The organism is Pseudomonas canadensis (assembly GCF_030980095.1).
GTDB classification, from domain to species: domain Bacteria; phylum Pseudomonadota; class Gammaproteobacteria; order Pseudomonadales; family Pseudomonadaceae; genus Aquipseudomonas; species Aquipseudomonas canadensis.
The window spans coordinates 851,669-909,339 of sequence record NZ_CP133298.1; the positions used below are offsets into that span (position 1 = coordinate 851,669).

The 57,671-nt window shown below is 60.6% G+C and carries 48 protein-coding genes and 5 tRNA genes (2 of these 53 running past the window's edge); 27 read left to right on the plus strand and 26 right to left on the minus strand.

All coding sequences use genetic code 11. The features are described from left to right. The 7 genes from rluD to RB216_RS03845 all read left to right on the plus strand — a co-directional run. Nucleotides 1-807, plus strand: partial view of a 23S rRNA pseudouridine(1911/1915/1917) synthase RluD gene (gene rluD / locus RB216_RS03815; protein ID WP_016976299.1) — the 3' portion only. Its footprint begins 156 nt before the window's first position; the window shows 807 of its 963 coding nt (coding positions 157-963); its start codon lies off the left edge, out of view; it ends in the stop codon at nucleotides 805-807. Then, entirely contained in the window at nucleotides 804-1,529 is a 726-nt protein-coding gene (gene pgeF / locus RB216_RS03820) for a peptidoglycan editing factor PgeF (protein ID WP_028618788.1), read from the plus strand. Before rluD ends, pgeF begins: the two co-directional genes overlap by 4 nt. A gap of 130 nt (nucleotides 1,530-1,659) precedes the next feature. Then, nucleotides 1,660-4,224, plus strand: coding sequence for an ATP-dependent chaperone ClpB (gene clpB / locus RB216_RS03825; protein WP_308908337.1), 2,565 nt, complete (start codon nucleotides 1,660-1,662; stop codon nucleotides 4,222-4,224). Nucleotides 4,225-4,525: 301 nt separating this feature from the next. Continuing rightward, a tRNA-Asn gene (locus RB216_RS03830) sits at nucleotides 4,526-4,601 on the plus strand. A gap of 10 nt (nucleotides 4,602-4,611) precedes the next feature. After that, a tRNA-Pro gene (locus RB216_RS03835) sits at nucleotides 4,612-4,688 on the plus strand. A 5-nt stretch (nucleotides 4,689-4,693) separates the two neighbouring features. Then, a tRNA-Lys gene (locus RB216_RS03840) sits at nucleotides 4,694-4,769 on the plus strand. 93 nt (nucleotides 4,770-4,862) lie between these two features. After that, nucleotides 4,863-4,939: transfer RNA gene (locus RB216_RS03845), tRNA-Pro, on the plus strand. A gap of 191 nt (nucleotides 4,940-5,130) precedes the next feature. Here the strand turns inward: RB216_RS03845 and RB216_RS03850 are convergent. The 3 genes from RB216_RS03850 to RB216_RS03860 are packed head-to-tail and all read right to left on the minus strand — an operon-like array spanning nucleotide 5,131 to nucleotide 7,347. Then, a complete protein-coding gene (locus RB216_RS03850) occupies nucleotides 5,131-6,429 on the minus strand; it encodes an NAD(P)/FAD-dependent oxidoreductase (protein ID WP_028618790.1) in 1,299 nt (432 codons plus the stop codon). Nucleotides 6,430-6,489: 60 nt separating this feature from the next. Further along, nucleotides 6,490-6,663, minus strand: a complete 174-nt coding sequence (locus RB216_RS03855) for a DUF3094 family protein (protein WP_016976295.1) — start codon at nucleotides 6,661-6,663, stop codon at nucleotides 6,490-6,492. Nucleotides 6,664-6,717: 54 nt separating this feature from the next. Continuing rightward, nucleotides 6,718-7,347 carry a DUF1780 domain-containing protein gene (locus RB216_RS03860; protein ID WP_010213242.1) on the minus strand — a complete coding sequence of 210 codons (630 nt, stop codon included), beginning with the start codon at nucleotides 7,345-7,347 and terminating at the stop codon, nucleotides 6,718-6,720. A gap of 103 nt (nucleotides 7,348-7,450) precedes the next feature. On the opposite strand from RB216_RS03860, the gene RB216_RS03865 reads away from it, so the two are divergent. Both RB216_RS03865 and RB216_RS03870 read left to right on the plus strand, forming a co-directional pair. After that, nucleotides 7,451-8,140 (plus strand): energy-coupling factor ABC transporter permease, encoded by a 690-nt coding sequence (locus RB216_RS03865; protein WP_028618791.1) that lies wholly within the window; start codon nucleotides 7,451-7,453, stop codon nucleotides 8,138-8,140. A gap of 65 nt (nucleotides 8,141-8,205) precedes the next feature. After that, nucleotides 8,206-8,421, plus strand: coding sequence for a hypothetical protein (locus RB216_RS03870; RefSeq protein ID WP_003171680.1), 216 nt, complete (start codon nucleotides 8,206-8,208; stop codon nucleotides 8,419-8,421). Here the strand turns inward: RB216_RS03870 and yacG are convergent. From yacG to RB216_RS03890, 4 genes are read right to left on the minus strand one after another with little or no spacing between them, the layout of a single operon-like run. Beyond that, on the minus strand, nucleotides 8,418-8,618 hold the full coding sequence (gene yacG, locus RB216_RS03875) for a DNA gyrase inhibitor YacG (protein WP_028618792.1): 201 nt from the start codon (nucleotides 8,616-8,618) through the stop codon (nucleotides 8,418-8,420). The genes RB216_RS03870 and yacG overlap by 4 nt on opposite strands. Then, nucleotides 8,615-9,238 (minus strand): dephospho-CoA kinase, encoded by a 624-nt coding sequence (coaE, locus tag RB216_RS03880; RefSeq protein WP_028618793.1) that lies wholly within the window; start codon nucleotides 9,236-9,238, stop codon nucleotides 8,615-8,617. Before coaE ends, yacG begins: the two co-directional genes overlap by 4 nt. Then, a complete protein-coding gene (locus RB216_RS03885) occupies nucleotides 9,235-10,101 on the minus strand; it encodes a prepilin peptidase (protein ID WP_308908338.1) in 867 nt (288 codons plus the stop codon). The genes coaE and RB216_RS03885 overlap by 4 nt, the downstream gene beginning before the upstream one ends. Then, entirely contained in the window at nucleotides 10,098-11,306 is a 1,209-nt protein-coding gene (locus tag RB216_RS03890; protein ID WP_308908339.1) for a type II secretion system F family protein, read from the minus strand. The genes RB216_RS03885 and RB216_RS03890 overlap by 4 nt, the downstream gene beginning before the upstream one ends. A gap of 202 nt (nucleotides 11,307-11,508) precedes the next feature. On the opposite strand from RB216_RS03890, the gene RB216_RS03895 reads away from it, so the two are divergent. The 4 genes from RB216_RS03895 (at nucleotide 11,509) to RB216_RS03910 (ending at nucleotide 13,930) form a co-directional block, all read left to right on the plus strand. Next, nucleotides 11,509-11,922, plus strand: a complete 414-nt coding sequence (locus tag RB216_RS03895; RefSeq protein ID WP_068936050.1) for a pilin — start codon at nucleotides 11,509-11,511, stop codon at nucleotides 11,920-11,922. Nucleotides 11,923-11,957: 35 nt separating this feature from the next. After that, nucleotides 11,958-13,358 (plus strand): O-antigen ligase family protein, encoded by a 1,401-nt coding sequence (locus RB216_RS03900; protein ID WP_308908340.1) that lies wholly within the window; start codon nucleotides 11,958-11,960, stop codon nucleotides 13,356-13,358. 48 nt (nucleotides 13,359-13,406) lie between these two features. Then, nucleotides 13,407-13,479: transfer RNA gene (locus RB216_RS03905), tRNA-Thr, on the plus strand. Nucleotides 13,480-13,624: 145 nt separating this feature from the next. Then, nucleotides 13,625-13,930: a DUF6388 family protein gene (locus tag RB216_RS03910; RefSeq protein ID WP_308908341.1), complete on the plus strand. Its 306-nt coding sequence runs from the start codon at nucleotides 13,625-13,627 to the stop codon at nucleotides 13,928-13,930. Between the two features lie 150 nt (nucleotides 13,931-14,080). On the opposite strand, the gene nadC is transcribed toward RB216_RS03910, so the two are convergent. Then, nucleotides 14,081-14,929 carry a carboxylating nicotinate-nucleotide diphosphorylase gene (gene nadC / locus RB216_RS03915; protein ID WP_028618799.1) on the minus strand — a complete coding sequence of 283 codons (849 nt, stop codon included), beginning with the start codon at nucleotides 14,927-14,929 and terminating at the stop codon, nucleotides 14,081-14,083. A gap of 191 nt (nucleotides 14,930-15,120) precedes the next feature. On the opposite strand from nadC, the gene RB216_RS03920 reads away from it, so the two are divergent. The 5 genes from RB216_RS03920 (at nucleotide 15,121) to RB216_RS03940 (ending at nucleotide 21,401) form a co-directional block, all read left to right on the plus strand. After that, entirely contained in the window at nucleotides 15,121-17,244 is a 2,124-nt protein-coding gene (locus RB216_RS03920) for a DUF1631 domain-containing protein (RefSeq protein ID WP_308908342.1), read from the plus strand. A 61-nt stretch (nucleotides 17,245-17,305) separates the two neighbouring features. Then, nucleotides 17,306-17,869, plus strand: a complete 564-nt coding sequence (ampD, locus tag RB216_RS03925; RefSeq protein WP_028618801.1) for a 1,6-anhydro-N-acetylmuramyl-L-alanine amidase AmpD — start codon at nucleotides 17,306-17,308, stop codon at nucleotides 17,867-17,869. Next, entirely contained in the window at nucleotides 17,866-18,702 is an 837-nt protein-coding gene (gene ampE / locus RB216_RS03930) for a regulatory signaling modulator protein AmpE (RefSeq protein ID WP_028618802.1), read from the plus strand. The genes ampD and ampE overlap by 4 nt, the downstream gene beginning before the upstream one ends. 1,439 nt (nucleotides 18,703-20,141) lie before the next feature. Then, on the plus strand, nucleotides 20,142-20,846 hold the full coding sequence (locus RB216_RS29775) for a methyl-accepting chemotaxis protein (protein WP_372514796.1): 705 nt from the start codon (nucleotides 20,142-20,144) through the stop codon (nucleotides 20,844-20,846). 126 nt (nucleotides 20,847-20,972) lie between these two features. Further along, a complete protein-coding gene (locus RB216_RS03940; protein ID WP_068936013.1) occupies nucleotides 20,973-21,401 on the plus strand; it encodes a hypothetical protein in 429 nt (142 codons plus the stop codon). On the opposite strand, the gene RB216_RS03945 is transcribed toward RB216_RS03940, so the two are convergent. Beyond that, a complete protein-coding gene (locus RB216_RS03945; RefSeq protein WP_028618805.1) occupies nucleotides 21,351-22,127 on the minus strand; it encodes a TatD family hydrolase in 777 nt (258 codons plus the stop codon). The genes RB216_RS03940 and RB216_RS03945 overlap by 51 nt on opposite strands. Nucleotides 22,128-22,129: 2 nt before the next feature. Next, nucleotides 22,130-23,125, minus strand: coding sequence for a catabolite repressor/activator (gene cra, locus RB216_RS03950; protein ID WP_068936017.1), 996 nt, complete (start codon nucleotides 23,123-23,125; stop codon nucleotides 22,130-22,132). 293 nt (nucleotides 23,126-23,418) lie between these two features. Between cra and ptsP the strand changes: the two genes are divergently transcribed. The 4 genes from ptsP to RB216_RS03970 all read left to right on the plus strand — a co-directional run bounded on the left by ptsP (nucleotide 23,419) and on the right by RB216_RS03970 (nucleotide 30,557). Beyond that, nucleotides 23,419-26,277 (plus strand): phosphoenolpyruvate--protein phosphotransferase, encoded by a 2,859-nt coding sequence (gene ptsP, locus RB216_RS03955; protein WP_068936019.1) that lies wholly within the window; start codon nucleotides 23,419-23,421, stop codon nucleotides 26,275-26,277. Then, entirely contained in the window at nucleotides 26,278-27,198 is a 921-nt protein-coding gene (gene pfkB / locus RB216_RS03960; protein WP_028618808.1) for a 1-phosphofructokinase, read from the plus strand. A gap of 11 nt (nucleotides 27,199-27,209) precedes the next feature. Then, nucleotides 27,210-28,916 carry a PTS fructose-like transporter subunit IIB gene (locus RB216_RS03965; RefSeq protein WP_308908344.1) on the plus strand — a complete coding sequence of 569 codons (1,707 nt, stop codon included), beginning with the start codon at nucleotides 27,210-27,212 and terminating at the stop codon, nucleotides 28,914-28,916. Nucleotides 28,917-29,015: 99 nt separating this feature from the next. Beyond that, nucleotides 29,016-30,557 carry an alkaline phosphatase D family protein gene (locus RB216_RS03970; RefSeq protein ID WP_308908345.1) on the plus strand — a complete coding sequence of 514 codons (1,542 nt, stop codon included), beginning with the start codon at nucleotides 29,016-29,018 and terminating at the stop codon, nucleotides 30,555-30,557. A gap of 53 nt (nucleotides 30,558-30,610) precedes the next feature. Here the strand turns inward: RB216_RS03970 and RB216_RS03975 are convergent, their stop codons facing one another. Then, a complete protein-coding gene (locus tag RB216_RS03975) occupies nucleotides 30,611-33,136 on the minus strand; it encodes a PepSY domain-containing protein (RefSeq protein WP_308908346.1) in 2,526 nt (841 codons plus the stop codon). 136 nt (nucleotides 33,137-33,272) lie between these two features. Continuing rightward, complete coding sequence (locus RB216_RS03980; protein ID WP_308908347.1) at nucleotides 33,273-35,558, minus strand: TonB-dependent receptor; 2,286 nt, start codon at nucleotides 35,556-35,558, stop codon at nucleotides 33,273-33,275. Nucleotides 35,559-35,763: 205 nt separating this feature from the next. Here RB216_RS03980 and RB216_RS03985 point away from each other — a divergent pair, with 205 nt between their 5' ends. Both RB216_RS03985 and RB216_RS03990 read left to right on the plus strand, forming a co-directional pair. Beyond that, nucleotides 35,764-36,444: a Fe2+-dependent dioxygenase gene (locus tag RB216_RS03985; RefSeq protein WP_308908348.1), complete on the plus strand. Its 681-nt coding sequence runs from the start codon at nucleotides 35,764-35,766 to the stop codon at nucleotides 36,442-36,444. Between the two features lies 1 nt (nucleotide 36,445). Continuing rightward, nucleotides 36,446-37,198 carry a tetratricopeptide repeat protein gene (locus RB216_RS03990; RefSeq protein WP_308908349.1) on the plus strand — a complete coding sequence of 251 codons (753 nt, stop codon included), beginning with the start codon at nucleotides 36,446-36,448 and terminating at the stop codon, nucleotides 37,196-37,198. An 88-nt stretch (nucleotides 37,199-37,286) separates the two neighbouring features. Here RB216_RS03990 and RB216_RS03995 read toward each other — a convergent pair whose 3' ends face one another. The 5 genes from RB216_RS03995 to RB216_RS04015 form a co-directional block, all read right to left on the minus strand. Continuing rightward, nucleotides 37,287-38,450 (minus strand): type III PLP-dependent enzyme, encoded by a 1,164-nt coding sequence (locus tag RB216_RS03995; RefSeq protein WP_010213203.1) that lies wholly within the window; start codon nucleotides 38,448-38,450, stop codon nucleotides 37,287-37,289. Nucleotides 38,451-38,862: 412 nt separating this feature from the next. Continuing rightward, nucleotides 38,863-40,020 (minus strand): osmoprotectant ABC transporter ATP-binding protein OsmV, encoded by a 1,158-nt coding sequence (locus tag RB216_RS04000; RefSeq protein ID WP_028618815.1) that lies wholly within the window; start codon nucleotides 40,018-40,020, stop codon nucleotides 38,863-38,865. Beyond that, the gene (locus RB216_RS04005; RefSeq protein ID WP_010213201.1) at nucleotides 40,017-40,670 is read right to left on the minus strand and encodes an ABC transporter permease; all 654 of its coding nucleotides are present in this window, start codon (nucleotides 40,668-40,670) and stop codon (nucleotides 40,017-40,019) included. The genes RB216_RS04000 and RB216_RS04005 overlap by 4 nt, the downstream gene beginning before the upstream one ends. Before the next feature lie 14 nt (nucleotides 40,671-40,684). Then, entirely contained in the window at nucleotides 40,685-41,578 is an 894-nt protein-coding gene (locus RB216_RS04010) for a glycine betaine ABC transporter substrate-binding protein (protein ID WP_308908350.1), read from the minus strand. Between the two features lie 20 nt (nucleotides 41,579-41,598). Further along, on the minus strand, nucleotides 41,599-42,315 hold the full coding sequence (locus tag RB216_RS04015; protein WP_028618817.1) for an ABC transporter permease: 717 nt from the start codon (nucleotides 42,313-42,315) through the stop codon (nucleotides 41,599-41,601). 331 nt (nucleotides 42,316-42,646) lie between these two features. On the opposite strand from RB216_RS04015, the gene RB216_RS04020 reads away from it, so the two are divergent. The 3 genes from RB216_RS04020 (at nucleotide 42,647) to RB216_RS04030 (ending at nucleotide 44,950) form a co-directional block, all read left to right on the plus strand. Beyond that, complete coding sequence (locus tag RB216_RS04020; RefSeq protein WP_010213196.1) at nucleotides 42,647-44,230, plus strand: peptide chain release factor 3; 1,584 nt, start codon at nucleotides 42,647-42,649, stop codon at nucleotides 44,228-44,230. A 123-nt stretch (nucleotides 44,231-44,353) separates the two neighbouring features. Continuing rightward, nucleotides 44,354-44,599, plus strand: coding sequence for a hypothetical protein (locus tag RB216_RS04025; protein WP_068936036.1), 246 nt, complete (start codon nucleotides 44,354-44,356; stop codon nucleotides 44,597-44,599). Between the two features lie 96 nt (nucleotides 44,600-44,695). Then, nucleotides 44,696-44,950: a hypothetical protein gene (locus tag RB216_RS04030; protein WP_028618819.1), complete on the plus strand. Its 255-nt coding sequence runs from the start codon at nucleotides 44,696-44,698 to the stop codon at nucleotides 44,948-44,950. Between the two features lie 66 nt (nucleotides 44,951-45,016). Here RB216_RS04030 and RB216_RS04035 read toward each other — a convergent pair whose 3' ends face one another. The 9 genes from RB216_RS04035 to RB216_RS04075 all read right to left on the minus strand — a co-directional run. Continuing rightward, nucleotides 45,017-47,275 (minus strand): TonB-dependent siderophore receptor, encoded by a 2,259-nt coding sequence (locus RB216_RS04035; RefSeq protein WP_305383532.1) that lies wholly within the window; start codon nucleotides 47,273-47,275, stop codon nucleotides 45,017-45,019. Nucleotides 47,276-47,633: 358 nt separating this feature from the next. Beyond that, nucleotides 47,634-48,605 carry a peptide ABC transporter ATP-binding protein gene (locus tag RB216_RS04040; protein WP_016976250.1) on the minus strand — a complete coding sequence of 324 codons (972 nt, stop codon included), beginning with the start codon at nucleotides 48,603-48,605 and terminating at the stop codon, nucleotides 47,634-47,636. Then, on the minus strand, nucleotides 48,605-49,573 hold the full coding sequence (locus tag RB216_RS04045) for an ABC transporter ATP-binding protein (RefSeq protein ID WP_028618822.1): 969 nt from the start codon (nucleotides 49,571-49,573) through the stop codon (nucleotides 48,605-48,607). Before RB216_RS04045 ends, RB216_RS04040 begins: the two co-directional genes overlap by 1 nt. 10 nt (nucleotides 49,574-49,583) lie before the next feature. Beyond that, nucleotides 49,584-50,495 (minus strand): ABC transporter permease subunit, encoded by a 912-nt coding sequence (locus tag RB216_RS04050; protein WP_003188486.1) that lies wholly within the window; start codon nucleotides 50,493-50,495, stop codon nucleotides 49,584-49,586. A gap of 10 nt (nucleotides 50,496-50,505) precedes the next feature. Continuing rightward, on the minus strand, nucleotides 50,506-51,516 hold the full coding sequence (locus RB216_RS04055; RefSeq protein ID WP_017739471.1) for an ABC transporter permease subunit: 1,011 nt from the start codon (nucleotides 51,514-51,516) through the stop codon (nucleotides 50,506-50,508). Between the two features lie 76 nt (nucleotides 51,517-51,592). Beyond that, the gene (locus RB216_RS04060; RefSeq protein WP_122686078.1) at nucleotides 51,593-53,191 is read right to left on the minus strand and encodes an ABC transporter substrate-binding protein; all 1,599 of its coding nucleotides are present in this window, start codon (nucleotides 53,189-53,191) and stop codon (nucleotides 51,593-51,595) included. 80 nt (nucleotides 53,192-53,271) lie between these two features. Further along, entirely contained in the window at nucleotides 53,272-54,666 is a 1,395-nt protein-coding gene (locus tag RB216_RS04065) for an OprD family outer membrane porin (RefSeq protein WP_122686080.1), read from the minus strand. Nucleotides 54,667-54,836: 170 nt separating this feature from the next. Beyond that, entirely contained in the window at nucleotides 54,837-56,441 is a 1,605-nt protein-coding gene (locus RB216_RS04070) for an ABC transporter substrate-binding protein (protein WP_122686082.1), read from the minus strand. 304 nt (nucleotides 56,442-56,745) lie between these two features. Next, nucleotides 56,746-57,671, minus strand: the 3' portion of a protein-coding gene (locus tag RB216_RS04075) for an ABC transporter substrate-binding protein (protein ID WP_122686084.1). It continues 703 nt past the right edge of the window; only the last 926 of its 1,629 coding nucleotides appear in the window; the start codon falls outside the window, past its right edge — the gene reads right to left on this strand; its stop codon occupies nucleotides 56,746-56,748.

Here is a 57,671-nt window from a genome sequence, read left to right on the forward strand (position 1 = left end):
CGCCCGCGAGACATAGTCCATGGCGGTGCGATTCTTGAGCTGACTGCCGAGCAGGAAGCCCAGGGAGAATGGGTCGCCCAGGACATCGAGCTGGATATCGTCTATGAAGACGACGACATCCTGGTCATCAACAAACCCGCAGGCCTGGTGGTTCACCCGGCGGCCGGGCACGCTGATGGCACCTTGCTCAATGCCCTGCTGCACCACGTGCCGGACATCATCAATGTCCCGCGCTGCGGCATCGTGCACCGTCTGGACAAGGACACCACCGGTTTGATGGTGGTGGCCAAGACCATTCAGGCGCAGACGCAGTTGGTCACACAATTGCAAAGCCGCAGCGTCAGCCGGATCTACGAGTGCATCGTGATCGGCGTGGTGGTAGCGGGTGGCAAGATCAACGCCCCAATCGGTCGCCACGGCCAGCAGCGCCAGCGTATGGCGGTGATGGAAGGCGGCAAGCAGGCCGTTAGCCACTATCGTGTGCTGGAGCGTTTCCGTTCCCACACTCACGTGCGGGTCAAGCTGGAAACCGGCCGTACCCACCAGATTCGCGTGCACATGGCGCACATCAACTTCCCGTTGGTCGGAGATCCGGCCTACGGCGGTCGCTTCCGTATTCCGCCTGCGGCCAGCCAGACCATGGTTGAATCGTTGAAAACCTTCCCGCGCCAGGCCTTGCACGCACGTTTCCTGGAGCTGGACCATCCGACGAGCGGTAAACGGATGAGCTGGGAATCGCCGCTGCCGGACGATCTGGTCTGGCTGCTGTCGCTGCTCAAGCAGGATCGCGAGGCGTTTATCGGATGAGTGACTGGCTGATTCCTGACTGGCCTGCGCCGGCTCAGGTGAAAGCCTGCGTCACCACCCGTGCGGGCGGCGTCAGCCTGACGCCGTTCGACAGCCTCAACCTGGGCGATCACGTCGAGGACAGCCTGGAGGCCGTCCTTGAGAATCGCCGTCGTCTTAGCGATGCCTTCAATATTCAGCCGGCTTGGCTGCGTCAGGTTCATGGTGTGACTGTGGTCGAAGCCGACCCAAATCGCACCGCCGAAGCGGATGGCAGTTGGACCAGCACCCCTGGCATTGCCTGCACCTCCATGACCGCCGATTGCCTGCCTGCGTTGTTCTGCAACCGCGCCGGCACCCATGTGGCGGCGGCCCATGCCGGTTGGCGTGGACTGGCGGCGGGCGTGCTGGAAGCTGCCTTTGAAAGCCTGGATACCGATCCGTGTGAAGTGCTGGTCTGGCTTGGCCCGGCGATTGGTCCGCAAGCCTTTGAAGTCGGCCCGGAAGTGCGTGAAGCCTTCATGCAGCAATTGCCGATCACCGCTGAAGCCTTCGTGCCCAGCCGTAATCCTGGCAAGTTCATGGCCGACATCTATAAGCTGGCCCGTTTGCGCCTGGCCGCACGTGGCGTCACTGCTGTTTATGGTGGGGGGTTCTGCACCGTGACCGACCCGCGCTTCTTTTCTTACCGCCGTAGCCCACGCACCGGTCGGTTTGCCTCCCTTATCTGGCTGGAACGCTAGACTCATCTGATCTGCGTCAACTGTCCGTAGCTTGAATCTCCCAGAATCCACCCCATCTATAAGGGTATCTGGCAGGTTTCTTCATTCAGGATGTTTTATAGCTCCGGCCTGCTCAAAAGGAAGGTGACTAATGCGTATAGATCGTTTAACCAGCAAATTGCAGTTGGCGTTATCTGATTCTCAATCCCTGGCGGTGGGCCTCGACCACCCAGCCATCGAGCCTGCACACTTGATGCAGGCGCTCCTGGAACAGCAAGGTGGTTCTATCAAGCCCTTGCTGATGCAGGTGGGCTTCGACGTCAACAGCCTGCGCAAGGAGTTGAGCAAGGAGCTCGACCAACTGCCGAAAATCCAAAACCCTACCGGCGACGTGAATATGTCCCAGGACTTGGCGCGCCTGCTTAACCAAGCGGACCGCTTGGCCCAGCAAAAGGGCGACCAGTTCATCTCCAGCGAACTGGTGCTGCTCGCTGCCATGGACGAAAACAGCAAGCTCGGCAAGTTGTTGCTGGGCCAGGGCGTGAGCAAGAAAGCCCTGGAAAACGCCATCAACAACCTGCGTGGCGGCGACGCGGTGAACGACCCCAACCATGAGGAGTCGCGCCAAGCCCTTGATAAATACACCGTCGACCTGACCAAGCGCGCTGAAGAAGGCAAGCTTGATCCGGTGATCGGCCGTGACGATGAAATCCGTCGCACCATCCAGGTCCTGCAACGTCGCACCAAGAACAACCCGGTGCTTATCGGTGAGCCTGGCGTGGGTAAAACCGCGATTGCCGAGGGCCTGGCCCAGCGCATCATCAATGGTGAAGTGCCGGACGGCCTCAAAGGCAAACGCCTGCTGTCCTTGGACATGGGGTCGCTGATTGCCGGCGCCAAGTTCCGTGGCGAGTTCGAAGAACGCCTGAAATCCCTGCTTAATGAACTGTCGAAGCAGGAAGGGCAGATCATTCTGTTTATAGACGAACTGCACACCATGGTCGGCGCCGGTAAAGGCGAAGGCTCCATGGATGCGGGCAACATGCTCAAGCCAGCCTTGGCGCGGGGCGAGTTGCATTGCGTCGGTGCCACGACGCTCAACGAATATCGCCAGTACATTGAAAAGGACGCGGCCCTTGAGCGTCGCTTCCAGAAAGTGCTGGTGGAAGAGCCGAGCGAAGAGGACACCATTGCGATCCTGCGTGGCCTGAAAGAGCGTTATGAGGTCCACCATAAGGTGGCGATCACTGACGGTGCGATCATTGCGGCGGCGAAATTGAGCCACCGCTATATCACTGATCGTCAGTTGCCTGACAAGGCCATCGACTTGATCGACGAAGCGGCCAGCCGCATCCGCATGGAGATCGACTCCAAGCCGGAAGTGCTCGACCGTCTGGATCGGCGCCTGATTCAACTGAAAGTTGAGTCCCAGGCCCTGAAGAAAGAAGAAGACGACGCGGCGAAAAAACGCCTGGAAAAACTCCAGGAAGAAATCGTCCGTCTGGAGCGCGAGTATTCGGACCTGGAAGAAATCTGGACCTCGGAAAAAGCCGAAGTGCAGGGCTCTGCGCAGATCCAGCAAAAGATCGAGCAGTCCCGCCAGGAGCTGGAAGCCGCGCGCCGTAAAGGCGACCTGAACCGCATGGCCGAGTTGCAGTACGGGGTGATCCCCGACCTGGAGCGCAGCCTGCAGATGGTCGACCAGCACGGCAAGTCTGAAAACCAGTTGCTGCGCAGCAAGGTGACCGAGGAAGAAATCGCCGAAGTCGTCTCGAAGTGGACCGGCATTCCGGTGTCGAAAATGCTCGAAGGCGAGCGCGACAAGCTGCTGAAGATGGAAAGCCTGTTGCACCAACGTGTGATTGGCCAGGAAGAGGCCGTGGTCGCGGTGTCCAACGCGGTACGGCGTTCGCGGGCCGGTTTGTCCGACCCGAACCGTCCGAGCGGCTCGTTCATGTTCCTCGGCCCGACCGGTGTGGGTAAGACCGAACTGTGCAAGGCCTTGGCCGAGTTCCTCTTTGATACCGAAGAGGCCATGGTGCGGATCGATATGTCCGAATTCATGGAGAAACACTCGGTGGCTCGCTTGATCGGTGCACCACCAGGCTATGTGGGCTACGAAGAGGGTGGTTACCTGACAGAAGCCGTGCGGCGCAAGCCTTACTCGGTGATCCTGCTGGATGAGGTCGAGAAGGCGCACCCGGATGTGTTCAACATCCTGCTGCAAGTGCTGGAAGATGGACGCCTGACGGACAGCCACGGGCGTACCGTGGACTTCCGCAACACGGTGATCGTGATGACCTCCAACCTGGGCTCGGCACAGATCCAGGAGTTGGTGGGTGATCGTGAAGGCCAGCGCGCTGCCGTGATGGATGCGCTGACCAGCCACTTCCGTCCGGAGTTCATCAACCGGGTCGACGAAGTGGTGATCTTCGAGCCTCTGGCACGGGATCAGATCGCCGGCATCACTGAGATCCAGTTGGGTCGCCTGCGTGGGCGCCTGGCAGAGCGCGAGCTGGACCTGGTGTTGAGCGGCGAGGCGTTAGACAAGCTGATCGCGGTTGGTTACGACCCGGTGTATGGCGCACGGCCTCTGAAACGTGCGATCCAGCGCTGGATCGAGAACCCGCTGGCCCAGCTGATCCTGTCCGGCAGCTTCATGCCGGGCACCAGCGTCGAGGCGACGGTGGAAAACGACGAAATTGTCTTCCACTGATCCCCGTCTGTTGGGTATTAAGAGAAGGCCCCGCATTGCGGGGCCTTTTTTTTTCGATAGGGCGTTGAACTGTAAGGCAAAGGCTTGTAAAGTGCGCCCCGCAGCAACGTCAGCCCACGGGTTTCTTCTCCCCAAGAAGAAATCAGAAACAAGCGCAAATCATTGTCTTAAAAGCAATTTAAAGGGTTGACAGGGGTTTTTAAGATTGTAGAATAGCGCGCCTCAGAGACATGAACGTAGCGATACGGACAAGTCGAAGAGAGGGTAGTAAGCAACAACGTAGTGCTTTGAAATATGTAGTTCCGTGATAGCTCAGTCGGTAGAGCAAATGACTGTTAATCATTGGGTCCCAGGTTCGAGTCCTGGTCACGGAGCCAATTTCAATATCGGGGTATAGCGCAGTCCGGTAGCGCGCCTGCTTTGGGAGCAGGATGTCGGGAGTTCGAATCCCCCTACCCCGACCATATTTGGGTCGTTAGCTCAGTTGGTAGAGCAGTTGGCTTTTAACCAATTGGTCGTAGGTTCGAATCCCACACGACCCACCATTTTTGAGACCAGTTAACGCTGGAATCGAATCTTAAGATCAGAGGCCAAAAGCGCTGATCGAAGAAGGCGACTGAAAGGTCGCCTTTTTTTACCGGGGTATAGCGCAGTCCGGTAGCGCGCCTGCTTTGGGAGCAGGATGTCAGGAGTTCGAATCCCCTTACCCCGACCATATTAAAAATCCCCGTATCGAAAGATACGGGGATTTTTTTTGTGCACGCAAATCTGACTCACCGCAAAACGAATGTGGGAGCGGGCTTGCTCGCGAAAGCGGTGGTTCAGTGCCAGATGTACTGACTGATACACCGCTTTCGCGAGCAAGCCCGCTCCCACATTGACCAAGTCCCCTCCGGGACCGTGTTGTTAGTGCAGTTTCAGGCGCGGCTCGGTTCCACGCCCAATCTTGCTCCCCAGCATCAACATCGCCGTGCGGAAGACCCCATACAGCGCCATCTGGTGCATGCGGTACAGCGAAACATAGAACATCCGCGCCAGCCAGCCTTCGAGCATCACACTGCCGGTGAGGTTGCCCATCAAGTTACCCACCGCCGAGAAGCGCGACAGCGAGATCAGCGAGCCATAGTCGGTGTACTTGTAGCTCGGCAGGTCCTTGCCCTCGATACGCAGCTTCAGCGACTTGGCCAGCAGCGATGCTTGCTGGTGAGCGGCCTGGGCCCGTGGCGGTACATTGCGGTCGGTGCCCGGTTGCGGGCAGGCGGCGCAGTCGCCAAAGGCGAAGATGTTTTCGTCGCGGGTGGTTTGCAGTGTCGGCAGTACTTGCAGTTGATTGATGCGGTTGGTTTCCAGGCCGTCGATGTCCTTGAGGAAACCAGGCGCGCGAATCCCCGCGGCCCAGACCTTGAGGCTGGCGGGAATCACCTGGCCACTGCTGGTGATTAGCGCATCGGCCGTCACTTCGCTGACCGCCGAATTGGTCAGCACGGTCACCCCAAGTTTCTCTAGGGTTTTATGCACAGGCCCGCCGATACGCTCCGGCAGGGCTGGCAGCACCCGTGGGCCGGCTTCGATCAGGGTGATGTGCATGTTTTCCGGCTTGATGCGATCCAGGCCGTAGGCGGCCAGCTCATGGGCGGCGTTGTGCAGTTCGGCGGCCAGCTCGACCCCGGTTGCCCCCGCGCCGACGATGGCGACGCTGATCTTTTCCACCACATCCGTCTGCCCGGCATGGGCGCGCAGGTAGTGGTTGAGCAGTTGCTGGTGGAAGCGCTCGGCCTGCTTGCGGGTGTCGAGGAACAGGCAGTGTTGCGCCGCGCCTTCGGTGCCGAAGTCATTGGTGGTGCTGCCAACAGCAATCACCAGGCTGTCGTAGCCCAGCACGCGCGCGGGCACCAGCTCACGACCTTCTTCGTCAAGGGTGGCGGCCAGCTGGATCTTCTTCTGTTCACGGTCGAGCCCGCTCATGCGCCCCAGTTGGAACTCGAAGTGGTTCCATTTGGCTTGGGCGACATAATTGAGTTCGTCTTCCGAAGAGTTCAGCGAACCGGCGGCCACTTCGTGCAGCAAGGGCTTCCAGATGTGGGTCAGGTTGGCGTCTACCAGCGTGATGCTGGCGGTGCCGCGCTTGCCCAGAGTCTTACCCAGGCGGGTAGCCAACTCCAGGCCGCCGGCGCCGCCGCCGACGATAATAATACGATGGGTCATGGGGATATCTCGCAAGGCTAAAAGAAATCGGAGCAGTTACCCCCGCGAGCGCCAGGCAGCTCATAGCGTCAGGTAACTCAAAAGTCGGCTCAGCAAGCCCAGGCCGATCACCACAACAAGCACCACACCCAGGAGCAGCCACGGCCGGAAAGGCTTGCGCTCGACTCGGTTTTGGGAGAGTTGCAGGTACTCTTCGACATGCTGTTGGTCATCGGGGTTCAGGCGGCTGGTCATAAAGGCCTCGTCAGGTAGACGTTGCAAAAGGGCGCCACGTTACAGTCCGGGGGATCAGAGGCTGATGCCCACATCGAACACTATGCTGCGGCCCAGGTTGTTGCGCAAGAAATCCGGTGCGTCGGGGTGAGCGAACAAAACCCGTGCAAAGGTCGGCCCCACCAGCGACAACGAGCGCCAGCCCTGGCGCAGGTATTCGGTCGGCGGCGGAAAATGACTGTTGAGGTCGAGTACTTCGCGCTTGAGGCTGGTGAAGGCGACGATATCCAGCTCCCCCAGGTCCATCCCGCGTTCTTTATAGTTATGCGCCTTCTTGCGCAGTGTAGGTGCCAGGCGCAATAAAAATTCGTGGGCCGGAATGCGCCGCGGCTTGGCTTCGCGCCGCACCAATTGGCTCAGGGAGAAGGCGCTGCGCCGACGCAGCAACTCGTCGCGCCATTCGTCGTTCAGGCGGCGGCCCTCATCCAGTACGAAAAACACCTCGAAGCTGGCATCGCGAAACAGTACGTCCGGCGGCTCTTGCCCGGCGGCATGAAACTCTTCGGCTCGGTAGGGCACGTTCAAGCCTTGCAGCAGGCGTTGGCAGACCCAACGCTCACGCTCCCATTTGCGGGCATTGGACAGGAACGCGTTGGCTTGTTCGGCTGCTACGGTGAGCAGGCGCAAGTAATCTGAGTCATCCATAGCTAGCAGCTTAGCGCTCAAATGATGACCGCAGGAAGTCCCGCTATAAAACGTCGGTGTAGACTGACAATCCGACTGATTTTCCAACATGGAGCGTGCTGCCGTGATCAGTGCCGCGATGCTGGCGCCGACAACCCTGGGCGTCGGCTGGCTGTTGTATGCCCCCGTTGTGCTATGGGCGGTCATACGGTCACCTTGGGTCGAATTGTTTGCCGACCGTCGACGCCAACATTTGCTGTTCGGCACCGTGTTCGCGTTGTTCATACTGTGGCTGGTGCGGCGGGATTTTGATACCGGCGTGTCCTACCACTTCATCGGCATGACCGCCGTGACCCTGCTGCTGGATTGGCCCCTCGCAATCGTCGGCGGCTTTGCCGCCCAGGTGGGCTTGATGGTGTTGGGTCGCCAGGACTTGGCCGCCCTTGGCATCAACGGCCTGTTGCTGATCGGGCTGCCGGTGCTGGTCACCGAGGCCTGCGCGTTGCTGGTGGAGCGAGCGCAACCGCGCAATCCCTTTGTGTATATCTTCTGTTCCGGTTTTTTTGCTGCTGCTCTGTCGGCGCTGCTTTGCCTGCTGTTCGGGCTTGGGCTGCTCTGGTTCGACGGTCGTTTCGCCATGCCGGAATGGCTGGAAGATTTCATCGGCTACCTGTGGCTGATCATTTTCCCCGAAGCCTTTATCAACGGCATGGTCATCAGCGCCCTGGTGGTGTTTTGCCCTGAATGGCTGGAGACCTTCAACCGCACGCGCTACCTCTCGGCACCTTGGAAGGATGAAGATTCGCAGCGTTGACCCAGATCAAATCCAGCGCACGCAGCCAGGCCCATGCTCTGCAGAATTTTTCAGGAGCATGAAACATGAGTGTGTACGAGTGGGCACGGCAGGAGTTGCGCAGAAGCCAGGATGCGGCACAGGAAATCGGTTTTGACCCAGGCCTGACCCTGCGCGCCATGCTCAGCGCAGTGGTGCAGCAGAGCAAGGGTGTGCGCAGTTTCGAAGACCTGGCCGACGAGCTGCAATACCTTGCAGAGAACCTCGACGACCAGCAGGAATACGCCTTTATGCGCCCTTAGTGGCGTGGCGGCAGGTCTTCGGAAAACAGCTCGTCTTCGGCCTCCGGGGCCACGGGGATCTTGTGTTCCTCAGCGGCCCAGGCGCCCAGGTCAATGAGTTTGCAGCGGTCCGAGCAGAACGGCCGGTTGAGGTTGGTCGCTTTCCATTCCACGGGTGCGCCGCAGGTTGGGCAGTCGACGGTCAAGGGTTGGCTCATGATCGGCCTCCACGCAAAGTAAGGTAAAAGTGGTGCAGTCGCTCGACCTCGCTGTGCAGCCAGGCGAGGTCCTGGTCATTGACCAGTACGTCATCGGCATGTTTCAGGCGGTCTTCACGGCTGGACTGCGCCTTGAGAATCGCCTGCACCTGCTGTTCGTTGATGCCGTCGCGTTGCAGGGTACGCTGAATCTGCAGCGATTGCGGCACGTCGATCACCAGGATGCGCTGGGTCATGCTGTACTGGCCCGACTCGATCAGCAGTGGCGACACCAGAATCGCGTAAGGTGACGTCGCGCGCGCCAGGTGGCTGCGGATCTCTTCGCCAATCAACGGGTGCAGCAGGGCTTCGAGCCAGCGGCGCTCTTCGGGGACTTCAAAGATCAGCGTGCGCAAGGCGGCGCGGTCCAACTGGCCGTCAGGTTGCAACACGCCGGCACCAAAGTGCTCAGCGATGCGTACCAATGCCGGGCGGCCAGGCTCGACCACCCAGCGGGCGGCGTGATCAGCGTCCACCAGGTCGATACCCAGGTCGATAAAGTGCTGCGCCGCCGCGCTTTTGCCGCTGCCGATACCGCCGGTGAGGCCGAGAATCCAGGGTGTTGCAACAGAAGTGGTCATCTGAAACCGACAGACTGCAAATAGAAGTCGGTTATTTGACCACCCCAGAGCAATGCAATCCAGCCGGCAATTGCCAGATACGGACCAAACGGCATTGGTGCCGACGCCTGGGCCTTGCGCAGGCGCATCAGGATCAAGCCGACGAACACGCCGACCAACGACGACATCAACAGCGTCATCGGCAGGATCTGCCAGCCGCCCCAGGCACCGAGCAGTGCGAGTAACTTGAAGTCGCCGTGGCCCATACCGTCCTTGCCGGTAGCCAGCTTGAACAGCCAGAACACGCTCCACAGGCTCATGTACCCGAACACCGCGCCCCACAGGGCGTCGGGCAATGTCGTCAGCAGGCCGAACCCGTTGACGATCAGCCCCAGCCACAGCAGTGGCATCACCAGCACATCCGGCAACAGTTGATGGTCGGCATCGATCAGGCTCATCGCCAACAAACCCCAGCTCAGCACCAGCACTGCGCCCGCTTGCCAGCCAAAGCCGAAATGCCAGGCGACCCAGGCCGAGATCAGTCCACACGCCAGTTCAGTAAGCGGATAGCGGGCGCTGATGGCACCTTGGCAATGGGCACAGCGACCTCGCAGGAACAGGTAGCTGAGCAGTGGGATATTTTCCCACGGCCGTATCGGATGGTTGCAGTGCGGGCAGCAGGAATTGGGGTGCATCAGGTTGTAGGTCGGCCCAGCGGGATCGGCGGGTAGACCGAGCACTTCATGGGCCTGGGCGCGCCATTCCCGTTCGAGCATTTTTGGCAGGCGCAATGCCAGCACGTTAAGGAAACTGCCGACGATCAGCCCCAGTACACCCGCCATCACGACAAAAGCCCACGGATGCGCAACCAGTAACAGGCTCAAAACGCGCTCCCCAGCTGGAAGACCGGCAAGTACATGGCGATTACCAGCGCACCGACAATGCTCCCCAGGATCACCATGATCAGCGGCTCCATCAGGCTGGTGAGGTTGTCGACCAGGTTGTCCACGTCGGCCTCGTAATGGTTGGCGACCTTTTCCAGCATGCGGTCCAGTGTGCCTGACTCCTCGCCGATGGCAGTCATCTGGATTGCCATACGAGGAAACAGACCGCTGGCGACCATGGATTGATTCAATGCCATGCCGGTGGATACGTCGTGTCGCATATGCTCGATTGCCTGTTTGAACGGCCCTGAACCAACGGCGCCGGCCACTGAATCCAATGCCTGAGCCAATGGAACACCCGCTGCGAAGGTCGTGGACAGTGTGCGTGCGTAGCGGGCCACGGCCGATTTTGTCAGCAGTTTGCCTGCGAGTGGGGTTTTCAACAAACCGGCGTCCAGCCAGCGTCGAAAAGCAGGGACGGCGCGATAGAAGTGGCGCAATCCCATGCCTCCCGCGAGAACGCCAAGCGCTACGATCCACCAGGCCTTCTGCATGAACTCGGACAGGGCGATCACCTGCAAGGTAAAGCCGGGCAGCGTGCCGTCGACGCCGGCAAACAGATTCTGGAATTGCGGCACGACGTGGATCAACAAGACGCCAGTGACAAGACAGGCCACCGCCAGCACCGCGATCGGATAGGTCATGGCTTTTTTGATCCTGGCCCTTAACTGCTCACTCTTTTCCCGATGAATCGCCACGCGCTCCAGCAGGGTTTCCAGTGCTCCGGCCTGTTCGCCGGCGGCCACCAGGTTGCAAAACAGCTCATCGAAGCAGCGAGGCTTTTTGCGCAAGGCGTCGGACAGGCTGGAACCTGCGGCAATCGCTTGTTTCAGTCCTTGCACCAGCTCACGCACAGCGCGGTGTTCGAAGCCTTCGCCGATGATGTCGAAGGCTTGCAGCAGGGGAATTCCGGCCTTCAGCAGCGTCGCAAGTTGGCGAGTGAGCAGGGTGATATCCGTCGATTTGATCGGCGGTGTGAGTCCCCGTAGAGCGGAGGATTTCTTGCGCACATGCCCTGGGCTGATGCCCTGTTGGCGCAACTGGGCCCTGACCCAGGCAAGATTGTGCCCCGTGGTTTGCCCGCACACCCTGCGTCCTTTGCGATTGATGCCTTCCCAGGCGTACTGCGTTAAAGCGTCGTCCATGTCAGCGTTCCGCACAGAGGTCGTCGAAGATTTATAGCTTAGTCAGGTGACGGATTCGGGCTGGCAGGTGCAGCAGGATAAAATGTCAGAATGTGCGACTTGTACGCGATTGAGCGGCTGCGCATGAGTACACTGGCGCCGCTGCACAACACGGGGCGCAGGACGCGCCTTGTCATGAGTTCTATCCTGGAGAGTGAATGTGATACGTCAAAAAGGTTTTACCCTGATCGAGTTGTTGATCGTCGTGGCAATCATCGGCATTTTGGCCACCATCGGCCTGCCCATGTACACCACCCACCAGGCCAAGGCCAAATTCACCGCCGGCCTGGCTGAAATCACCGCGTTGAAGCCAGGGTATGAAGACACCCTCAACCAGGGCACGGTTCCTACGCTGGCATTGATCGGCGGCACCAGCCCGACAGCCAACTGCAAGATTGACGTGGCTGGGGACGTTGCCACAGGCGCAGGCTCGATCAGTTGCGAAATAATTGATGCGCCGGCACCGGTGCTGGGCAAGACCATCAACCTGACGCGCGATGCCACCGCCGGTTGGAAATGCACCACCACCGCTGACGCAAAATATGTCGCCAAAGGCTGCGGCGCCGACGGCGCTTAACTGCTAAACCCTCCACAGGGAAGTTGAGGTGGCCGATGGTGTTATCCCTAGAGCAGCGTGGCAGTATTTTCCTGGTGGCGGTGGTGTGCCTGCTGGTTGTCGGGATCTGTGCTCCCTTCAGTGGACATGATCTGCAGCGGGTGATGCAGATTGCCATCGGTGCTTGCGCGGTGCTGTATGGGCTGTCGGTCACCCGCGTTGAGCGGCTGGTTGACCGGCCCACAGCCTTGGGCCTGCTGCTCATCATCGGGTTGGGGCTGGTGTCTTCAATGCGGGCTCACCAACCGCTGTGGGCACTTGTCGAAGTGGCATTATTCATCAGCTGCGGCGCGATTGCCGTAGCATTTGCCTTGGCGCGGCGTCAGGGCGGTCAGTCGTTGGATCGCGCCTTGATTGTGTTCGTGGTGCTGCTGTGCCTGATCAAGTCGATTCAATACACCTACGCCGGTGCTCTAGCGTTCATCAGCGCGGAGGGGAGGCTGGATCCCGACTTGTTGCTGTCTGGCTTTTCCAACAAGCGTTTCTACGGCCAGTTCCAGACACTTACCTTGCCGCTGCTGGCGCTTCCTTTGTTGATCCCCACGCTTTCTCGCCCACTCAAGGCCGCGGTGTTTGCGCTGCTGTGCGTATGGTGGCTGATTGCAGTGGGTGGCGGCACGCGTGGCACCTGGCTTGGCATGGGCGCGACGGGCGTGGTGCTGGCGGTGCTAGGACCATGGGGCCGGCGCTGGCTGGGTTGGCAATTGGCCGCAATGCTGGGGGGACTGTTGTTGTATTGGCTGGTGTTCAAGGTGTTGGCGGATTACCTGGGGATCGAAATCGCCAATGCCGCCAGCGATCGCCTCACAACCACGTTGTCGGGACGTGGTCCGATTTGGTGGCAGGCCTGGCATATGCTCGTCGAACGGCCTTTGCTGGGGTTCGGGCCAATGCAGTTCGCCGATATCGCCAACAGTATTGCCGCTCACCCTCATCAGGCCATTTTGCAATGGGCCAGTGAGTGGGGTGTGCCATCGGCGTTGTGCGTCGCCGTGTTGGCATGGCGCGCAGGTTGGGCCACGCTCGGTGTATTGCGTGAGCGTGCACAGAGCACGGAGTGGGCAGACCTGCTGCGGCTCTGTCTGTTTGCGGCGTTGGTTGGTGCATTAGTGCAGTCCATGGTCGACGGCGTGATCGTGATGCCCAACTCCCAGGTCTGGCTGGCGTTGGTGGTGGGCTGGCTGATGGCGCTGCATGTCTGGCGAACTCCGCAAACCGGCCAACTGCCATTGGCCTGGGGCGCTTGGAAAACCCTGGGGCTGCTGGCCGTTGGTCTGTTGATCGTTATCGCCGTGCGTGACGTGCCTCACATCGCGCGAGCCCAGCAGCAGTACCTGAGCAGCCATGACAACATGCTGCAACCACGCTTTTGGGCTCAAGGCGTGATTGCCCGCTGACGGCGGCAAGTTGCCGGACTCCCGATGCGGTGCTAGCTTTAGCCCACCGCCCGTGTAGCTCAGCCGGTAGAGCAGCGCACTCGTAACGCGAAGGTCGCAGGTTCGATTCCTGTCTCGGGCAAAAAGGCAACATCGGCAGCACTGTTTTCCGTTGATCCCAGAATGGTTCTGAAGGCCAGACGAGCTGGCATTTGCGCCCGCTCTTTTGTATCTGCGCAACCTTGATGACCCAGATGCATCCCCATTCCTCGATCTAAGAGAACGACATGACCACGACTGAAATGACCCAGGACGCTCGGCACGAAGAAGCACTCAAGAAGTACCTTGAGGACACGCCGCAGCTTAAAGAAGAGATCAAGGACCTGAGCGCCGATGATCAGCGCGACCAGATCCAGTGGGCATTTGAGGACGAGGCCGAGAGCCAGGGCTACCAGCCTTGGGAGCTGACCCTCAAGTACACCTCGACCCCGGAAGAGTTCGAAGCGGCGCGGCTGGCCTTGCACAAAGAGGCGGCCGAGGTGCTGGGTGTCGAATGGGAAGAGTACTGCGAGATAAACGCCCTGGTCGTCTGAAGTTTGTAGTGAGCGGGCTTGCCCCGCGCTGGGTGGCGTAGCCGCCCAAAAATCTACCGCCGCGTTCTAATTGATATAACGCTGTGGTTTTATTGGGGCGGCTACGCCACCCAGCGCGGGGCAAGCCCGCTCACTACTGCTTGCAACGGTTTAGATGCTCAGGCGCATCGACAGATCCACCGCCTTCACATCCTTGGTCATCGCACCAATCGAGATGTAATCCACCCCGGTCTCAGCGATGGGCAGCAGGGTGCTTTCATTGATCCCGCCGCTGGCCTCCAGCTTCGCTTTGCCGCCGTTCAGGCGCACGGCTTCACGCATATCGTCCAGGCTCAGCTCATCGAGCATGATGATGTCCGCGCCCGCCGCCAAGGCTTCGCGCAGTTCATCCAGGCTTTCCACTTCGATTTCCACCGGCTTGCCGGGCGCGATCTTGTGGGCGGCGGTGATCGCCTGAGCAATGCCGCCACAGGCAGCGATATGGTTTTCCTTGATCAGGAACGCGTCATACAAACCGATACGGTGGTTGTGGCATCCGCCGCAGGTCACGGCGTACTTCTGCGCCAGGCGCAGCCCCGGCAAGGTTTTGCGGGTGTCCAGCAGCTTGACCTGGGTACTGGCGACAAAATCCGCCAGGAATTGCGCGCGCGTAGCGACCCCGGACAGCAGTTGCAGGAAATTCAACGCACAGCGTTCGCCGCTCAGCAGCGAGCGTGCCGGGCCTTCAAGGTGGAACAGCACCTGGTTGGGGCTGACGCGTTCACCGTCGGCCACCTGCCAATGCACCGCGACCCGTGGGTCCAACTGGCGGAACACCGCATCCACCCATGCCGTACCGGCAATAACAGCCGTGTCACGGGTAATGATGGTGGCCGTGGCCAGCCGTTCGGCCGGTATCAATTGCGCAGTAATGTCGCCGCTGCCGATGTCTTCCAGCAGTGCGCGGCGCACGTTGGCTTCGATTTCGGCGGTGAGGTCGGCAAGACGGAGATTCGGCATAACAGGCTCCACAGACAAAGTGCCCCGATTATAGGGGCAGCGAGCGTTCGAACCCAGGCTCACCACTCATTTACCGCGCAAAGGCAGAGTTTGCTGGCGCAACCCCCCTCATTTGCAAGATAATCTCGCGCCTTGCAATTGGCGTCATAGCTTTGACGTTCAGACCAATACCGCCGTTTCAGGAGGCCAGGATGCACAATGACGGAAAGGTGGTGCCCTTCAACAAGGCGCCCGCCACGCCATCGCCGCTCGCCCGACTGCCGGTGGTGTTACTGCAGGTCCGCGACAAGGCGGCGCAACAGTTGCAGCAAGGGCTGCAGGACTTGTTCGATAACGCCGACGACACTTTGTTCGAAATGGCCGACAAGGCGCGTAACAACCTGGATCACCATATTTTCTTCGAGGCCATGCGCGACCTGCGCCTCAAGCGCAAGAATTTCGAGCGTGTGTTCATGGAACGCCTGTTTGAAGCCTTCGCCAGCCTGGGTCAGGCAGGGCGCGGGGAATTGCAGTTGGTGCCGGTGGTTTCCTACGACGCAGCACCAGGTTCATCCAAGGATGACCTGGAAAAAGCCGTGGCGCTTGAAGCCATGCTGGGTCGGGTGCGGCACCGTGATGGCTTGGCCTTGGCGCAACTCACGGCGCGCTTGAGCGCGTTGCTCGGCAATCGCCTGGATGATCGTGAAAACCCACTGGGGCCTGCACTGTTGTGTGAGTTCTTCCTGCGGGCGGGGCGCAGCCTGGGCGTGGAAATTCGCGTCAAACTGATCATGCTCAAGTTGTTTGAAAAGTACGTGCTCAGTGACGCCGACCAACTGTACGGCGAAGCCAATCAATTGCTGGTCGCGACGGGTGTTTTGCCTGAGCTGAAGGCCGTACCGTCCCGCCGGATCGAGGCGCGTGAGTCCCGTGAACTTGCGCGCGAGGAAACCTTGCCGCCTGTCGACGAAAATGGCCAGGAAGCCTTCGCCGCGCTCCAGCCGTTGCTCACCGCAGTCCGCGGTAGTGTGGCGCCGACCCTTGAAGCCAGCGCCGAAACCTTGCCCATTGCTACCCGTGACCTGCTGCGCTTGCTCTCCCATTTGCAGCAGTACGTGCCGGAGCCTGAGGTCGAGGATGATTTTGACCTGCGCAACCAGCTTGAGCAGTTGCTCACTCGCGTCAGCGTCAAGAGTGGTAAATCGCGTGTGGTGGAGGAGGCGGACGAAGATGTGATCAACCTGATCGCGCTGCTGTTTGAGTTCATCCTCAACGACCGCGCTGTGCCCGATGCCTTCAAGGCCTTGATCGGTCGCCTGCAGATTCCGATGCTGAAAGTGGCGGTGCTGGACAAGAGCCTCTTCAGTCGCACCAGCCACCCGGCGCGGCGTCTGCTCAATGAAATTGCGGCGGCTGGCATGGGCGGCGGCCAGCGCGACCATCTGTACCTGCGCATTGAACAGGTGGTGCAGCGCTTGCTTAACGAGTTTGTCGAAGACCCGACGATTTTTTCCCAGTTACTTACTGAGTTCAGTGCGTTTACCGCGGATGAGCGGCGGCGCAGCGACTTGCTTGAACAACACACCCGCGATGCCGAGGCCGGGCGCGTGCGCACTGAAGCGGCCCGCCAGCGCGTGGCCGATGTGCTGAACAAGCGGTTGTTGGGCAAGACCCTGCCGCGTCCGGTTGTGCAGTTCCTGCAGCAGGCCTGGAGCCAGGTACTGTTGCTGGCCAGTCTCAAGCATGGCGAGCAGTCGGTGCAGTGGCAGGCGGGGCTGCGCACCATGGACGAACTGATCTGGAGCGTCGGCCTGCAGCAAGACACCGAAGCCGGGCGTCATTTGCTGGAGCAACTGCCGGGCTTGCTCAAGGCCTTGCGTGACGGGTTGACCAGTGCCGCGTTCGACCCCTTCAGCACCCGCGAATTCTTCGTGCGTTTGCAGGCCCTGCATGTCCAGGCAGCTGAGGGTGTCGACGAGTGGATCGAAGTGCTTGAACCCTTTGTGTTGACCTCGGCCTCACTCGATCCGGTCCACGACCTCCCGGACAACGACCCCGACCTGCTGAAAGCCCGACAACTCAAGGTGGGTGGCTGGGTGGTATTCGAGGAAGACGAAGCCACTACGCTGCGCTGCCGGCTGACGGCGATCATGGCGCCGGCCGACACCTATATCTTCACCAGTCGCACAGGGCTCAAGGTGTTGGAGAAAAGCGCGGGCCAACTGGCGTTGGCGTTCAAGGGGGGGGCGCTGCATACCCTGGAGGACGGCCCCTTGTTCGAGCGAGCGTTGACCGCCGTGGTGGGCAAGCTGCGTCAACTCAATCGCGGCAAGTGATCGCAACCGGAGGGTCGAACGCGGCATACTGGTCATACGTTGTCTCGTTCAAGGAACCGGTATGCAGTTGGACCCCATCAGCGGTTGGTGCAAGGGCATTCGTCATTGCCCTTCGCCCAACTTCAACGAGCGCCCCGCAGGCGAAATCTCACTGTTGGTGGTGCATAACATCAGCTTGCCACCGGCGCAGTTCGCCACCGGAAAAGTGCAGGAATTTTTCCAGAACCGCTTGGATGTCACGGAACATCCCTACTTTGCAGGGATCGCTGACCTACGGGTGTCTGCGCATTTTCTGATTGAGCGCGATGGTGCGGTGACGCAGTTTGTGTCCTGTCTCGACCGGGCCTGGCATGCCGGGATCTCGCAATTCGAGGGTCGGGAAACCTGCAATGACTTTTCCCTGGGGGTGGAGCTTGAAGGTACGGATGACCAGCCGTTCACTGACGCTCAATATGTGTCATTGATCGATCTGACCCGCCAGTTGCTGGTGGCTTACCCCGGCATTACGCCCCAGCGTATTTGTGGTCACAGCGATATCGCTCCGGGTCGCAAGACCGATCCCGGCCCGGCTTTTGATTGGACGCGCTTTCGCAGCGCCCTGCAGGATGGAGGACACGCACGATGAGTTTCCTGGTGTTGGTGTTGGCCGTATGGATCGAGAAGTTCTCGGCCCTGCGCCAGCGGTTGCAGCGTGATGGCGGTTGGCTGCGTGAACTGGCCAAGCTGGAATCGAGCCCGCGCATGGGCAAGCAACCCTGGCTGATCCTGGCATTGCTGGTGTTGTTGCCGGTGGCATTGCTGGCGTTGCTGCTGCTGGTGTTGGAGCCGGTGGCTTACGGGCTGTTGGCACTGCCGGTGCACCTGCTGGTGGTGATCTACAGCCTGGGCCGTGGTGATCTGCTCGCCGGACTCGGCCCCTTCCGCGATGCCTGGCGACGTGGCGATCTGCAAGCCGCCGAGCATGTGGCCGAGCGTGACCTGAACCTGAGCGCCGACAGTGGCGAACAACTGCTCGAACGCGTCCAGGGCCATCTGTTGTGGCAGGCCTACCAGAGCTTTTTCGCGGTGATTTTCTGGTACTTCCTGTTGGGCCCGGTTGCCGCGCTGGCTTATCGCCTGCTCGCACTGGCCAGTGAACATAGCAAGAACCCTTTGGTGGCTGAGCGGGCCGGGCAACTGCGCCACGCATTTGACTGGCTTCCGGTGCGTCTGCTGGCGGCCAGTTTTGCCCTGGTGGGCAACTTCGTCGCCGTTGGCCGTGTGATGCTGCACGAACTGCTGAGTTGGGACATCAGCGCTGCCCAACTGGTGGAGAAAGTCGGCCTGGTTGCCGCGGAAATCCCGCCACCGGCGGTCGGTCCCGATGGTATCAACAGCCTGGACCGGCTGTGGGAACTGCTGCTGCGCGCAGCGGTGCTGTGGTATGCCGGGTTTGCGATCTGGACGGTGCTGCCCTAACGCCTCAACTCATTAACCTTAAGTTACAAAACTCCCTTTCAAATTGAGCTATACAGATGCTGGCTAACTGCCGCCCTGCGCCTCAATAAAAATAAAAGAAAGGGAGTTCACCTGTGAAGAGCTTGCTCTATCCCGCCGTCGCGCTGATGAATCGCCTGAGCTTCGGCATGAAGTTCAGCTTGATCAGCGTGTTGTTCCTGCTGCCGATGCTGGCGACCAACTATTACCTGGTGCGTGATTCGTGGCGTGAATTCCAGGGCACACGCGTGGAGCTGCAAAGCCTCGACTTGCTTGGGAGCAGCCTGGCCCTGCGCCGCGATCTGGAAACCCTCAACAACCAGGTGCAGATCAACGCCACGCTAGGCCAGTCCGGTAAGGCGGGCGACCTTGAGGGCAAGATCAGCGCCTTGGAACAAAGCGTGTTGAGTCGCCTGCAAAGCCTCAACGCCATGACGACCGAGCCCGAGCAAATGGCCGCGTTTGACGCCAAGCGCGACGAGTTGATCGCCGCCTTCAAGGCCCAGCAGCAGGAAACGTCGCTGCTGAGCAAAAGTGCGCTGATCGGCAAATTGCTCAACAAGGCTCAGATGCTCAGCCAGATCATCGCCAGCCAATCCGGTTTAAGCCGCGATTCCCAAGGCGATCTGCGCCAACTTAGTGAGCTGATCACCAGCGTGACCCCGCAGGTCACCCAGACATTGGGCGAAGGCCGGGCAATGGGCGCTTATTCTCTGGGCCAAGGCTTTCTCAATTCGTCGTCCAGCACACGCTTTGACGAACTGTTGCAGCAATTGGAAAAACTCCAGGCCGAATATGGCCTGAAGTTGCAGGATGCCTTGGGCGCCAGCAAAGCCGCGCATGCGGCCCTCGACAGCCTGGCCAGTACCAGCAACGCCAGCCTCAAGCAAGGCAGCGAGTTATTCGAAGAACAGGTGGTGATGGCCGAAACCCTCGACGCGCCTTGGCAGGATTTCTACGACGGGGTCAGCCGGTTGATGGCCCAGACCTATCAGTTGGATGACGCCACGCTGACCTTTCTCGGGCAGCAGTTGGAACAACGCCTGGCACAGAACCGCACGCACATGGTGGTGTTGGTCGTGGCCCTGAGCGCGGTGTTCCTGTTGATTTTCTACTTGTATGCAGGCTTCTACGCCTCAACGCGTACCACGTTAAGCCGTCTGGGCGCGATGATGGATAAGGTCGCGGCCGGTGACATGACCGTCACCTTTGTTGCGCATAGCCGCGATGAGCTGGGTGACCTGGGCCAGGTGTTCAACGGTACCGTGGCGAAGATCCATGATTTGATCGAGCGCGTCGGGCACACCGTCAGCCAGGTCGAGTTGCAGGCCGGGCAGGTGGAGACGGTCTCGGCCCAGAGCAATCAGGCGGTTTCCGGGCAGCGTACGCAGATCGAGCAGGTCGCGACCGCGATGAACCAGATGTCGTCCACCGCCCAAGAGGTCGCGCGAAGCGCGGCAGCGGCGGTCAGCAGTGCCCACAGCGTAAACGCCGAAACCGTCAGCGGCCGTGGCCTGGTGCAGTCTCAGCAGGGCAGCATTGCGCGGCTCGCCACGGAAATCGATCAGTCGGTGCGGGTGATCAACCAACTGGCCACCGACAGCCAGTCCATCAGCAGCGTGCTGGAAGTGATCAAAAGCATTGCCGAGCAAACCAACCTGCTGGCCCTTAACGCGGCCATCGAAGCCGCGCGCGCCGGCGAGCAAGGGCGTGGGTTTGCGGTGGTGGCCGATGAGGTGCGCACCCTGGCGCGACGCACCCAGCATTCCACCGAAGAAATCGAACAGATGATCGGCCGCTTGCACAGCGGCGTAGCGGCGGCCGTGAAGGCCATGGGCAGCAGCCATGAAATGGCCAGTGGCACCGTGGAACAGTCGGAAAAAGTCCAGCAAGCCCTGGAAAATATCCTCGGTGCCGTTGGGATGATCGTCGATCAGAATCAGCAGATTGCCGCCGCGGTGGAGCAACAAACCGCCGTCGCCCACGATATCGACCAGAACATCGTTGCAATCAATCGAGCTGGTGAACATGCCGCCGAAGGCGCGCATCAGACCGAAGCGGCGAGTCGCCAGTTGTCGCTGCAGGTGATTGAGCTGAAACAATTGATCGGCGCGTTTCGTGTGTGAGTTCGGAATGTAGGATTTGTCGTTTGCTGGCGTGGTGCTTGTCCTGATATCGCTGCGTCTCTTTTCAGGAGTTTTGAATGAGTGAAAATTGTTTCATTCGATTTAATGTCCTAAGGAGGCACAGCGATGAACGCTGTAATCGGCATCAAGGGGCACTGCGCTCACTGTGATATCACTTTTAATCTCAAGCCTTGGCAACTGAATGCCATCGCCATCGAAGAACCGTTCGATTGTCCTTACTGTCAGTGGATCTTGCAGTTGAACTGCCCTCGACAGTTGCGTCAATTCAGGTCTCTGGATCATTGGGCACTGGTGCGTCCGAGCATGGTGATGTTGACCTGCATGGTAATGATCGTTGCGCTGGTGGCAGAGTGGGTGGGTCTGATGAGTGTGATCGGCCAATTCAACATCTCGCTGGTGGTGTTGCTCGTGCATTTCCTGGTGTTGCGATACGCCCGTTACCGCCAGCGCATGACGTTGAATCTGCAGTTGGTCACGCCCGCGCTACCAATCGAACAGCTCGCACGCATTGCGTGTGCTCGCCTCAGCCAGTAATAGAGGGCTGGTATCCATCAGTTCGGCAAGCGCTGTGCAGATAGCCGGCAGGTGTTCGGGGCTGTTGCGTTGGCCGGGATACATGGCGGGCGCCATATCCGGTGAGTCGGTTTCCAGTACCACCGCATCCAACGGCAGGTGGGCCAGCACCTTGTGCATGCGCAGGGCCTGAGGCCAGGTGGCGGCGCCGCCCAAGCCCAGTTTGAAGCCGAGCTTGATGTATTCACGGGCTTCTTCGCGGCTACCGGCAAACGCGTGGATGATGCCGCCACGGGGCAGGCGAATGCGCTTGAGGGTCGCGATGACGGCGGCGTGGCTACGACGCACGTGCAGCAGTGCTGGCAATTGGAAGTCCACCGCCAGTTTCAGCTGCGCTTCAAACAGGCTCTGCTGGCGTTCGCGGTCCAGTTGTTCGAGGAAGTAATCCAAGCCGATTTCGCCCACGGCGCACAGTTGCCGGTGGCCGTGCAGGCGAGTCAGCCAGTCGCCCAGTTCCGTCAGGTCGGCGGGGCGATGGTCATCGAGGTACACCGGATGCAGGCCAAAGGCAGCGAACAAGCCTTCATCCGCTTGCACCAGGTCCCATAACCGCTGCCAATTCTGCTGATACACCCCCAACACCACCATGCGTTGCACGCCCAAGGCTCGGCTGTGGGCGAGGACTTCCCGGCGATCGCTGTCGAAATCCGGGAAGTCCAAATGGGTGTGGGTGTCGATCAGCTCCACGCTCAAGCCTCGCGAATGCGTTGCTTGAACGTCCGGCCGATGGCATGCACGCCGGGTTGGTACTGTTCGTCTTCTACCGCGGCCAGGGCCAGGCGCAGCGCGGTCTCGGCGATCAGTTGATGTTGCTGGGCCATGGCGTTGACCGGCAGCGGCAGGAAATCCAGCAACTGGGTATCGCCAAAGGTGCCCAGGCGCAGCGGCCGTGATTTGAGCGGGAAATCATGCAGTGCGTCGAACACGCCTTGCAACAGCACGTAGGACGTGGTCACCAGTGCGTCAGGCAAATGCCCCAGTTGCTGCAGAAGTTGCTCCATCAACTGTCGGCCACAGTCGCGACTGAAGGCTTCGCCGTGTTCGACGATCACTTCGCCGGTGAACCCGCGCAGCGCCTCGCGGAAACCGGCGGCACGTTCCTGGCTGATGCTTAGCTCGGGCCGAGCGCCGATCAGCACGATCTGCTTGGGCAGGGGTTGCAACAGGCTGCTGGTCAATTGCTGGCACGCCTGGCGGTCGTCGCTGACTACCGAGCAGAAATGATCTGCGCCCATCACCCGGTCGATAGCGATCACTGGCAGCCCCTTGGCCTGCAACTCGCGGTAACTGTCATCGCTGGCCGGCAAGCAGCTGGCGACAAACAGCGCATCACAACGACGGGCGCGGAACAGTTGCAGCAGTTGGCGTTCGCTGTCGGCGTCATCGTCGGAGCTGGCGATCAGCAGTTGATAACCGCGTGCCCGTGCGCCTTGCTCCAGGAGCTTGGCGATGCGCGCATAGCTTGGGTTTTCCAGGTCGGGCAGGATAAAGCCCAAGGTGCGCGTGTGCCGACTGCGCAGCCCGGCGGCCTGGGGGTTGGGGGTAAAGCCATGGGCTTCGACCACGGCACGCACCCGTTCGACGGTGGCACTGCTGATGCGTTGCTGTTCAGCCTTGCCATTGATGACGTAGCTGGCGGTGGTCACGGACACACCGGCAAGACGCGCGATATCACTGAGTTTCAAACCGGGATTTCCTTGTTTTCTGGAGCTTGCCCCGACATTTTCTCCAATCGTAACCGATTCCTGTACACGACCAATGTCCTGGCTCAAGCGCCGAGCGGTTCTTCAAGGATGCGCAATTAACGCGTAGTCTTCCATAAGATCTAGATTAAACGTTTCAGCCAGCGTATTTTTACGACGTTCGCGACGGAGTGGCTACTGCCAATTGACTGCTCAGTCAGTAATTCTTGAACACCCTTTACACTGTTTGTTTAAAACAATACCTAGTGCGCCACCGCACTAACTAGGAGAACGGCATGCTTGAGCTCACTGTAGAGCAGATTTCCATGGGCCAGGTGGCCGTGGACAAATCTGCTGCCTTGCACCTGCTCGCTGAAAAACTGGTGGCCGACGGCCTGGTCGCCGAGGGTTACCTCAGTGGTTTGCAAGCCCGTGAAGCCCAAGGCTCGACCTTCCTTGGCCAAGGTATCGCCATCCCCCACGGCACCCCCGAAACCCGTGACCAGGTGTTCTCCACCGGTGTGCGCCTGCTGCAGTTCCCCGAAGGGGTGGACTGGGGCGATGGCCAGATCGTGTACCTGGCCATCGGCATCGCCGCCAAATCCGACGAACATCTGCGCCTGTTGCAACTGCTCACCCGCGCCCTCGGCGAAACCGATCTGGGCCAGGCCCTGCGCCGTGCCGGCAGCGCCGAAGCGCTGTTGAAACTGCTGCAAGGTGCGCCGCAGGAACTGGCGCTGGATGCGCAGATGATCAGCCTGGGCGTGTCCGCCGACGATTTCGAAGAGCTGGTATGGCGCGGCGCACGCCTGTTACGTCAGGCCGATTGTGTGAGCAATGGTTTCGCCGCGGTGTTGCAGCAGGTGGATGCGCTGCCCCTGGGCGATGGCCTGTGGTGGTTGCACAGCGAGCAGACCGTCAAGCGCCCAGGGCTGGCGTTTGTCACCCCGGACAAACCCATGCGTTACCTCGGTCAGCCGCTCAACGGCCTGTTCTGCCTGGCCAGCCTGGGCGAAGCCCATCAGACGTTGCTCGAACGCCTATGTGCCTTGCTGATCGAAGGTCGCGGCCAGGAACTCGGCCGCGCCACCAGCAGCCGCGCCGTGCTTGAAGTGCTCGGCGGTGAATTGCCTCCAGATTGGCCCACTGCGCGCATCACCCTGGCCAACGCCCACGGCCTGCATGCGCGCCCGGCGAAGATCCTTGCGCAGTTGGCGAAAAGTTTTGAGGGCGACCTCCGAGTGCGCATCGTCGATGGCCCGGTCGGCGCCGTGTCGGTGAAAAGCCTGAGCAAACTGCTGAGCCTCGGTGCGCGTCGCGGCCAGGTGCTGGAGTTTGTCGCCGAGCCGACCATTGCCGGCGACGCGCTGCCCGCGCTGTTGGCGGCGGTGGAAGAAGGCCTGGGTGAAGAGGTCGAGCCGCTGCCGACTGTGAATATCCAGCCTGAAGTCGTCGATGTCGAGCCAGTGCTCAGCGCACCCTTGGCCGGCAGCCAGATCCAGGCCATCGCCGCCGCGCCGGGCATTGCCATCGGCCCAGCGCACATCCAGGTTCAGCAGGTCTTCGATTACCCACTGCGTGGCGAATCCTCGGCCATCGAGCGCCAGCGCCTGCACAGCGCCTTGGGTGATGTGCGTCGTGATATCCAAGGCCTGATCGAACGCAACCCGTCCAAGGCGATCCGCGAGATTTTCATCACCCATCAGGAAATGCTCGACGACCCGGAACTCACCGACGAAGTCGACACCCGCCTCAAGCAAGGCGAAAGCGCTGAAGCGGCGTGGATGAGTGTGATCGAGGCGGCCGCCAAGCAGCAGGAGTCGTTGCAGGATGCTTTGCTCGCCGAGCGTGCCGCCGACCTGCGTGACATTGGTCGCCGCGTGCTGGCGCAACTGTGTGGCGTCGAAACCGCCCAGGAGCCGAGCGAACCTTACATTCTGGTGATGGATGAAGTCGGTCCGTCCGATGTGGCGCGCCTGGACCCGGCGCGCGTCGCCGGCATCCTCACTGCCCGTGGCGGCGCGACGGCCCACAGCGCCATTGTCGCTCGTGCGCTGGGTATTCCGGCGTTGGTTGGTGCCGGTCCGACGGTGTTGCTGCTGGCCGCCGGTACGCCGTTATTGCTGGATGGCCAGCGCGGCCGCCTGCATGTGGACGCCGACGCCGCTACCCTGCAGCGCGCAACGGTCGAGCGCGACACCCGCGAACAACGCTTGCAAGCCGCCTCGGCGCAGCGCCATGAACCGGCGCTGACCCGCGACGGGCATGCCGTGGAGGTGTTTGCCAATATCGGCGAAAGCGCCGGGGTTGCCAGCGCGGTGGAGCAGGGCGCCGAAGGCATTGGCTTGCTGCGCACCGAACTGATTTTCATGGCCCACCCGCAAGCGCCGGACGAGGCCACCCAGGAAGCCGAATACCGTCGCGTCCTCGACGGCCTCGCCGGTCGCCCGTTGGTGGTGCGCACCCTCGATGTCGGCGGCGACAAACCGCTGCCGTATTGGCCAATCGCCGAGGAAGAAAACCCCTTCCTCGGCGTGCGCGGTATTCGTCTGACCCTGCAGCGCCCGCAGATCATGGAAGCGCAGTTACGTGCGCTGCTGCGCTCTGCGGATAACCGCCCGCTGCGCATCATGTTTCCCATGGTCGGCAGCGTCGATGAATGGCGCGCAGCCCGCGACATGACCGAGCGCCTGCGCCTGGAGATCCCGGTGGCGGACTTGCAACTGGGCATCATGATCGAAGTGCCGTCGGCGGCACTGCTCGCGCCGGTGCTGGCCAAGGAGGTGGACTTCTTCAGTGTCGGCACCAACGACCTGACCCAGTACACCCTGGCCATCGACCGTGGCCACCCGACCCTGTCGGCCCAGGCCGATGGCCTGCACCCGGCGGTGTTGCAACTGATCGACATCACCGTGCGCGCCGCCCATGCCCATGGCAAATGGGTCGGCGTGTGCGGCGAGCTGGCTGCGGACCCGTTGGCCGTGCCGGTGCTGATCGGCCTGGGCGTTGATGAGCTGAGCGTGTCGGCTCGCAGCATTCCCGAAGTGAAGGCGCGTGTACGCGAATTCAGTCTGAGCGAGGCCCAGGGCCTGGCGCAACAAGCACTGGCGGTGGGCTCGCCCGCCGAAGTGCGAGCCCTAGTGGAGGCCGTGTAGATGGCAAGGATTCTGACCCTGACGCTGAACCCGGCGTTGGACCTGACGGTACGCCTGGCGCGCCTGGAACCGGGTGAAGTCAATCGCAGCGAAACCCTGCTGACCCATGCCGCCGGCAAGGGTGTGAATGTGGCGCAGGTGCTGGCCGATCTTGGCCATGAACTGACTGTGGGCGGCTTCCTCGGCGACGGCAACCCGCAGGCCTTCGAAGCGCTGATTGCACAGCGTGGTTTTACTGATGCGTTTATCCGCGTGACCGGTGAAACCCGCAGCAATATCAAGATTGCCGAGCAGGATGGCCGGGTCACCGACATCAATGCACCGGGGCCGCAGGTGACGGAGCAGGCGCAGAGCGCGTTGCTGGAAAAACTGGCGCAGATTGCCCCCGACTTTGATGCCGTGGTGGTGGCCGGCAGCTTGCCGCGCGGTGTTAGCCCGCAGTGGTTTCAAGCGCTGTTGGAACAGTTGAAACGCTGTGGCTTGAAAGTCGCCCTGGACACCAGCGGCGAAGCGCTGCGCGCCGGTTTGAAAGCCGGCCCGTGGCTGGTCAAACCCAATACCGAAGAACTGGCCGACGCACTGGGTAATGCCCCGGATGCCATCAGCCAATTGCATCAACAAGGTGTGGAACACGTGGTGGTTTCCGACGGCGCCGCCGGCGTGAGCTGGTACAGCCCAGGCGCATCGCTGCACGCCACACCGCCCAAGGTCGTGGTCGCCAGCACCGTCGGCGCCGGCGACTCGCTACTGGCCGGGATGCTCCACGGTCTGCTCACGGGTGATACGCCGGAGCAAACCTTGCGCCGAGCCACGGCGATTGCCGCGATGGCGGTGACGCAGATCGGTTTCGGCATCAGCGATCACGCGCAGTTGGCGCGCCTCGAAAGCGGCGTCCACGTGCGCGCGCTGACAGAACAATAAGAGGGTTTGTGATGAAGTTAGCCATTGTTACCGCCTGCCCGAACGGCATGGTCACCAGTGTGCTGTGCGCCCGCTTGTTGGACGCCGCCGCACAGCGCCAGGGCTGGAGCACCAGCGTTGAAGTGGTGGATGTGCAGCGCCCGGAACGCCAGTTGTCCCAAGCCACGATCGACGACGCCGAATGGGTGTTGCTGGTCAGCAGCACCCCGGTGGATATGCAGCGGTTTGTCGGCAAGCGTGTGTTCCAGAGCACGCCGGCCCAGGCGCTGGCGGATGTCGACGCCGTATTGCGGCGCGGCGCCGAAGAGGCGCAGGTGCATGTCGCCACCGAACACGCGGCCAAAAAAGCGCCGCGTATTGTTGCGATCACCGCTTGCCCGACGGGCGTCGCCCACACCTTCATGGCGGCCGAGGCCTTGCAGCAGACCGCCAAGCGTCTGGGCTACGAATTGCAGGTCGAGACCCAAGGCTCGGTCGGTGCCCGTACACCCTTGAGCCCGCAGGCCATCGCTGATGCAGACGTGGTGTTGCTGGCCGCCGATATTGAAGTCGCCACCGAGCGCTTCGCCGGCAAGAAGATCTACCGTTGCGGCACCGGCATTGCCCTCAAGCAATCCGAAGCCACCCTTAACAAAGCCCTTGCTGAAGGCTCGGTGGAAAGCGCGGCCAGCGGTACCGTGGCCAAGAAGGAAAAAACCGGCGTCTACAAACACCTGCTCACCGGGGTGTCGTTCATGTTGCCGATGGTGGTGGCGGGTGGATTGTTGACCGCCTTGTCATTCATGTTCGGCATCACGGCGTTTGAAGAGCAAGGCACCCTTGCCGCCGCGTTGAAAACGGTGGGTAACCAGGCCTTCATGTTGATGGTGCCGCTGCTGGCGGGCTATATCGCCTACTCCATTGCCGACCGTCCCGCCCTGGCCCCCGGCATGATTGGCGGGCTGCTGGCGACGACCCTGGGTGCAGGCTTCATCGGCGGGATATTCGCCGGTTTCCTCGCCGGCTACTGCGTCAAGCTGATCAGCCGCGCGGTGCAACTGCCGCAGAGCCTGGATTCGCTCAAACCGATCCTGATCATCCCGTTGCTGGCGAGCCTGTTCACCGGCCTTGCGATGATCTATCTGGTCGGGCCGCCGGTGGCGCGGATGCTGGTGGGCCTGACGGGATTCCTCAACACCATGGGCACCGCCAACGCCGTGCTGCTGGGCGTTCTGTTGGGCGGCATGATGTGCGTCGACCTTGGCGGGCCGATCAACAAGGCCGCCTACGCGTTCTCGGTCGGCATGCTCGCCGAGCACAGTGGCGCGCCGATAGCCGCGGTGATGGCCGCGGGCATGGTGCCGCCCATCGGCATGGGCATCGCCACGTTCCTGGCGCGCCGCAAGTTCGCCCAGACGGAGCGGGAAGCTGGCAAGGCCGCGATCATTCTCGGGATGGTGTTCATTTCCGAAGGTGCGATTCCCTTTGCGGCTAAAGATCCGCTGCGTGTGATCCCGGCCAGCATCGCCGGTGGCGCGTTGGCCGGTGCCTTGTCGATGTACTTTGGTTGCAAACTGGCAGCGCCCCACGGCGGGCTGGCGGTGCTGGTGATCCCGAACGCGATGAACCATGCGTTGCTGTATTTGCTGGCAATCGTTGCCGGTAGCCTGCTGACGGGGTTGGTGTACGCGCTGATCAAACGCCCCGAAGCGCAAGAGCTGGCCGTCGCCCCTGCCTGACCCTGTAGGAGCCGGCAAGCCGGCTCCTACAGGGGGTGTCATCTGGCTTTCATCCCGACGTGGTTAAGTTTCCCTTTTGATACTCAAGAGGGCACCTGCATGAGCCACTTCGATCTTGGCCGCCGCCGCGTTATGCAAGCCGTCGGCGCCGGCCTGTTGTTGCCGGGCCTGGCCCCGGCGGTGATTGCCTCGGTCAAGGACCGGCCGCAACTCACCGACGGCGTGCAGTCCGGCGACCTGCTCGGTGATCGCGCCATGATCTGGAGCCGCAGCGACCGCCCGGCCCGCATGGTGGTGGAGTGGGACACCCGCAGCGTATTCAGCAACCCGCGTCGATTTGTTTCGCCCCTGGCCGATAACCGCACCGACTTTACCGCCCGCGTCGAACTCACCGGGCTGCCCGCCGATCAGGCGATTTTCTACCGCGTGCACTTCGAAGATGCCCAGACCGGCATCGCCAGCGAACCCTGGTTTGGCCACCTGCGCAGCGTGCCGCAACAGCGCCGCGATATCCGTTTTGTGTGGAGCGGCGACACCGTCGGCCAGGGCTTCGGCATCAACCCGGACATTGGCGGCATGCGTATCTATGAAGCCATGCGCCTGCGCTTGCCGGATTTCTTTATCCACAGCGGCGACACCATCTACGCCGACGGTCCGGTGCCGGCACAGCTTACGGTCGAAAACGGGCGCATCTGGCGCAACATCACCACCGAAGCCAAGAGCAAGGTTGCCGAAACCCTGGATGAGTATCGCGGCAATTACCGCTACAACCTGATGGATGAAAACGTCCGTCGCTTCAACGCCGAAGTGCCGCAGATCTGGCAGTGGGACGACCATGAAGTGGTGAACAACTGGTCTCCAAGCAAGCAGTTGGATGAGCGTTACCAGGTCAAGGACATCAACACCTTGGTCGGCCGTGCGCGCCAGGCCTGGCTGGAATATTCACCGATGCGCCGGCAGAGCGCCGACGGCGGCGGACGGATTTATCGCAAGCTCAGTTATGGTCCGCTGCTGGATGTGTTCGTGCTGGACATGCGTAGCTATCGCGGACCGAACGATGACAACCTGGGTAGTGAAAAACCCTTCCTCGGCCGCGAGCAATTGGACTGGCTCAAGCGTGAGCTCAAAGGTTCGCAGGCGCAGTGGAAAGTCATCGCGGCTGACATGCCGATTGGCCTGGGTGTACCCGATGGTGAAGTGAGCCCTGGCGTACCGCGTTGGGAAGCGATTGCCAATAGTGACCCAGGCGCACCGCAAGGACGTGAGTTGGAAATTGCCGAACTGCTGGGCTTTTTAAGGGCGCACAAGGTGCGCAATCACGTGTGGCTGACGGCAGATGTGCACTACTGCGCCGCGCACCACTATCACCCGGATCGCGCGGCGTTCCAGGATTTCGAGCCGTTCTGGGAGTTTGTCGCCGGGCCGTTGAATGCGGGGAGTTTCGGGCCCAACCCACTGGATAAAACCTTTGGCCCCGAAGTGGTGTTCGAGAAGGCTCCGCCGGCACAGAACACCTCGCCGTTCGCGGGTTTTCAGTTTTTTGGTGAGGTGCAGATTGATGGGCAGACGGCGGAGTTGACCGTAATCCTGCGCGACCTGGATGGCGTCTCAGTGTTCGAACAAAAGCTACAACCCGCCTAAATCCCGCTCCCTGCAGGAGCCGGCAAGCCGGCTCCTGCAGTAAAGGGGGAAGGTCAGTAGACATCGCGCCGGTAGCGGCCTTGCTCGATCAAGCGCTCCACGGCCTCATTGCCGAGGATGTCCACCAGCGCCTGGTCCACTCCAGCCGCCATTCCCTGCAAACTCCCGCACACATAAATCGCCGCGTCGTTGCTTAGCCATCTACGCAGCACCTCGGCGGACTCGCGCAGACGATCCTGCACGTAGATTTTTTCCTCCTGATCGCGGGAAAAAGCCAGGTCCAGCAACGCCAGGTCACCACTGGCCAGCCAGCCTTGCAGCTCGTCCTGACAGAGGAAGTCATGCTTGATATTGCGTTCACCGAACAGCAGCCAGTTGCGCTGCTGGCCATCGGCAATGCGCGCCTTGAGCAAGCTGCGCAGGCCGGCCAGGCCGGTGCCGTTGCCCAGCAGGATCAGTGGCACGGGTACGTCTGGTAGATGGAAACCACTGTTGCGGCGCAGGCGCAGGCTGATGCTTGAGCCGAGGGCGGCATGTTCGGTGAGCCAGCCTGAACCGAGACCCAGGCTACCGTCGGGGTGGCGTTCCTGGCGCACGATCAATTCGAGTACGCCATCGCTGGCAATCGAGGCGATGGAGTATTCGCGCATGCCCAGCGGTACCAGCGCGTCCACCAGCGCCTGGGCATGCAGGCCGACCAGGTGGGCGCGATGCGTCGGCAATTGGCGAGTGGCCAGGGCTTGATCGAGGGTGTGCACCATGCCGTCGATCAGCACACCGTCACTGCCGGCCAGGCCCAGGCCTTCGAGGAAGTGCTCGATGGCCCAGGGGCAGTTGCGCGGCAATACTTCCACCAGGTCGCCGGCCTGCCAGCTTTGCGGTGAAGGCGAGGTGAGGCCCAGCAAATAAACATCTGAGCCCGCGCTGTCGCGGTTAAGCAGGGAGCGTTGGCTCAGCGTCCAGTTTTCGTACTGGGCGGTTGGCCAAGCGGCCGCCGGGGCGTGGCCTGTCAGCTGGCCCAGTTGTTGTTGCCAGTGCAGCAGGGCGGTGGTGTCGCCGCTGTCGACTTCCACCGGGGCAAACAGTGCGTTGCCGCCCTGGTTGGTCAGCCAGAAGTGCAGGCGGCGTGCAAAGCCGCAGAAGTGTTCGTATTGACGGTCGCCCAGGGCCAGGACCGAGTAGTTCAAACCCTTTAGGGACAGGTCTTGGCCGAGCACACTGCGCTCGAAACCGCGGGCACTGTCGGGCGCTTCACCGTCGCCGAAGGTGCTGACCACGAACAGCGCATTTTCCGACTGGCGCAGATCATCCTGGCTGACGCTGCCCAGGGACTGCACCTTCACCGGCAAACCAGCCGCCTGCAATTGGCCTGCTGTTTGCCACGCAAGCTGCTCGGCAAAACCGCTCTGGCTGGCGAAGCCGATCAGCCAGGCTGGCGCATCGCTGGCGTTGGCCGAGAGGCCTTTGCGCGCGTCACGCACCTGGCGTTTCTTGCGACGACGGTCCAGGTAAAGCAGCCAACCGGTGATGAAGAACAGCGGCATCAGCACCGAGCTGAGCGTGAGGATGATCCGCCCCGCCAGGCCGAAGTAACTGCCGGTGTGCAGCGCGTAGACGCTGGTCAGCAGTTGTGAGCCGAAGGTCTTGCTGGCGTAGCGGTCATGGGATTTCACCTCGCCGGTCGCCGGGTCCAGGTTGATCTGGTTCAGCGCGCGGTCATGGGGCGAATCGTCCAGCAGGTAGTAGACGGTGGCCGGTTGCCCGGCGACGGCCGGCATGCGGATGTTGTAAGCACTCAAGCCTGGGCCGGCGTTGCTGTAGATGCTGCTCCAGATCGCATCGTAATTGGCTACGGGCGCCGGGCCTTCGGGGGCCGGGCCGCGTTTGCGCACCCGTTCATTCTGTGGGGCGTCGGACAGCAGCTTGGTCAGGCCCTGGCTGTACCAGTCGTAGGACCAATACAGTCCGGTCAGCGCCGACAGCAGATAGGCCAGCAAGCACCAGGTGCCGAATACCGAGTGCAGGTCCCAGTTGAAGGCGCGGCCCTTTTTGCGCCAGTCCAGGGTCAGCCAGGCACGCCAGCTTGCCACTTGGCGCGGCCAGCGCAGGTACATACCGGACAGGCAGAAGAACACCAGGATCAGTGTGCAGGCGCCGGTGATATTGCGCCCGGTATCGCCCATCACCAGGAAACGGTGAAATTGCAGCAGGAAGCCGAAAACCTCCTGGCCGACCACGTCGCCCATGTAGTCGCCGGTGTAGGGGTCGAAATAGCGCAGCTGCCCACGGCGTTCACCGGGTGGCGGGGTGAAGAACACGCGGGCGGCGTTGCCGCTCTCGCTCTCCACGAACAGCATGGCCACGGTCTGGCCTTCGGTGGCTTCCAGCTTGCGCACCAGCTCGGCGGGCGGCAGGACGCCGGCTTCGCGTTTTTCCACGGTCAGTACGCTGGGGTTGAGCGCCCGCAGTATTTCATCCTGAAACGAGACCGCAGCCCCGGTGATCCCCATCAAGGCCAGCACCAGCCCGGTGGTAATGCCGAAGAACCAGTGCAACTGGAACAGGGTTTTCTTCAACACGTCTGACCGCCTCGTCTATCTGGATATGTAGGGCACGGCGCGCATTATGCCGTGGCTTGTCGAGAAACATTCTGTTTGACACGCAAAAGCCCCACGCATCCGATGCGTGGGGCTTTTTACTGCGTGGTGTTGCTGCTTAGAAGTGGAAGCTGGTGGTCAACAGCGCCGTGCGACCGGCCGCCTGGTTGGCGAAGTGTGTCGAGAAGGCTTTGTCGTAATACAGCTTGTCCGTCAGGTTTTGCACGTTCAATTGCAAGTCGACGTTCTTGGTCAGCTTGTAAGTGGCCATGGCGTCGTAACGGGTATAGGACGGTACATAAACGGTGTTGCCCGCATCGCCATAAACCTGGTCGACGTAGAACGCGCCGCCACCGATGGTGAGCTTGGAGGTGACGTCGTAGGTGGTCCACAGGCTGAAGGTGTTCTTCGGCGTGTTGGGCATTTGATTGCCTTTGTTCGAACCCGAGCTGACCACGCCGTTGCGACCGTTCAGGCCGGATTTGACCAACTCGCTGTCGAGGTAGCTGTAGCCGGCGAACACCTGCCATTGGTCGGTGATCTTGCCGCTGGCCGACAATTCCACGCCGTCGACTTGGGACTCACCGGCGTTCTGATAGGTCAGGGCATCGACCAGGATGCGCGTGTTTTTCTTCTCGGTACGGAACACCGCAGCGGTCAGGGATAGGCGATCGTGGAACAGATCCCACTTGGTGCCCAGCTCGTAGTTGACGGTTTCTTCCGGCTGCAGGTCGCTGGTGGCGGCACCGGCTGACAGAGGGTTGCCGTCCGAACCTTCACCGACCAGGCCGCCGGCAGGCGTTGCCGACGTGGCATAGGACGCATAGACGCTGGCGTTTTCTACCGGCTTCCAGACCAGGCCGGCCTGCCAGTTGAAGAATTGGCTGTCTTCTTTGATTTTGCTGCGGCCGGTCGCGGAATCGGTGTTGGCAACGGTGTCAAAGGTGTCGTAGCGCAGGCCGACGTTCAGCAACCATTTCGGGTCCAGCTCAATGGTGTCGAACACATAGGCGCCACGGCTGGTGGCCTTGGTGGTGGTGCCGTAATAGTTGCGCGCGATGCTGCCGGTCCAGGCGTCATCCGGGTTCGGGTTGCTCAGGGAGGTGCACTGGCCGCCCAGGCTGCCTTTGGCCACGGTGCAGATCGGGTTGGCGTTGGGGCTGATGGTGTAGCTGCTGACGCGGGTTTCTTCACCGGTGAATTCCAGGCCGGTGGAGTAGCTGTGCTTGAAGCCCAAGGCCTGGAAGCTGCCGAACAGGTCGGTCTGGTTGGTGGTAGTGGTTGTGGTCGAGACCCGGCTGTTGGCGCGACGCCATACGGTGCCGAACCGGTTGACGTTGAATTTGCTGTCGTCCGGCTGCGTCAGGATGTAATCCTGCCCGGTGCTGCCGTGACGCAGGGTGTTTTTCAGCGTCATGGTGTCGTTCAGGTCGTGCTCGATGGAGAACGTGCTGATGTCGGCGCGGGTCTTGCGGAAGTCGCGATCCTTGAGGCCGTAGAAGTTGTTGCTGTCGCCACCGTCGTTGGGCTTGTCATGTACATGGGCCGTCGCGGTCGACGAGCCGTAACCGTAGGGAATCCCCGAGTCCGGCAGGTCATTGCTTTCCAGGTGGTAGTAGCTGAGGTTGACGCGGGTCGGGGTACCCAGGCCAAAGGTCAGCGACGGGGCGACACCCCAGCGGTCGTAATTCACCGCATCGCGACCTGCCACGTTCTGTTCGTGGCTCATCAGGTTCAGGCGGAACGCGGCGCTGTCGTCGAGGAACTGACGGTTCACGTCGAGTACATAGCGGCGAGTCTGATCGGAACCGTAGGTGAAGCCGCCGTTGGTGAAGTCCCGTGCTTGTGGGGTCTTGCTCACCAGATTGAGGCTGCCACCGGCCGAGCCACGACCGCCGAACGCAGAGTTCGGGCCTTTGCTGACTTCGATCGACTCGATGTCAAAGATCTCGCGGCTCTGGCCGCCCGTGTCGCGCACACCGTCCAGGTAGGTGTCGCCTTGGGCGTCAAAACCACGGATGAACGGACGGTCGCCCTGGGGGTTGCCGCCTTCGCCGGCGCCAAACGTGATGCCCGGTACGGTGCGCAAGGCGTCCTGCAGCGAGGTGGCGGCGGTGTCCTTGAGCACTTGTTGCGGCACCACGGTGACCGAGCGCGGCGTGTCGACCAGCGGCGCGGTGTATTTCTGCGACGAGGCTTTTTCGACCTGGTAGGAGGTGTTGTCCTGTTCTTCGCCAGTAATGCTGGTGGCGCCGAGGGAGATGCTGTTGCGCTGGCCTTTTTGTTCAGTGTCTTCGGCAGCCTGCGCCAGATGGGCGACAGAGCTGGCGCTGAGGGCAACGCCGATGGCCGAAGCCAGCATGCGTGGTGAACTGGCAGGTATTTTTGTAGTGGTGCGCGACATGACGTGTCCTTTCCCCAAGGATGTGAGGCCGCGGAATATAGTGTTAACAAGTATTTCTATCAATTGCGATACATTGCTAATTGCACTGAATTTACATTCTTTACACTTTTCGCTTACGGTTTTTACGAACTCATACGTCTGCTGCGTTTTACAGGGCGGATAAGAATCAATACCATTGGCATCTCTCCGAATTCAGGTATTGCCCATGCTGCTGCACATCCCCGGCCTGTTCTCTCGTGAGGAAGTGCAGCGCATCCGCCAAGCCCTGGAAACTGCCGATTGGGCCGACGGTAAAATCACCGCCGGGCACCAGTCCGCCAAGGCCAAACACAACCTGCAATTGCCCGAAGGCCACCCGCTGGCCAAGGAAATCGGCGCGGCGATGCTCGAGCGTTTGTGGCAGAACCCGCTGTTTATGTCGGCGGCGTTACCGCACAAGGTTTTTCCGCCGTTGCTCAACTGCTACACCGCTGGCGGCAGTTTCGATTTTCACATCGACAACGCCGTACGCCAGCCCAAAGGCAGTCACGAGCGCGTGCGCACTGATTTGTCATCCACCGTGTTTTTCAGCGACCCCGATGAGTACGACGGCGGCGAACTGGAAATCCAGGACACCTTCGGCCTGCAGCGCGTGAAGTTACCGGCCGGCGACATGGTGCTGTACCCCGGTTCCAGCTTGCACAAAGTCAACGCGGTGACTCGCGGCGCGCGCTACGCCTCTTTCTTCTGGACCCAAAGCCTGGTGCGCGAAGACAGCCAGCGCACCCTGCTGTTCGAAATGGACGGCGCGATCCAGCAACTGAGCGCAGACGTGCCCAACCACCCCGCGCTGATCCAGCTCACCGGCACCTACCACAACCTGTTGCGCCGCTGGGTCGAGGTCTGACGTGGGTTTTTTGTTACGTCGTGAAGAAGTACTCAACGTCGAACAACTCCAATCCATGCTCGACGACTCCCCGGTGCGTGCAGCCCAGGCCATCCTGATCGCGGCCAAGGCAGGCGTGGTGGATGCCCAGGCGCTGCTCGGCCAAATCCTGCTGGAAGGGCGTGGCATTGAGCGCGATGAAGCCTTGGCGCTGCGCTGGTTCCAGATTGCGGCGCAGGGCGGGCACTTGATGGCGCGCAATATGGCCGGTCGCTGTTTGGAGCATGGTTGGGGTTGTGCGGCGGATGAAGCGGCAGCGGCGCGAGAATACCGTTTGGCCGCCGAGGCCGGTTTGGATTGGGCGCAATACAACTACGCCAATCTGCTGGCGACCGGGCGCGGTGTTACCGAGGACCAACCGCAAGCCCTGAGCCTATATCGCCAGGCTGCGGAACAAGGCCATGCCAAGTCGATGAACCTGTTGGGGCGTTATCTGGAAGACGGACAATGCTGCCCAAGAGATTTGGATGCCGCCGTGGAATGGTATCGACGCTCCGCCGAAGCCGGGGATTTTCGCGGGCAGTTCAGCTATGCGGCGGTGTTGGCTGACAGAGGTCAAGTCGAAGCGGCGCTGGAGTGGTTGCGAGAGGCGTTGGCGGGCGGGAATTTGAAGTTTCTGCGCACGGCGCAGAAGGCGTTGGAGGCGGCTGACAATGCGCAAATCCGCGCGATGGCCGAAATATACAAAGGTCGCGCTATGCACCTAAACCCGTAGGAGCCGGCTTGCCGGCGATGGCGATCTTAAGGACGCCATCGCCGGCAAGCCGGCTCCTACAAAGGTTGATCGTTCCCGGGCGGGATGATCAGACGTAGAAGGATTTCAGTGGCGGAAAGCCATTGAACTCAACCGCGCTGTAACTGGTGGTGTAGGCACCGGTCGACAACCAGTACAGACGATCACCAATCGCCAGGTTCAGCGGCAGGCCGTACTTGTAGTTCTCGTACATGATGTCGGCGCTGTCGCAGGTAGGGCCGGCGATGACCACTTCTTCCATCTCGCCTTTCTTCTCGGTCCAGATCGGGAACTTGATGGCTTCGTCCATGGTTTCGATCAGGCCGGAGAACTTGCCCACATCCGTGTACACCCAACGCTCGACGGCGGTACGGGATTTACGCGCCACCAGCACCACTTCGCTGACCAGGATACCGGCGTTGGCAATCAACGAACGGCCCGGCTCCAGGATGATTTCCGGCAGGTCGTCGCCGAAATCTTCCTTGAGGAAGCGGATGATTTCTTCAGCGTAGGTTTCCAGGCTGTTGGTGCGGGTGATGTAGTTGGCCGGGAAGCCGCCACCCATGTTGATCAGCTTGAGGTGGATGCCGTCTTCTTCCTTCAGGCGCTCAAAGATCACTTTGACCTTGGCGATCGCCGCGTCCCACACGCTGATGTCACGCTGTTGCGAACCCACGTGGAACGAGATGCCGTACGGCACCAGGCCCAGGTCACGGGCGAGGATCAGCAGGTCCATGGCCATGTCGGTCTGGCAGCCGAATTTGCGCGACAAAGGCCAGTCAGCCGTGGTCGAGCCCTCGGTGAGAATACGTACATACACTTTCGAGCCCGGCGCGGCCTTGGCGATGTTGCGCAGGTCGGCTTCGGAGTCGGTGGAGAACAGGCGCACGCCCTTCTCGTAGAAGTAGCGGATGTCCTTGGATTTCTTGATGGTGTTGCCGTAGCTGATACGGTCGGCGCTGACGCCACGGTCCATCACTTTGTCCAGCTCGTAGATCGAGGCGATGTCGAAGCTCGAACCCTTTTCTTTGAGCAGGTCAATGATCTCGACAGCCGGGTTGGCCTTGACCGCGTAATAGACTTTGGCGAATTCGAAACCGGCGCGCAGGTCATCGTAGGCCTGGCTGATCATCGCGGTGTCGATCACCACGAACGGGGTTTCTTGCTTGTCGGCGAACGCCTTCATTTTGTCAAAAGTGGCGCGCGCGAAATAATCTTCGACGTTGATCGACATGCTGGGAACTCCTAAGGGCAAACTGTATTGATCAATGGGTGCAAATGAACGTCCTCCGTATCCCCACTTTGGTTCGCCTACTTCCCAAGGCATGTCGCCGAAAGCAAAAAGGCCATGGGAATAACCGCTTCCCTTGGCCTTGCTGTCTCGTCGTCAGTACTTGAGCCGGATGGATCGTTTCCAGCATGGACGTTCGGCGCGAACTTTAGGACGTGAGGGGCCATAGATCAACTAAAAATGTCGCGTTTTTGCACGCGTTCGTCGCGGAGCCACGTGCAGCTACTTATTTAACCGACAGGTGTGACGGAATGATGTTCCCCGGATGGGGCAATTTGAGGTGTTTCAGGCACTGTGAAGATCCAATGTGGGAGCGGGCAAGCCCGCTCCCACATGTTGAGCGGAGCGCGTCAGGTCATGCGAGCGCCGTCTCGGCAGGGGAGACGATGCTGGTCTTGCCCCCACGCGACTTACCAGAGCTCAGGTACTCGGCAATCGACTCCTGGGTCACCTCCCCGAGGAACACCCGCTCTGCATCCATCACCGGCAACCACGAGCGGTTGAACTCGTACATGCGCGACAGCAGGATGCGCAAATGCTCGTCGTACGCCGCCGTGGCGTTGAACTGGCGCAGATACTGGCCGCAGGTGCCGGTCTGACGGTGCAGGTCGCGACGTCGTACATACCCCAGCGCCTTGTTCTCGGAACAGGTGACCACCACGTAGCGGCGGTCGGTTTCGTCCATCAGTTCCAGGGCATCGGCCACCGGGGTCTCCGGGCTCACCGACGGGGCGTTGTCTGCCGCGTCTTCGGCTTTCACCAGCAGCAGGCGCTTGAGGGTGCTGTCCTGGCCCACGAAATTGCTGACGAACTCGTCGGCCGGGTGCGCCAGCAGGGTGTCCGGATGGTCGATCTGCAGCAGCTTGCCGGCGCGGAAGATGGCGATCTTGTCACCCAGCTTGATGGCTTCGTCGATGTCGTGGCTGACCATGATCACGGTCTTGTTCAGCGCGCGTTGCATCTCGAAGAATTCGTTCTGGATCATCTCGCGGTTGATCGGGTCGACTGCGCCGAACGGTTCATCCATCAGCAGCAACGGCGCGTCGGCCGCCAGGGCTCGGATCACGCCGATTCGCTGTTGCTGGCCACCCGACAATTCACGCGGGTAGCGATGCAAGTACTGCTTGGGTTCCAGCTTGATCATGCTCATCAACTCGCGGGCGCGGTCGTGGCATTTCTGTTTGTCCCAGCCAAGCAGCTTGGGCACCACCACGATGTTTTCCTCGATGGTCATGTTGGGGAACAGGCCGATCTGCTGGATCACATAACCGATATTGCGACGCAGGGTCACTTCATCGAGGTCGGTGGTGTCTTCGCCATTGATCAGGATCTTGCCTGAAGTGGGCTTGATCAGGCGGTTGATCATCTTCAGCGTGGTGCTTTTGCCGCAACCGGATGGGCCGAGGAACACGCAAATCTCGCCTTCATTGACGGTCAGGCTTACATCGTTCACGGCGGTGACAGTCTTGCCGTTGCTTTGGAAGGTCTTGGACAGGTTTTGAAGTTCGATCATTTGAGCAATCCTTTTGGAGTCAGCGAGCGTTGCAGCCATTGCAAGAGCAGGTCGGCGAAGATGGCCAGGAGACTGACCAGCACGGCGCCAACGATCAGCATCGACATGTCGCTGCGGCTGATGGAAGCCAGAATAAGTACACCCAGGCCACCGGCACCGATGGTGGCGGCGATGGTCATGACACCGATATTCATCACCACGGCGGTGCGCACACCGGCGAGGATCACCGGCACGGCGATGGGTAACTCGACCATGCGCAGGCGCTGGCCGAAGGTCATGCCGATGCCGCGTGCGGCTTCGCGAATACCCGGTTCCACGCCGGTGAGGGCAAGGTAGGTGTTACGCATGATCGGCAGCAGGGAGTAAAGGAACACGGCGGTGATCGCCGGCATTGGCCCCAGGCCCTGGCCGAACTTGGAGTAGAACGGCAACAGCAGGCCGAACAGGGCGATGGACGGCACGGTCAGCAGCACCGTGGCGCTCGCTTGCAGCGGACCGGCAAGCGTCGGGAAGCGCGTCATCAGGATGCCCAGGGGCACACCGATCAGGATCGCGAGGATCACGGCGATACCGACCAGGGTGATGTGCTGCCCGGTCAGTTGTAGGACTTGGGCCCAATCAAGATGGGAAAAGGCGTTCAGGAATTCCATGTCTTCTCCTCTTATTAATTGATCGGATGTTGGCGCAGGAAGTCGGCGGCAACCGCGGAGGGGCTTTCATGGTCGACGTCGACCCGCGCGTTCAACTGGCGCATGGTTTCGTCGTCGAACAGATCGGCCAATGGCTTGAGGTCAGCGGCCAGTTCCGGGTGAGCGTCGAGATACACCTGACGCACCACAGGGGCGGCGGTGTAGTCCGGGAAGTAATGCTTGTCGTCTTCCAGCAGCTTCAGTTTGAAGGCGTTCAGGCGACCGTCGGTGGTGTAGACCAGACCGGCAAACACCTGGCCATTACGCAGAGCGGTGTAGACCAGGCCGGCGTCCATCTGCCGGGTGTTTTTGCGCGTGAGGTTCATGTCATACAGCTTGACCATGCCGCCCATGCCGTCGGAACGGTTGGCGAACTCGGTGTCCAGGGCCACCAGGCGCGTGCCTTTGGTTTTCTCTGCCAGCGCTTGGGTGAGGTCGCTGATGCTGTTGACCTGCGGGAACTCCTTGGCCACATTCTCGGGCAGGGCCAGGGCGTAGGTGTTGCTGAAACGCGACGGCGAGAGCCAGACCAGGCCTTTTTTCGCGTCGAGTTCTTTTACCCGTGCGTAGGACTGTTCGCTGTCGAGCTTTTCGTCGACATGGTTGTAGGCCACCAGCGACACGCCGGTGTATTCCCAGATCAGGTCCAGTTGCCCGCTTTCCTGGGCACTGCGCGCCAGGTTGCTGCCCAGGCCGCCGGTCACACGGGCGTCATAGCCCTTGGTGCGCAGGTACTGGGACGTGATTTCGGCCAGCAGGGTCTGTTCCGTGAACACCCGGGCGCCGATGCGGATCACCGGTTTTTCGGCAGCTTGCGCAATACCTGCAAACAGCAGGACGCAGCTCAATATCAGGGTCAGTCTTTTCATGTGATTTCCTTTGCCAAGCCTTAAGACGGACGCAACCCGCGTTCCAGCCAGAGGCGGCTGGCCATGGTCACCAGACCGTCGAGCAGCAATGCCAGCAACGCGGTGCACGCGGCGCCAAGCAGCAATTGCGGCTGATTGTTCAGGGCGATGCCGGGGAAGATCAGGCTGCCCAGGCTGTTGGCGCCGATCAGGAAGGCCAGCGGGGCGGTGCCGACGTTGATCGCCAGGGCCACGCGCACACCGCCGATGATGATCGGCACGGCGTTGGGTAATTCCACGCGAAACAGCACCTGGCGCGGCGTCATACCGATGCCGGTGGCGGCTTCTTTCAGCGAGCCTTGAACGTTTTTGAGGCCTTCGTAGGTGTTGCGCACAATGGGCAGCAACGAGGCGAGGAACAGCGCGAAGATCGCCGGGCCACTGCCAATGCCGAGGACGCCGAGGGCGATGGCCAGTACGGCCAGGGGAGGGACGGTGTTGCCGATGTTGAAGATTTGCATGAAGCGTTCTGCGCGCCCGACCATGTGCGGTCGGCTGAGCAGGATACCGGCGGGGATGCCCACAATGAGGGCGGCCAGCATGGAGACAAGAACGAGGATCAGATGAGCTTGCAGGTAAAACAACAAATCGTCGCGGTACAGTTCGATCGTGTTGATGCCGATCCAGTGGACCAGCAGGGCCAAGAGGGCGACGACAACCGCTCCTCCTATCAGCCCTTTGCCATAGCGAATAGCCACAGGCGGACTCCTTTTTTCTTTTGTCGGCGAACACATTTCCGAGCGGCAATGCCATTCCTGGCTGTCGGCGAATGAGTTCGCGAAAAGCAGCTCGCCGATACCGGCAACGCGGTATGCGATCGAGCCATGAGCGCAGCCTCGTCAGGCTAACTTGCTGATTTATCAGCCCCTGTTCCGAGTGCGGCAGCAGGGGAGTGGACGTCTCTACCTTTTAAAAGGTTCCACACTTGGCAGCAATTAGCCACCCCCAATCGGGTGAACGGTGGTCCGGCCCCTGGGGTTTGCGCTATACTCGCCGCCCTTTTTTGACTCACCTGCCAGGCGATTTCCCATGACCCACCAGGCCGCCGAAGTCGCGAAACGCCGCACTTTCGCCATTATTTCCCACCCCGATGCCGGTAAAACCACCATCACCGAGAAGCTCTTGCTGATGGGCAAGGCAATCGCGGTGGCCGGCACGGTGAAATCCCGCAAATCCGACCGCCATGCCACCTCCGACTGGATGGAAATGGAAAAACAACGGGGTATCTCCATTACCACGTCGGTCATGCAGTTCCCGTATCGCGACCACATGGTCAACCTGCTCGATACCCCGGGCCACGAAGACTTCTCCGAAGACACCTACCGCACCCTGACCGCGGTGGACTCGGCGTTGATGGTCCTCGACGGCGGTAAAGGCGTCGAGCCACGTACCATTGCGCTGATGGACGTTTGCCGTCTGCGTGACACGCCCATCGTCAGCTTCATCAACAAACTCGACCGCGACATCCGCGACCCGATCGAACTGTTGGACGAAATCGAAGCCGTCCTGAAGATCAAGGCTGCGCCTATCACCTGGCCGATCGGTTGCTATCGCGACTTCAAGGGCGTGTACCACCTGGCCGACGACTACATCATTGTCTACACCGCCGGCCACGGTCATGAGCGCACCGAAACCAAGATCATCGAGAAACTCGACTCCGACGAAGCCCGCGCCCACCTGGGTGACGAGTACGACCGCTTTGTCGATCAGCTGGAACTGGTGCAGGGCGCCTGTCATGAGTTCAACCAGCAGGAATTCCTCGACGGCCAGTTGACCCCGGTGTTCTTTGGTACGGCCTTGGGCAACTTCGGTGTCGACCATGTGCTGGACGCCGTGGTGGATTGGGCTCCACGCCCATTGGCCCGTGTCGCCAACGAGCGCACCGTAGAACCGGTCGAAGAGAAATTCACCGGCTTCGTGTTCAAGATCCAAGCGAACATGGACCCGAAACACCGCGACCGTATCGCCTTCATGCGCATCTGCTCCGGCAAATACGAAAAAGGCATGAAGATGCGCCACGTGCGTACCGGCAAGGACGTACGCATCGGCGACGCCTTGACGTTCTTCTCCTCCGAGCGTGAACAGCTCGAAGAAGCCTACGCCGGCGACATCATCGGCCTGCACAACCATGGCACCATCCAGATCGGCGACACCTTCACCGAAGGCGAAGCCCTGGGCTTCACCGGTATCCCGCACTTCGCCCCGGAACTGTTCCGTCGCGTTCGCCTGCGCGACCCGCTGAAATCCAAGCAACTGCGCCAGGGCCTGCAGCAATTGGCGGAAGAGGGGGCCACCCAAGTGTTCTTCCCGGAGCGCAGCAACGACATCATCCTCGGCGCCGTCGGCGTGCTGCAGTTCGACGTGGTCGCCAGCCGCTTGAAAGAGGAATACAAGGTGGAGTGCTCGTATGAGCCGATCACCGTGTACTCCGCACGCTGGATCGATTGCAGCGATAAGAAGAAGTTGGAAGAGTTCTCCAACAAGGCTGTGGAAAACCTGGCGGTCGACGGCGGTGGTCATCTGACTTACCTGGCGCCGACGCGGGTGAACCTGGCGTTGATGGAAGAGCGCTGGCCGGATGTGAAATTCCGTGCGACCCGTGAGCACCATTAAGGTCTGAGCGGTAAAGAAAAGGGCGAAGCTGTTATGGCTTCGCCCTTTTTTGTGGCGAGAGTGGCGTATCGGGTCTAGTTTTTTGGGTGCAGGATTTATCCACTGACTGAAAAGGAAAGCGCTGTGCCTAGTGTCAAACGCGTCATCTGCTGGATGCTGTTAGCCGGTCTGGGGCTGTCCACGATCCCGGCACTGGCGGGCGCTGGAACTGCGCAATGGAAAGACACCGGCCCGGTCACCAAGAAAAAGCAACAAGAGGTCAACTCCGGCAGTTGGAAACCCCAAGCCCAGCCCGCGCCGAAGGAAGACCAGGAAAACCCCTACAACGAGGGTGAGGACAGTGAAACCTACGACGATGGCGAAACCTGACGCCTGGCGCAAACCCGGCATTGGGACTAGCGTCAAGGCTGGCAGCGGTAAACGGCTGTCGCGTGGGATCTACCTACTGACTGGACGGAATCAACCATGAGTATTTTTCAACGTGTAGTGCTGTTGATAAAGGTGCTGGTGCTGTTGTCGTTGGGGATGTCGTCGGCCTGGGCGCATAACCCGGTGAAGAGCGGTGTTGTGTCGTCGGGGCATAGCCAGGATTTGCAACTGGCCAAGTCCGAGGCGGAGCCTGGCGACAAGGGTCAGGGTGGCAGTGAGGACGACGATGACTCCACCACCGACGAACCGGACAGCGATGATCCGGACGCTGAAGGCGACAGCCAGACGTAGTCACAGCCAGAAACGAAACCGCCCGGTTAGCCGGGCGGAGTCAGTTATGTGCTCGCTGTGTTTCGATCAGAACGATGTAGTGACCGAGGCGAAGTAAGCGCGGCCGGGTTCGTTGTAGGTCTGGGCACCTGCGTCCTCGGCATTGCCTTTGCGATACAGGCGCTTGTCCAGCAGGTTGTTGATACCGATGCGTACGCTGAGGTTTTTGTTGAACTCATAACCGCTGCTCAAGCCCATCAACCCGTACGGGTCGACATCCTGTTGGGCGCTGCGATCGTAGCTGCTGGCGCTGCGTGAGTTGAGCGTCGGCGATTCCTGCTTGCCGTAATAGGTACCGCTGACCTGGAACGAAAGTTTGTCGGTGGCTTGCCAGTCCAGCGTGGTGTTGACGGTGTACTTGGGAATGATGCTCAGCGGCTCGCCGGTGTCTTTGTCCTTGGAATCAATCATGTAGGTCAGGTTGGTGTTCCAGTCCAGATCGTTGCGCAGGCTCACGAACAGGTTGCCCTCGACCCCCTGCACCAGAGCCGGCCCGCTGTTTTCCCATTGCAGGACGCGACGGCCATTGGCCAGGCGGAACGCCGCCTCGTTGCTGGCATTGATCTTGTTCTTGTAGTCATTGCGGAAGTAGGTCGCGCTGGTGCGCCAGGTGCCCTTGTCGTAGGCCAGGCCGATTTCCTTGTTGACGCTGATTTCCGGCTTCAGGTCCCGATTACCCACCAGGTAGCAGCCGCCCAGGTTGGCTTCGCTGGCGTTGCATCCGTTGCCACGGCTGTACAGCAAGTAGTTCGGGTTCGACTGGTACAGGTTGGGCGTCTTGTACGCCCGGGCGATACCGCCCTTGAGGCTCAACTCGTCGGTCAACTGGTGCGAGGCGTTGAGGCTGGGGCTCCAGTTGCCGCCAAACTCTTCGTGATCGTCGAAGCGCAGGCCGGGGGTGACGATGGTCTTGCTGCCCAACTCGATGTTGTCCTCGGCAAACAGTGCGTAGCTCGACGCGGTGGTCTTGGTGCTGTTGCGACTGACACCGGGGATGCCAGGCACGCCGCCGGTGCCCGGGTCATAGGTTTGCGGGCGCAACGAGCCCGGATCGTTCATCGACTCATAGAGGTATTCACTGCCCAGCGTCAGCACCTGCTCGGCGCCAAAGCTCAGTGGCAGGTTGACCTCTGCCGTAGCCCGGGTGTTGCGCAGGCGCGATTCAAAACGGCCTGCCGTGGCGGAAGGCGCGCCTTCGCCGGAGCCGGCCAAGCCTTCATTGAGACGCTCGTTGCGGGTCAGGTCGTGAGTCAACGAGGCGAGGGTGGAACCCCAGTCAAATTCGCCGCGGTGAGTGGCGGAAAAGCTGCTGCGTTGGATCACACTGGTTTCCTTGCCCACCAGGCTGTCCACGAAGGTGCCACCGCCGTTGAGCATGGTGTCGCCGGCGAAGATGTTGCCCTGGCGGCTGTAGCTGGCTTCCAGGTCGAGGGTTTGCTCCGGGGTGAATTGCCAACTCAACAAGCCGTTGACGTCTTTGTTGCGCACGCCTTCGCGGCCGGCCACCAGCGAGTCGGCCGTCGCTTGCTCGGTGCGGTTGATGTCGGAATCGTCGGCGTCGGTCTTGCTCAGGCCGCCGTAGACGCGAAACGCCAGGGAGTCGGTCAACGGGCCGCTGAGGTTGAAGTTGGTGCGCTTGCTCGCGCCTTCGGCGTCGTCTTCGGGAAATGAGGTGTAGGCGGTCAGCGAGCCGTGCAATTGGTCGGTCGGTCGCTTGGTGATGATGTTGACCACCCCGCCCATGGCGCCCGAGCCGTAACGGGCGGCGGCCGGACCGCGCAGGATTTCGATGCGTTCGACTTCTTCGGCCGGCACCCAGTTGGTTTCGCCACGGGTGTCGCGGTCACCGCTCCAGCCGTAACGCACGGCGTTGCGTGAGGTCGACGGCTTGCCATCGATCAGGATCAGGGTGTTTTCCGGGCCCATGCCGCGCAGGTCGATCTGACGGTTGTTGCCACGGCTGCCGCTGGAACTGTTGCCGGTCAGGTTGACGCCCGGCTCGCGACGGATGATGTCCGACAGGTCATTGGTGGGCGGGCGCTTCTTGATGTCCTCGGCGGTGATGATCGACACGCCGGGGGCTTGTTTGAGTTCTTCTGCCGCCGTCCCGAGTACGCGGGTGACTTCCAGCTCCAAGGCCTGTGGCGTGCCGTCTACGGGGAGGTCTGTCGCTTCGATCGGTACTTTGTCGCGTTCTCTTTCCACGGTATCCGCCAGCAGGGCAGGCGAGGAGAAGGCAGCGATAAACGCCAGGGAGAAATGGCTGAGCCTGAATCGAGACGACATGTCCACAAAGTCCTTTAGGGAGGGGCAGTTGAACGAGATGCGCCTGAGTCGCCGTCTTGCAGCGAACGTGTCTTCAGGCGCTCTCCATGCGCCGGAATGGTATTGATTCTCAAATAAAAGTAAATTGCATTTACAATCTGTACACTTTCAAAATAGTGTTTTTCTCATGTTTTCAAGGCGCAAGCCCCCTAGAATCAAGGGATTTGAATGTGTGTTTTTTGTTACAAATTGATCGTTGAGCCGCTGCGACCGCCCCTGCCTGACGCTCTGTTTGCGCCCCACAAAAACGAAAAAGCCCCTCCGGCCAGACTGATGCGCAATCTGGCGGGAAGGGCTGTGGAACGCTGTGAAACTGAGCTTAAGCCACGAACTGCTCCGCATAGTGGCAAGCCACCTGGCGGTTATCCAAGGCGCGCAGTTGCGGCTCCTCGGTGCTGCACCGTGCGGTCGCATACGGGCAGCGCTTGTGGAAGGCGCAGCCAGGCGGCGGGTTCAGCGGGTTGGGCAGTTCGCCGACAATCTTGATCTTCGGCTTGTTCGGGTCCGGGTGGATGGTCGGGGTGGCCGACAGCAGCGCCTGGGTATAGGGGTGCAGCGGGCGTGCGTAGATGTCTTCCTTGGGGCCCACTTCCACCGGGCGGCCGAGGTACATCACCATCACGTCATCGGCGACGTGCTGCACCACCGCCAGGTTGTGGGAGATGAACACGTAGGCCGTGTTGAACTCCTGCTGCAGGTCCATGAACAGGTTGAGCACCTGGGCCTGGATCGACACGTCCAGTGCGGAGGTGGGTTCATCCGCCACCAGCACTTTGGGTTGCAGCATCATGGCGCGGGCCAGGGCGATTCGCTGGCGCTGGCCACCGGAGAACATGTGCGGGTAGCGCTGATAGTGCTCGGGGCGCAGGCCCACTTGCTTCATCATCGCCTGCACTTTCTCGCGGCGTTCGGCGGCGGACAGGTTGGTGTTGATCAGCAGCGGCTCGCCGAGTTGATCACCGACTTTCTGGCGTGGGTTCAGCGAGGCGTACGGGCTCTGGAACACCATCTGCACGTCTTTGCGCAGTTGCTTGCGCTGGGCCTTGTCGGCGCCGGCCACTTCCTGGCCGGCGATTTTCAAGGAGCCGGAAGACGGCTCTTCAATCAATGTGAGCGCACGGGCCAAGGTGGATTTGCCGCAACCCGACTCGCCTACCACTGCGAGGGTCTTGCCGGCTTCCAGCTCAAAGGACACGCCGTTGAGTGCACGCACCAAAGCGTGGCCCTTGAACAGGCCACGGGACACTTCGTAGTGACGGGTCAGGTCGCGGGCGGTAAGAACGACGGCCATTACGCCACCTCCTGGTTCAAGGGGTAGAAGCAGCGCGCAAGGCTGTTGGTTTTTGGATCAAGCCCCGGACGCTGGGCACGGCAGGAATCCTGCACATACGGGCAGCGCGGTGACAGCAGGCAACCCTGCGGGCGGTCATAACGACCTGGAACGATACCTGGCAGCGTCGCCAAACGCGTGGCGCCGAGGCTGTGCTCGGGGATCGCCTTGAGCAGCGCTTCGCTGTACGGGTGCGCCGGAATGTCGAACAGTTGCGGCACCTGGCCGACCTCAACCGCCTGGCCTGCGTACATCACGCACACACGCTGGGCGGTTTCCGCCACGACTGCAAGGTCGTGAGTGATCAGCACCAGGCCCATGTTCTGTTCTTTCTGCAAGGCCAGCAGCAGTTCCATGATCTGCGCCTGGATGGTGACGTCCAGCGCCGTGGTCGGTTCGTCCGCGATCAGCAGTTTCGGCTCGCCGGCAATCGCCATGGCGATTGCCACACGCTGGCTCATGCCGCCGGACAGTTGGTGCGGGTAGGCATCCATACGGCTGGCAGCGCCTGGGATCTCCACTTTTTCCAACAGTTCGATGGCACGCTTGCGCGCTTGTTTGCCGGACATTTTCAGGTGCAGGCGCAGCACTTCTTCAATCTGGAAACCCACGGTGTAGCTGGGGTTCAGCGCGGTCATCGGGTCCTGGAACACCATCGCCAGGTCTTTGCCGACGATCTGGCGGCGCTGGCGGTTGCTCAGCTTGAGCATGTCCTTGCCGTCGAAGTTCAGCGCGTCGGCGGTGACGATGCCGGGATGCTCGATCAGGCCCATCAGCGCCATCATGGTCACGGATTTACCCGAACCCGACTCGCCAACGATCGCCAGTACTTCGCCTTTGTCGACCGAAATGTCGAGGCCATCGACCACCGGAACGGCGGTCTTGTCGCCGAAGCGCACGTTGAGATTCTTGATTTCTAACAGTGACATGGGAATCTCCTCAGGCGGCGTTCTTGAGTTTCGGGTCCAGCGCATCGCGCAGGCCGTCGCCCATCAAGTTGATTGCCAGCACGCTGAGCAAAATGGTCAAACCAGGCAGGCTCACCACCCACCAAGCGCGTTCGATGTAGTCACGGGCCGAGGCCAGCATGGTGCCCCACTCCGGGGTTGGCGGTTGTACGCCAAGGCCGAGGAAGCCCAGGGCCGCGGCATCGAGGATCGCCGAGGAGAAGCTCAAGGTGGCCTGTACGATCAGCGGCGCCATGCAGTTGGGCAGCACGGTGATGAACATCAGGCGTGGCAGGCCGGCGCCGGCGAGGCGGGCGGCGGTCACGTAGTCACGGTTCAGTTCGCCCATCACCGCAGCGCGGGTCAGACGGACGTAGGACGGCAGCGATACGATGGCGATGGCGATCACGGTGTTGATCAGGCCAGGGCCGAGGATCGCGACGATGGCAACGGCCAGCAGCAGCGAGGGCAAGGCCAGCATGATGTCCATCAGACGCATGATGGTCGGGCCGAGCAGGCGCGGGAAGAACCCGGCGAACAGGCCCAGCAGGATCCCCGGAATCAGCGACATCACCACCGACGACAAACCGATCAGCAAGGACAGGCGCGAGCCCTGGATCAGGCGCGAGAGCAGGTCACGGCCCAGTTCATCGGTGCCGAGCAGGAATTGCATCTGCCCACCTTCCAGCCAGGCCGGCGGGGTCAGCAGGAAGTCGCGGTATTGCTCGCTCGGGTTATGCGGTGCAACCCACGGGGCAAAGATCGCGCAGAACACGATCAGCAACATGAACAGTAGGCCGGCAACCGCGCCTTTGTTCTTGGAGAAGGCTTGCCAGAATTCTTTGTACGGGGACGGGTACAGCAGGCTTTGATCGACTGCTGACACTTGAGTAGGTGTGGTCATGGTCATGATCTCAGCGCTGGTGACGGATGCGTGGGTTGGCGAAGCCGTAGAGGATATCCACCACGAAGTTCACCAGGATCACCAGGCAGGCGATCAGCAGGATGCCGTTCTGCACCACCGGGTAGTCCCGCGCGCCAATGGCTTCGATCAGCCATTTGCCGATGCCGGGCCAGGAGAAGATGGTTTCGGTCAAAACCGCGCCGGCCAGCAGGGTGCCGACTTGCAGGCCGACCACGGTCAATACCGGAATCAGCGCGTTACGCAGGCCGTGCACGAACACCACACGCGCCGGCGACAGGCCCTTGGCCTTGGCGGTGCGGATGTAGTCTTCGCGCAGTACTTCGAGCATCGACGAACGGGTCATTCGCGCGATCACCGCCAGCGGGATGGTGCCCAGCACGATGGCCGGCAGGATCAGGTGGTGCAGGGCGTCGAAGAAGGCGTCCGGCTCGTCAGCCAGCAGGGTGTCGATCAGCATGAAGCCGGTGCGTGGCTCGATGTCGTAGAGCAGGTCGATCCGCCCGGAAACCGGGGTCCAACCCAGGCTGACCGAGAAGAACATGATCAGGATCAGGCCCCACCAGAAGATCGGCATCGAATATCCCGCCAGGGAGATGCCCATCACCCCATGGTCGAACAGGGATCCTCGCTTGAGTGCCGCGATCACCCCGGCCAACAGGCCCAGGATACCGGCGAACAACAGGGCGGCCATGGACAGTTCCAGGGTCGCGGGGAAGAGGGCGGTGAATTCAGTCCACACGCTGGTGCGGGTACGCAGTGATTCGCCAAGGTCGCCCTGGGCAAGTTTGCCGACGTAATCCAGGTATTGCGCATACAGCGGCTTGTTAAGGCCAAGGCGTTCCATTGCCTGTGCGTGCATCTCGGGGTCGACGCGCCGCTCGCCCATCATCACTTCGACGGGGTCGCCAGGGATCATGCGAATCAACGCAAACGTGAGCAACGTTATGCCGAAAAACGTGGGGATCAGTAACCCCAGTCGGCGGGCAATAAAGCTAAACATCTTGTCGTGTACCTCAATCAGCCGGTTAGGCAGGTTCGACACCGTCAGTGTCGACGGTGCCGAGCGTTTTTCTTATTTACTTCACCTGGGTGGTGGCGAAGTTATTTGTAGTCAGAGGGCTTTGGGTATAACCCTCGACGTTTTTACGCATGGCGGTGAACATTTTCGGGTAAGCCATGGGAATCCACGGTTGGTCCTTGTCGAAAACGTCCATTGCTTGTTCATAGAGTGCAGCGCGCTGGGTGGGTTCAGCGATGGCGCGCGCCTTGTCGATCAAGTCTTGAAACTCCTTGTTACACCAGCGGGCGTAGTTTTCGCCGTTTTTCGCCGCATCGCAACTCAAGTTAGGGGTGAGGAAGTTATCCGGGTCCCCGTTATCCCCCGCCCAGCCGGCGGAGACCATGTCATGTTCGCCATTCTTGGCGCGCTTGAGCATTTCGCCCCATTCCATGACTTTGATGTTCACTTTCAGGCCGATTTGCGCCAGGTCCGCCTGCATTCTCTGGGCGCCGAGCATCGGGTTGGGGTTGGTCGGGCCGCCGCCGTTGCGGGTGAACAGGGTGAACTCGGTGCCTTCCGGTACGCCGGCTTCCTTGAGCAGGGCACGGGCCTTGTCCAGGTCACGGGGCGGGTTCTTCAGCTTGTCACTGAAGCCCAGCAGGGTTGGCGGGTAAGGCCCGGTGGCGTCGATCGCGTTGCCTTTGCCGTACAGGGATTCGTTGTAGCCTTTCTTGTCGAACGCGATGTTGATCGCGTGACGCACCCGCGCGTCGCTCATGTACTTGTGGGTGGTGTTCAGGGCGGTATAGGCGGTGGTCATGGCTGCCAGTTCCGCCACCTTCAGGTTCGGGTCGGCCTTCATGCTCGGCACGTCATCCGGTTTCGGATACAGCGCGATCTGGCATTCGTTGGCCTTGAGCTTTTGCAGGCGCACGTTGTTGTCGGTGGTGATGGCCAGAATCAGCGGGTCTGCCGGCGGCTTGCCACGGAAGTAGTCCGGGTTGGCCTTGAAGCGCACCTGGGCGTCTTTCTGGTAGCGGGTGAAGATGAACGGGCCGGTGCCGATGGGCTTGGCGTTCAGGTCATCGGTCTTGCCGGACTTGAGCAACTGGTCGGCGTATTCGGCGGAGTGAATCGAGGAAAACGCCATGGCCAGGTCGGCCAGGAACGGTGCTTCAGGGCGGGTCAGGGTGAAGACCACGGTGTGGTCATCGGTTTTCTCTACGCTCTTGAGCAGTTCCTTGAAACCCATGCTTTCAAAGTACGGGTAGCCCACGTTGGACTTGTTGTGCCACGGGTGGTTCGGGTCCAGCTGGCGCTGGAAGCTCCAAAGCACGTCGTCGGCATTCAGGTTGCGCGTGGGTTTGAAGTAATCGGTGGTGTGGAACTTGATGTCGTCACGCAGGTGGAAGGTGTAGGTCAGGCCATCGGCGCTGATCTCGGGCAGGTCTTTGGCCAGCGCGGGGATCACTTCGGTGGTGCCGGGCTTGAAGTCCACCAGGCGGTTGAACATGGTCTCGGCGGCGGCGTCAGCGGTCACGGCCGTGGTGTACAGGACCGGGTCAAAACCTTCCGGGCTGGCTTCGGTGCAGACCACCAGTGGTTTGGCCGAAACGCCGATCGCCACGCTCAACAGCGCGGCAGCCATGGCGGCTTGTAGTGGGAGCAATTTCATTCGGAGCCCTCTGCAATCGATGGGACCAGACAAGCGTAAACGGCGAGCTCGTCCTGAGCCCGCCGTCTACCTGGCGCTAATTAAAGGATGTTGAACGGAACAGTGGTCACCAGACGGAACTCTTTGATGCTGCCGTCCGATTGGAACTCGCTGCCACGGTGCTCAACATACGTTGCGCGCACGGTAGTAGCCTTGAGTGGGCCGCTCTGGATGGCGTAAGAACCACCGATACCGTATTCCTGGTGTTTTTCGCCGTCTTGGCTCTGGATGCCGTCGTAGGCGAACTTGGCCCGACCGTTGTTGCCGGTGTAGTGAGTGCCGTCGATGCCCCAGCCACGCGCCGAGTAGATATTGAACTTCAAGCCTGGCACGCCGTATTCGGCCATGTTGATGCCGTAGGCAACCTGGAAGGATTTCTCGTTCGGACCGTTGAAGTCAGAGGTCAGGGAGTTGGCCAGGTAGATGCCGTTGGTTTCGTGCAGGTAGTCGAAGTACTCGTTACCGTTCACTTGCTGGTAGGAGAAGGTCAGGCTGTGAGCCTGGTGGGCCAGGCCCAGGGACAGGGAGAAGGTATCGTTGTCGATTTCCCCCATCTCTTTTTTGCCTTCATCGACCGTCTTGTAGTAGTTGAAACCAGTGGTCAGCGCCAGTTGCTGTGCATCACCCAGTTCGTGGGTTGCGCCGAAGTAGTATTGGTTCCAGAAGTCCTTCACGTTGGCGCCGAAGACGCTGACTTTCAGGCTTTTCAGCGGCTGGTAGTTCAGGCCCAGGGTGGACACCTTGTCGGTTTCCGCGCCATTGCCGTATTCGCTACGGAATTTCGACAGGCTCTGTTCGCTACGTGGCGAAACGCGGTCAAACACGCCGCCCTGGAACGACAGGTTGCTGAACTCTTCGCTGTTGAAGCTCACACCTTCAAAGCTCGAAGGCAGCGCACGGTTGCCGATGGTGTCGACGATGCCGCTGCTGAAGTTCTGACGACCGGCGGTCAACGTGGTGTTCGACACACGGAACTGCACGTTGGCCAGGCCCAGTTTGCTCCATTGGCCGACTGCATCACCGTCGGAGTCCGCCAGGGTACGGTTGGAACCGCCTTTGATATCACGCTTGCTACGGTCTAGGACCAGTGCGTTGTAGACCGCCAGTTCCGTCTTGACGCCTACGGTGCCCTGGGTAAAACCCGAGCTGGCGTTGATGATGGTGCCTTGCACCCAGTTGGTACGGTTACGGTCGGTCAGGGTTTGGCCGTGCTTCTTGTACTCGAAGGTGCCGCCACGGTATTTGCTTTCGTGGGAGTACCAGTTGCGGGTAGTGCCGCCCAGGCTGAAGTCTTCGATAAAGCCTTTGGCTTCGCTTTGCGCGCTGGTGCCGGCCAGTGTGGTCGGCACGAAGTCCTGGCTGACGGATTCAGCGTAGGCGGTGGCCGTGATGCTGCTGATGGCCAGGGCCAGAAGCGCTTTGCTGCTCAGTTTCATTGATGAAGCTCCTTTGGTTCTCTTTTTAATGCCGGTCTTTTTTGGTGATCCGGCTATTGGGTGTGTAACTCGTTCAAGCTCATGCAAACGTTTGGCGTAGGAAAAATCCCAACAAAAGGCCGCGCGTTTGCAGCAAGGCGGGGGTCGCCCTGCGCAATCCGGTTATTTTCTTATGGGGTGATACTGACGCCCGAGAACACGTTGCGGCCGAAGGGGCTGACCTTGAAACCTTCGACTTTGGCGCTTAACGGCTGGTTGACCGTCGAGTGGGCGACTGGCGTGATCGGCACCTGCTGCTTAAGCAGTTGCTGCGCCTGTTTGTAGAGAACAGTCCTTTGTTCGCGGTCGGTCACGACCTTGGCTTGCTTGATCAGCTTGTCGTACGCCGGGTCACACCACATGGAGTAGTTGTTCCCGCCGATGGCGTCGCAGCTGTAGAGGGTGCCCAGCCAGTTGTCCGGGTCACCGTTGTCGCCGGTCCAGCCGATCAGGCTCACATCGTGCTCACCGTTCTTGGTGCGCTTGATGTACTCGCCCCACTCGTAGCTGACGATCTTGACCTTGAGGCCGATCTTGGCCCAGTCGCTTTGCAGCATCTCGGCCATCAGCTTGGCGTTGGGGTTGTACGGACGTTGTACCGGCATCGCCCACAGGGTGATTTCGGTGCCTTCTTTCACGCCGGCGGCCTTGAGCAATTCCTTGGCTTTTTCCGGGTTGTAGGCGGCGTCCTTGATGCTGTCGTCGTAGGACCACTGCGTCGGTGGCATGGCGTTGACCGCCAATTGCCCCGCGCCCTGGTACACGGCGTTCAGGATGCTCTGCTTGTTCACCGCCATGTCCAGCGCCTGGCGCACTTCGAGCTGGTCGAACGGCTTGTGGCGCACGTTGTAGGCGATGTAGCCCAAGTTGAAGCCGGGCTTGGTCAGCAGTTGCAGGTTCCGGTCGGCCTTGAGGGCATCGACGTCAGCCGGGCGCGGATGCAGGGTCACCTGGCATTCGCCGGCCTTGAGCTTTTGCACTCGCACCGAAGCGTCGGTGTTGATGGCGAAGATCAGTTGGTCCAGTTTGACCTTGCTCGGGTCCCAGTACTGTTTGTTGGCCACATAGCGGATCTGTGAATCTTTCTGATAGCGCTGGAACACGAAGGGGCCAGTGCCGATCGGCTTCTGGTTGATATCACTCGGTTTGCCATCCTTGAGCAACTGCTCGGCGTATTCGGCCGAGAGGATCGCGGCGAAGCTCATGGCGATGTTCTGGATAAACGCGGCGTCGACCGTGTTCAGGGTCATCACCACGGTGTGCGGGTCGGTTTTCTCGACCTTGGCAATGTTCTTGTTCAGGCTCATCCCGTTGAAGTACGGAAACTCGGTGGGGTAGGCCTTGCGAAACGGATGGTCGGCGTCAAGCATGCGGTTGAAGGTGAACAGCACGTCGTCGGCGTTGAAATCCCGCGTTGGCTTGAATTCCTTGTTGCTGTGGAATTTCACCCCTTCGCGCAGGTGAAAGGTGTAGGTCAGGCCATCTGGCGAAATATCCCACTTGGTTGCCAGCGCAGGTACGACACCGGTCTCGCCCTTTTCAAACTCAACCAGGCGGTTGTACAGCGGTTCGGCCGCATCGTTATCGGTGGCGGTGGTGTATTGCGCGGTGTCAAAGCCTGCCGGGCTGCCTTCCGAGCAGAACACCAGGCTCTTTTTGTCGGCGGCATAGCCCATCGTGGCCGCAGCCAACAGGCTGGTGCCAAAAATTGCGGATAGAACGGTGGTATGGCGCATGACGATCCCGATCCTTGTTTGTAATTGTCATCAGCGAGCAACCCCCCTGGCGTACGGCCAGGGGAACATCACTGATCCCACACGCAGCAAGTGCCTTTCCGTGTTAGCAGCCTCTGCTGTCCTACGACGTTATGGGTCTCGGACTTCGCAGTAAATGCGCCAAATCGGATTGACCTTGTAGGCAACGGCGTCGCGCTTCGCAGTTCATTGCTGTAGGACGCAACGATTACGGGCGTGGTCTGTTTCCTACGGTCCAGGCGGATGCAATAACGGCGACGTTAGGAAACGTCGCCGTCAATGATCCTTACTTGCCGCTGACGCTCACGCCGTAGAAGGAGTTCAAGCCAAACGGGCTGATCTTGAAGTCCTGCACGGTGGAACGCATGGGTTGATACACCGTCGAGTGCGCGATAGGTGTCATCGGGACAGCATCTTTGAGGATGTGTTGCGCCTGCTTATACAGCTCGGTGCGTTTGGCGACGTCCGACGTAGCCTTGGCTTCTTTTACGATGCCGTCGAATTTCTTGTCGCACCATTTGGAGAAGTTGTTACCAGACAGCGAATCACAGCCGAACAGCACGTTCAGCCAGTTGTCCGGGTCACCATTGTCACCGCTCCAGCCAATGATCATGGCCTGGTTCTCGCCACCTTTGGAGCGTTTGATGTACTCGCCCCACTCGTAGCTGGTGATCTTCACGTTGAGACCGATCTTCTTCCAGTCGTTCTGCAGCATTTCAGCCATCAGCTTGGCGTTCGGGTTGTACGGACGCTGAACCGGCATGGCCCACAGAACGATTTCGGTCCCTTCCTTGACGCCGGCTTCCTTGAGCAGCGACTTGGCTTTCTCAGGGTCGTACTTGGCGTCCTTGATGGTGGTGTCATACGACCATTGGGTCGGTGGCATGGCGTTGACGGCCAGTTGGCCGGCGCCCTGGTAGACGGAGTCGATGATTTGCTGCTTGTTCACCGACATGTCCAGCGCCTGGCGTACGCGCAGGTCAGCCAGTGGGTTTGGCTGGTCGCTGCCCTTGACCTTGTCCATGACGTTGTAGGCGATGTAGCCCAGGTTGAAACCGGCTTGGTGCGGCAGTTTCAGGTCCTTGTCATCGCCCAGCGCCTTGAGGTCGGCTGGACGTGGGAACAGGGTGATCTGGCATTCGTTTTTCTTCAGCTTCTGGATACGCACCGACGGGTCGGTGGTGATGGCGAAGATCAGGTTGTCGATCTTCA

Bases quoted from the DNA above. Each gene is read 5' to 3' on its own strand.
- RB216_RS04000 (WP_028618815.1), bottom strand. From the start codon at position 40,020: ATGATCGAACTTCAAAACCTGTCCAAGACCTTCCAAAGCAACGGCAAG.
- nadC (WP_028618799.1), bottom strand. From the start codon at position 14,929: ATGCCGAATCTCCGTCTTGCCGACCTCACCGCCGAAATCGAAGCCAAC.
- coaE (WP_028618793.1), bottom strand. From the start codon at position 9,238: ATGACCACTTCTGTTGCAACACCCTGGATTCTCGGCCTCACCGGCGGT.
- RB216_RS03940 (WP_068936013.1), top strand. From the start codon at position 20,973: ATGAACGCTGTAATCGGCATCAAGGGGCACTGCGCTCACTGTGATATC.
- RB216_RS04045 (WP_028618822.1), bottom strand. From the start codon at position 49,573: ATGTCACTGTTAGAAATCAAGAATCTCAACGTGCGCTTCGGCGACAAG.
- RB216_RS03850 (WP_028618790.1), bottom strand. From the start codon at position 6,429: ATGACCCATCGTATTATTATCGTCGGCGGCGGCGCCGGCGGCCTGGAG.
- RB216_RS03900 (WP_308908340.1), top strand. From the start codon at position 11,958: ATGGTGTTATCCCTAGAGCAGCGTGGCAGTATTTTCCTGGTGGCGGTG.
- RB216_RS04005 (WP_010213201.1), bottom strand. From the start codon at position 40,670: ATGGAATTCCTGAACGCCTTTTCCCATCTTGATTGGGCCCAAGTCCTA.
- RB216_RS29775 (WP_372514796.1), top strand. From the start codon at position 20,142: ATGTCGTCCACCGCCCAAGAGGTCGCGCGAAGCGCGGCAGCGGCGGTC.
- RB216_RS03890 (WP_308908339.1), bottom strand. From the start codon at position 11,306: ATGGACGACGCTTTAACGCAGTACGCCTGGGAAGGCATCAATCGCAAA.
- RB216_RS03910 (WP_308908341.1), top strand. From the start codon at position 13,625: ATGACCACGACTGAAATGACCCAGGACGCTCGGCACGAAGAAGCACTC.
- RB216_RS04010 (WP_308908350.1), bottom strand. From the start codon at position 41,578: ATGAAAAGACTGACCCTGATATTGAGCTGCGTCCTGCTGTTTGCAGGT.
- ampE (WP_028618802.1), top strand. From the start codon at position 17,866: ATGAGTTTCCTGGTGTTGGTGTTGGCCGTATGGATCGAGAAGTTCTCG.
- clpB (WP_308908337.1), top strand. From the start codon at position 1,660: ATGCGTATAGATCGTTTAACCAGCAAATTGCAGTTGGCGTTATCTGAT.
- RB216_RS03860 (WP_010213242.1), bottom strand. From the start codon at position 7,347: ATGGATGACTCAGATTACTTGCGCCTGCTCACCGTAGCAGCCGAACAA.
- RB216_RS03920 (WP_308908342.1), top strand. From the start codon at position 15,121: ATGCACAATGACGGAAAGGTGGTGCCCTTCAACAAGGCGCCCGCCACG.
- RB216_RS04040 (WP_016976250.1), bottom strand. From the start codon at position 48,605: ATGGCCGTCGTTCTTACCGCCCGCGACCTGACCCGTCACTACGAAGTG.
- RB216_RS03855 (WP_016976295.1), bottom strand. From the start codon at position 6,663: ATGACCAGCCGCCTGAACCCCGATGACCAACAGCATGTCGAAGAGTAC.
- RB216_RS04055 (WP_017739471.1), bottom strand. From the start codon at position 51,516: ATGTTTAGCTTTATTGCCCGCCGACTGGGGTTACTGATCCCCACGTTT.
- RB216_RS03995 (WP_010213203.1), bottom strand. From the start codon at position 38,450: ATGTCGATCAACGTCGAAGATTATTTCGCGCGCGCCACTTTTGACAAA.
- RB216_RS03965 (WP_308908344.1), top strand. From the start codon at position 27,210: ATGAAGTTAGCCATTGTTACCGCCTGCCCGAACGGCATGGTCACCAGT.
- RB216_RS03970 (WP_308908345.1), top strand. From the start codon at position 29,016: ATGAGCCACTTCGATCTTGGCCGCCGCCGCGTTATGCAAGCCGTCGGC.
- RB216_RS04020 (WP_010213196.1), top strand. From the start codon at position 42,647: ATGACCCACCAGGCCGCCGAAGTCGCGAAACGCCGCACTTTCGCCATT.
- RB216_RS04035 (WP_305383532.1), bottom strand. From the start codon at position 47,275: ATGTCGTCTCGATTCAGGCTCAGCCATTTCTCCCTGGCGTTTATCGCT.
- ptsP (WP_068936019.1), top strand. From the start codon at position 23,419: ATGCTTGAGCTCACTGTAGAGCAGATTTCCATGGGCCAGGTGGCCGTG.
- ampD (WP_028618801.1), top strand. From the start codon at position 17,306: ATGCAGTTGGACCCCATCAGCGGTTGGTGCAAGGGCATTCGTCATTGC.
- RB216_RS04030 (WP_028618819.1), top strand. From the start codon at position 44,696: ATGAGTATTTTTCAACGTGTAGTGCTGTTGATAAAGGTGCTGGTGCTG.
- yacG (WP_028618792.1), bottom strand. From the start codon at position 8,618: ATGAGCCAACCCTTGACCGTCGACTGCCCAACCTGCGGCGCACCCGTG.
- RB216_RS04050 (WP_003188486.1), bottom strand. From the start codon at position 50,495: ATGACCACACCTACTCAAGTGTCAGCAGTCGATCAAAGCCTGCTGTAC.
- pgeF (WP_028618788.1), top strand. From the start codon at position 804: ATGAGTGACTGGCTGATTCCTGACTGGCCTGCGCCGGCTCAGGTGAAA.
- RB216_RS04065 (WP_122686080.1), bottom strand. From the start codon at position 54,666: ATGAAACTGAGCAGCAAAGCGCTTCTGGCCCTGGCCATCAGCAGCATC.
- RB216_RS03985 (WP_308908348.1), top strand. From the start codon at position 35,764: ATGCTGCTGCACATCCCCGGCCTGTTCTCTCGTGAGGAAGTGCAGCGC.
- pfkB (WP_028618808.1), top strand. From the start codon at position 26,278: ATGGCAAGGATTCTGACCCTGACGCTGAACCCGGCGTTGGACCTGACG.
- RB216_RS04070 (WP_122686082.1), bottom strand. From the start codon at position 56,441: ATGCGCCATACCACCGTTCTATCCGCAATTTTTGGCACCAGCCTGTTG.
- RB216_RS04060 (WP_122686078.1), bottom strand. From the start codon at position 53,191: ATGAAATTGCTCCCACTACAAGCCGCCATGGCTGCCGCGCTGTTGAGC.
- RB216_RS03870 (WP_003171680.1), top strand. From the start codon at position 8,206: ATGAGTGTGTACGAGTGGGCACGGCAGGAGTTGCGCAGAAGCCAGGAT.
- RB216_RS03980 (WP_308908347.1), bottom strand. From the start codon at position 35,558: ATGTCGCGCACCACTACAAAAATACCTGCCAGTTCACCACGCATGCTG.